A 56,648-nucleotide genomic window follows, 5' to 3' on the forward strand; every position below is an offset into this window, starting at 1 on the left:
CCGAAAACGATGGCCGGAATCGAATGGAATCCCTGGCCGGAATCAATTGGAATGGGTGGCCGGAATGAAATGGAATCACCGGCCGGAATCCCCTGGAATCAGTGGCCGGATTGCTCTGGAATACTCAACTTCATCTCACTTGTTCAATTGGAGCCGCTGTATTCCCTTTTCTCACAAACCGCCCAGAAGCGCTGAGTTGGGAGAAGGCAGTGGATTTAGCCGATACTTGTCTGTATGCCGCGAAGCGTTCTGGGCGTAATGCCTGGGTAACAATCATTTCTACAGATCTCACCATCAGCGATGACCTAACGTCTGATCTCGCCAAGCATCTGCCAGGTCTTATTAAAGAAGGAAAACTCAAAATTAAGACCAACCTGAAGGAAAATATTGTTGATTGTTGGCCCGATTGAAATCTGACGGATAAGTCTACAAATCGTTTCAAGTTGACTCGGCGGGATGAGCCCTCATCGCAAGTTAAGCCAGTGCTAATATTTCCAACTCAAACATCATATTTATGATTGAATCTAGTAGTTTTACCTTCTTACTGTTGAAGGTGAGGCTGTACCTATCTGGTTAAAGGAGATCGCCGGTGTTAAGACGATTCGGAAGAGATCAGGAACAAGGTTAACTTGGTGGTTCATTGGAAATGACTAACCTTAGCAGGGAAAATATCAACCCGAGCAATCCTCTCTTTTGACTCTAAAGTGTCTACAAAACCAGGGGCGATTCACTGCTGAAACTTACACCGGGAGTGAATTAGCTATCTCAATCATCTCTTTTCTGAGCCATTTATGCTGTTCATCGTGCTGATAGGACTGGTGCCAAATCATATACATTTTACCTGTGGTAAACGAAAACGGCAGAGGCACAGAAGTAAAATCCTTCAATTCAACAAGAGCCATTAAAGACGGCAGAGTCGCAAGCATATCAGTACCTTTAAGATATGTTGAAACACTTGAAAAATTTGGAACAGCGATTTTAACCCTGCGGCCCTGCCCATTGCTCTTTAAAAAATTATCCACCCCGTCCTTATAGTCTTGGAGAAACGAGAGCCCGATATGGTCTGAGTTCAGATAACCTTCGAGATCTTCTGGTGCCTCCCTCACTAATGGGTCATAAAAAACAGAAGTACTCAAGGTGAAGAGTTTTTTTTGCATGATGTCTGCTGCGTTGGGACAGTCGTGGCTATGAAGGTATAGACACAGCACCTACATCCAGAGATTATTTTACTTTGGGCACTTCGTTCTGCTTGATGAGTCAGCTTACCGCAAACAAGATGTACTACCAGAAACAGGGTATCAATATCCATGATTTCAGAGTGGAGCACCAGTTTGACTATCAACAGGAAAATTTTATGACACCCACCATGAAAGGTCATCTTGATGGTGTAATCACCAGGGTCATCGTAACCAGTGATGCAGCAAAAGAGTCATTAACCGACTATGCAAAACAAGCTCTCGCCATGTGTTTTGCCGGTGAAGGTATAAAAAATAAAACAGAGATGGAGTCCAACATCTATCTCAATGGAGAAGTTGTTAAGTAGAATTTCTCTGTGGCCGCCAGGTGAAGTTAAAATAATCGAGAGGCCAGGTTTTATTGCCGGCCCCTTAATTTCAGACGTAAACCAGAATTAGCGAAATGAATACGATCAAATAAAGAGGATACAATGAAAAATCTCAAGCAGATATTACTCGGTAAAAAAATGAAGCAGGAATTCAGTATCAAGGATGGAATAATGACAGTAGATGAATCATCTTGTGATGGCTGTGGCCTGTGCATTGATACATGCCCTCAATCCGCAATAAGTATGATAACGCTTTCTGCTGATGACGTTAAAAATCTGTCGTTTAAGGGGCGATTGAAAGTAAGGATTAAAGGAAATCAGAAGGCTATGATAAATCCCGATGTTTGTACGTCATGCGGGCTGTGCATAAAGCAATGCCATGCGTTTGCTGTCCACACAGTTGAGACGCAGAAGCAAACTTTTTCGTCTTATGGCAAAGAGGAATTGGTTGCCTGACTAACCAGTATAGTGAGCGGCTCTTTCCTCCGCTGGAGTGGATTGTAGGAAGTACAGGAGCAAACATATTGAGTTTCTTCATTTAAGAAAGCCTGTAGATTTCCTGCTATGCATTAGGTTCCACAAAACATAAATCTATAAGATTCATATTGCAATATTAACAATCAAGGCCAATTTGAATCTTTACACTATTCCTGTCCATGCCCCAGACTGATAGGTAGATTTTCAGCTCTATTCCTTCCCGGAAATACTTATCCATATCCAAAACCATTGACGGGCTTACCGGCATGCTTTCAACATAAATGCATGTATTGAGGCGCTCTTACAGGCAATATCGCCGTATCAACGAAAAAGTAGAAAATAGGATGAAGGTGCCCACTCTGTCATTTGAAAACGAGTAAGAAGGTAAAGCATGTAGGAGCAGTTTAATGTTTTGCAGAAATTGCTGATAAGGTTAAGTCTAACGCCAAATGGCCTATCTACTGACGTTTTCGGTGCTGAAATCCGGTTCAATTTACCTTCATCAGGGGGTGATTGCGGAAATGGCAGGAACAGTAGCAAACTCAACCCGCTAGCTTCAGAGTATACATATTCAATTAAAATCGGTAACTTAAAAGTAATATACCCAAAAGCTCAATTCGACCTTTTTACTGAAGTATGCCGAGAGGGCAGATCGTGGAGAGTTGGAGTGCTGCTGAACGGTTACTGTATTTTTTAATATTTCAATGACCCCCCACAAGAAACACTTAAAGTTGTCGATTATACATATCGGCTATTTTAGGAGTACCACAAGGCTCAAACCCCTCCTCGTGTTTATTCTTGCCGATCTGTAATTTTTCATAGGATTTCCCCCATTCTCTCATGTTCATGAGAACTGGAATCAGGTTCACGCCTGCTTCCTTGAGGCTGTACTCAACTTTAGGCGGCACTTCTCTATATACATTCCTGAATATCAAGCCATCTTCCTCGAGCTCTCTTAGCTGCTTAGTAAGCATCCTCTGGGTAATATCCGGCATACTTCTTTTTAATTCACCAAACCGCATAATGCCTTCCTGTGCAAGATGATATACTATAACAGGCTTCCACTTCCCGCCTATAACTTTAAGAGTTAATTCGAAATAGCAGCGATACGCCTTTTCATTTATCTGCTTGCTTTTGCATTTATCGACCATCGCTTTATCTCCATTAGTATACATTTTGTAACTATGGCACTTCAAGTACCGTACTTGCGGTTAGTGGTGTAACGTTTTACATAGTCTCATAAAGAAAGTCAATGTGGGTACGTAACGGGATTCAATAGTGTAGTACCTAAGAAAGGTTGAGAATATCGAGGTGATCATCTGGTACGAAAAAAATGCTGATGTTTATGATCGGCCCGTATCAATCAACAACCGCAAAGTAATACAGATGGAGGTTATCATCCAATAACACTAGGGATTGTTTTGTTCTGAATAACATACTTGTTGAGGCATAGAGTCCTCTGGAAACAGGGAAAATGTTATCGAATTTGCAGCTCTCAACAATTGCTGCGAAGTACCAAAAATCTGTAGCTCAGCTTTGTATCCGCTGGTGTCTTTAAAACGGTGTACTGCCTCTACCAAAGACCGCAACTCCATCACGAATTGAAGAAAACTTGCAAGTATTTGATTTCTCAATATCTGAGGAAGACATGAGGGAAATAAACAGTCTGGAATATTTTGGTGGCTCTGGTTTGCATCCAGGCTTAATTCCTTTTTAGAGGTAGCCGGCACATTTGAACTGAGCATTGCTCCACAATCAAATAAATAATACCGAATGGTGATGAAATGGAACTGTTAGAAGCAATTTCAACAAGAAGAAGTGTGAGGAAATATGCAGAAAAAGAAGTGGCTGATGAAATGATAGATAAGATTATAAGAGCAGCAATGACGGCTCCTTCGGCTGGTAATCAGCAACCATGGCACTTCATTATCACGCGAGACCGTGAAAAGATGAACAAAGTATCAGGATTTCATCCATACGCCTCAATGCTGAAAAACGCATCTGTTGCTATCGTTGTGTGCGGTGCCCCAAATGGTAAAAAATGGCCGGACTTTTGGCCGCAGGATTGTTCGGCCGCATCGCAGAACATGCTTCTTTCTGCACGAGATCTTGGGCTCGGCACTGTATGGGTTGGTGTTTATCCGCTGGAGGACCGGATGGAAGGAATGAGAAAACTCTTTGGCATACCTGATGACATATATCCTTTTGCTATTGTTCCTGTTGGTTGGCCTGAGGCTGAGTTTAAAGCGATGGATAGGTATAATAGTTCATTGATTCATTCTGAAAGTTGGTAATTTATAGGTTGTGCAAATGAAATATACCCCTCCAGTCTATAGACCACCCTTTGAGGCAAACTCTCTTCTGTTGCAGGTAACAGCAGGCTGTAGCCATAATAAATGTGCATTTTGCAGTATGTACAATAATGTACCGTTCCAAGTTGAACAGTTAGAGCAAATTGAAAAAGATTTAGTTGAGGCGCGACGTCTTTACCCCTCAGTAAAACGGGTGTTTCTGGTGAGTGGTGATCCCTTTGTACTCAAGGTGAATCAGCTGATTCGTATCGCAGAAAAAGTGAATCACCATTTACCAGAGGTTGAAACAATAGCGATGTATGCTTCAATCGCTAATATTACCAGCAAGAATAATGAAGAACTTAAAGCTCTACGGTCATTAAAAATCAACGATTTGAACATTGGCCTTGAATCTGGATTACCTTCAGTTGTTAAAAATTTAAATAAAGGATTTACAATCCAGCAGGCCAAGGTTCAGTGCCAACGTTTAGCAGCTGCCGGTTTCGACTTTAGTCTCAATATAATTATTGGAGCGGCCGGGAATACTATGTGGGAGGAAAACGCTCTAGCATCAGCAAAAATCATAAATGAGATACAACCGCACCTTATATTTGTTGCAGCTCTACACCTTGAAGAAGATTGCGAGTTGGCAACGAGGCTTCAACAAGGTTCGTTCATAGAGAACACTTTGCGAGAAAACATTGAAGAAGAAATCTTACTTCTGCAAAACCTGGAGCTTGATCGAACTAGGTTTTTTGCAGTTCATCCTTCGAATGCTATACCTGTCGATGGTTATCTACCTGAAGAGAAGGGGAAGCTTCTAGAGATTCTAAAAAATGGCAGAGATTCAATTGAGGCGGAATGGCTGAATACAAGAAATACTTCCTTGGTAACAGGTGGAGAGGGAGCAATACTTTTGAATCCCAAAAGATGAAAGAAGTCTACATCTTCCCATTTTACCGATTAAAATTACTACTGGTAAGCCTAGACAATCATATTAAAATAAAATTTGAGATATTACCTAATTAGGTAATTTTAGCACCTGAGCCTTGGACTTAATATTGCTAAGTCCAATATATCAAATTCGTCCATTTCTCGCTGGTTAATATAATTCCTCTGTATCCGAGAGACTGTCAGGTTAGGTAGAAACTTGATCATCAAACCCGTCAGTCCAGCTCCGGACTTTTACAACTTCGAGCGATTGTCAAAGATTGTACCCCTGTAACGACTGTTACGAGGATAAACAATGAATAACAGTTAAGACCGTTTGCATCTTTTGCGGAAGTTCTAGCCACCATTGCGTAAACAGGTTTCTGTCTTTCTGATACCAAAGAGCTGTTGTTATACCAACCCTGTACATTCCCCCGTTACCAATACCGGCACCACAACTGATGTCTGGAAAAGCGTTCATCCCTGCAACAAAAGCGTCAATTTTTTCCTGGTCCCAAGCTGTGCGGAAACGAAAAATCAAGAAAGTCGGTTTCCAGATATCCACCCCTTCGCACGAAGACCGTATTTCAATTTCTTGAATACTGTTGATCTCATTCAGAGCAGCTGTTGGGATATTGGCATCTACAGGTATTCCACCCCAGTCCTTTTGCCGGTGCGGAGTACCTTTTCCGAAAAGAAATTTTTCTTTGCCATGCAAAATTTCATAAATAAAAGAGGGAGCATTCTTTTTCCCAGAACCAAGAAAATGCTGCCTCGTGTCGGTTTGCATTGGTCTTTCTCCGTTTAAGAAAACAATAAATTTCTTAAATGCTTCATTAGCCTTTCCCGGAACTAAATGTAACCATTACGTTTTCCCCCCAGAAGTTACAATGGAGGAAAAACGTAATTACTAAAAATTTACAAATTAGTCAGTCGTTATTAATTCCGTTTAAGATTGAGGTTTGACAGGTATTCCGCCACCCCTTTTCTGGTAGGTTTCATGGCTTCATCGCCCTCATTCCAATTTGCAGGACAAACATCTCCATGTTTTTCATGGAACTGGAGCGCGCCGACCATCCGCAGGGCTTCCTCAATATTTCGACCTAGTGGTAAATCGTTAATAACAGAGTGGCGAAGTATCCCCTCCTTATCGATGAGAAAGGTACCACGCAGAGCAATACCAGCATCCAGCAACACTCCGTAATCAAGAGATATTTTTTTATCAAGATCAGCAACCAATGGATACTGAATATTCCCTATCCCCCCTTCGTTAACAGGAGTATTTTTCCATGCTAAATGGGAAAACTGGGAATCAATAGATACACCTATAATCTCGCAGTTTTTTTCTTTGAATTGATTTAAATATTTATCAAACTGTAAAATCTCTGAAGGGCAAACAAAGGTAAAATCCAATGGATAGAAAAAAAGCACCACATACTTTCCACGATAATCAGCAAGAGAAAAATCTTCTTTCAGCGTATTGTCAGGCATAACCGCTGTTGCTGTAAAATCAGGGGCTGGTTTGGTAATGAGTGGACTCATTGTCTTCTCCTCAAGTAAAGGTTAAGAGGCGTATTGATGAAACATAAAGCATGTTTATGCTATTACAATAAAATTAACCGCTAACTCATTGTGGAGCCACCGGCTGTAATTGGGGCCATATTTTTCAAGACTTCACGATGCATAAGCAAAACAGACAAGGTCCTGCTCCCTGGCCTGGCTAACCAAGCAAGTAGCGTCTATCAGAGATATTCCTTAAACAACTCTTTAGAGGCTCCGGATATAACGGCTTTATTGACCAGCATGCCATCGTCTTTGATTGTTTCCACACCTGAATTAATAGATGCTGTTACCGAACCTACATCACCGGCGAGCAGCAGGAATCCTTTCCCTCCGACAGCCATGGAAAGGTGAACTCTAAACAATGTTACCCCAGCGGCTTTTACCGCAGCATCTGCAGCACGAAGAATTGACGCCGCAGAAAAGGTTTCGATAACCCCCAAAGCATTACCTTTGGTTTTTACCAGCTCAACACAACCTGAAATTGCAGGAAATATAGCCTGGTCAATATTCGGGAGAACAAGCTGTTCAACCAAAAAGCCTTTAGAGGCTGAAAGTCCGGCTTCCATGGCTGCCTTCACTGAACCGACCTTACCACCAATAACAATCATGTACTTACCTGGACATATTGTGCGGGCAACGAGCAACTCAACATCTGCAGCCTTAAGGACGGCATCCTGGACAACAAACCCTGCCGCAATGCTTGACAACTCCAACATTCCAACTGCACCAGTCATGATATCTCCTGTCTCTCAACAACTATTGCTTTCTGGTTAATCTCAACAATAACACCGTCCACAGATGAGTGAATTTCTGCTCCGAGCTTATCCGCGACAGTGGCTATCTTTTCTCCTTTGCTTACCTGTTGCCCTTGCTTAACCACAGGTTCAGCAGGTGCACCAATATGTTGTTGTAGTCGAATTTCATATCGATTAGCTGCTGTGGTAAATTCCACCAAAGGTCCATTATCGACAAACTGCAGCAGGTCTAAGCGTTCTTTAACCCGCTTGGTAGGTGTCCTGCGATACGCTATGAGCGGATGCGCCACAGCTTTCTTATCCCCTTGAAACTGGATATTTTTCTGAATTATTTTTCTTTTGCTATTGATACAGGCCTGCGATGGATACAACCCTTCCGGACAGGCAACAATGGTGCACAGGTTGCATTCACAGCAATAAAGCGTATGTGCAGCACTGCTGTCCGGATCAACCTCTCCATTACTGAAGAGAAGGTTGCGCATGGCAAGGTGTGGTCTCACCGGGTGGCCTAGAAGGGCACGGGGACAGAGTTCACTGCAAAAAGTACATTGATCGCAAGAGGATTTACCAATTCGATTAACCTTTGTTTCAACCGCACCGGTCTTCATTTTGGTCACAAGTACATGATCCGGCGGGAGGACAATAAGCCCTCCTGTTGTTTTGGTTACAGGCTCATCAAGGTTATCAGTCAACCTGCCCATCATCGGGCCGCCCACCACCACCTCGTATACACTTAATGTTGGTTTGGCAAACTGCAGCACCTCACGAAAAGAAACGCCCAAGGGAACATCAATGGATACCGAATTTTCCACTTCCCCACCAACTGTGAGCAGTTTTGAAACCACCGGCCCACTCTTAGCGATATTGTAGAGTGTCTCTACATTTTGCACTATCACGTTTTGAGTAATAGGCAATTCACCAGGCTGAACAACTCTGCCGGTTGTCTCAAAGATGAGATTAATTTCATCTCCAGCCGGGTAGAAATCGCGAAGAGGAAAGATGATTATCGTATCAGGAATCGTCTTTGTAAGATGCTCAATAACCTTTGCATGCTTTTCCTTGACGCCAATGATAATTTTTTTTGCTCGTGCCAGTTCTGCAGCATACAAAAGTCCCTGCACAAAAAGATCAGTTTTGTGCAGCAGTATCTCTACATCTTTATGCAGGAGAGGTTCGCATTCGGCAGCATTGACAATAAGCATCTCAGCTTCACTGGTAAGCTTCACATAACAGGGAAACCCTGCTCCACCTGCACCAACAATACCTTTTTCTTTAATTTCTGCTGTTGAGATCATTGGTTATCCATTGTCTACTCAGATACCCTGTTGAACACGGTAGTAATTTCGAATCTTGTCTATAGCAGCTTTAACCGCCGAAGGGTTACCAAACAGCGCTAACATTTGAACGTGTTGCGGACAATTACCCGACACCAGTACTGCTTTGACATCACTTGCCTTTTCAGCCATGTCCGCAGCACAGTAGAGTTCAATAAGATGCGCCTGAACCAGGCCAACTGCACCCCACTTTCCGAGTTGCACCTCTTCTTTTGCTCCGGAACTGATATTATTCATCAACATCCTGATGAAGGTCTTTGAAGGTGCCTGGATAATGTCAATTTTCACGTTCTAGGCTCCAATCAATTCCTCAAACTTCTTTGCTGCCGCTTCAGCACACTGGACATCCTGGGCAACGCTGCCGCCACTTACTCCAACTCCGCCAACAACCTTTCCGTCCTGAACGAGCGGGATGCCTCCTCCAAAAATCACAACCCTGCAGTTATCAGTGGTATTGAGACCATACAACTCTGCTCCAGGCGCACAAGCAGTTGCCAAGGCTTCTGTGGGTACTTTTACAGCTAATGCTGTATAGGCCTTGTTGAGGGCAATATCCACGCTGACCAGCAAGGCATCATCCATGCGTTGAGAAGCGACCATATTTCCCCCTTCGTCAACCACAGATATAACCATGGGGGTTCCGATTTCTTCTGCAACTTTTTTTGCTGCTGCAATCATTTCCAGAGCATTGTCTAATTTACTTGCCATTTTAACTCCTCCGAGATTCAATTCTTTGAGCACAGTTGAACAATACCAAGGCATTGCATCAAATGATGCGAAACCCTTCAACCAGGACGCATCGTCTTGCACGAGTAAAAGAGCGGGCAGACGTCAAGCCTTCTCCAGTTGGTCCCGCTATGGTAAAGGAAGTGTGTCCTTCTCCACCAAGGCCAATGCCGGCATAGCAGGGACCATTCTTGACAAAAATAGTTGTCTGTACAGCCCTGGCAAAACGACTGAGATGTTCAACATTGGTGGAGTGCATTATTGCTGTATGACGATTCCCCTGCTCTACTTCCACTGCAAAATCAATAGCCTCATCTATATCCTTCACGGATACGATGGGTATAACCGGCATCATCTGCTCTTTCCAGACAAGCGGATGGTCCTTAGGAGCCCTGAATATTGCCAAACGATACTCCTCTCCTACGGTTACACCAATTTCAGCAAGAATTTTCTGCACATTTTTGCCAATACAGGCGGGATTCGCCTTACCATCCGGCGTAACCACCAAGGCTGTCATTTTCTTTTCCTCTGCCTCGTTAAGCAGGTAAGCCTTGCCTGTCTCGACCATGAATTTGATGAGGCTGTCGGCAACCTCTTCAACAACAATCACCTCTTTTTCACATATACAAAAAATATTGTTGTTGATACTGGCTCCGTTGACTATGCATTCGGCAGCCTGACGAATATTGGCAGTCTCATCAACCAGCGCCGGAGGATTGCCGGCTCCTGCACCAATGGCTTTTTTCCCTGACGAAAGCACAGCTTTCACTACAGGCTTCCCACCGGTGGCAACCAGCATATTGATTCCCGGATGGTTGATTATCTCTTTTGCGCGATCCAAAGTTGGTTCAGCTATGGCTGTGATGGTAGCCGGAGGGCCTCCTGCATCAACAATCGCTTTGTGGAGTAAGGCAACCATTTTGGCTGAGGTAGCTTTAGCACTGGGATGTGGGTTAAAAACAACCGTATTGCCGGCAGCCACCATACTGATGGTATTGTTAATTAATGTTCCTGTGGGATTAGTAATAGGAGTAAGTGCACCGATAACTCCTACCGGGGCAGGCTCAACCAATGCAAGCCCAGAGTCTCCGGTCATGGCCGTTGGCAAAAGATCCTCAGTACCGGGAGTTTTCTCTGCACAAAGGATATTTTCCCTTACCTTATCTTCATATCGACCATAGCCTGTATCTTCGATGGCAAAAGCGGCAAGTTCTTCATTGTTTTCAAGACACGCCTTTCTGATAGAGGCTATAATCTTCTCACGTTGTTTAAGAGAAAGTTTTAAGAGTTGTTTCTGCGCTGTTGCAGCACAGGCAACGGCCACATCGACACTATCATACATGCCGTCAGCTGACGGGTGATCACCTTGAGATATGGATGACTTTTCTTTAGCGGCCAACTGTTCCACAACTTTCTGGACAAGGTCTGTTATCATTTCACTTTGATTTGTCATCTTTTGTTCTCCTGTAACCCTTTTAGCTTCTTTGTTTTTTATATTATTAATTTCAGTTTGTTATCCATTGTGACTGAAATGTTCTTCACGCTAAAGCAAGCAACAGAGCACCGGTTATCATCAACACCACATGCTCGTCGCTTGGACCTTTATCCAGTTTACGCCGAATTATTTTTTCAATACAATCTGAGGAAACCTTTAGTGACTTATCCCGTGGAATGATCTTTGTAATCATTGCCGCACACGTCATCATGGTTTCAAATGTTGCCTGAACCGGGCGAGCCACCTTTTCATCTTCTTCAACAGAGCCACCACTTATCCCAATTCCACCCACAACCTGCGTACCGTCAAACAAAGGAAGTCCGCCTCCAAAAAGGATAAGCCGCCCCTGGTGCGTATTTTGGATACCGTAAAGAGGTTTACCTGGATTTGACAACTCGCCGACCATTCTTGTATCCATCCTGAGAATGGCTGCTGTATATGCTTTCGATATGGCTATTTCTCTACCGGCCGGCAGCGTGTTATCCATACATCCGAAATAGATCATGTTTCCCTGATCATCAGCAATGGAGATAGCCATTGGAACTTGTAGCTTGGTTGCTTCGCGCTCTGCTATCTTTGCTAAGAGTACCGCAACAGGATATGAAAGCTTCATTCCCCCTCCTTTACTAAAGTCTGCAAAACTGTATCTGCAATGACGGTTTCCACTTCAAGCCCCCAGGCAATTGTAAAAAGCAGGTCACTGAGGCGGTTGAAATACTGGAGTAATGTGTCTAATCCGCCAACTTCCCTGTCCAAACCGACAATGAGACGTTCACTCCGTCGACAGACAGTTCGTGCAACATGGACTGCAGCACTACTTCTCGATTCCCCAGGTACGACAAATCGCTGAGGAAGCTTGTATATGGCGGTATAGTTGTCAATCCACTGCTCGATCTTTTCAACATCGTTTGTCGTCAGTCGTACTTTCAAATTGTCCAACTTTCCTGCACAGGACAATTCTGCGCCGGCTGTAGATATGTCTTCTTGAACCTCGTAAATAACATCAGCAAAAGTGTCACCTTTCATCAGTGACCTTGCCACTCCCAAATGAGCCTGTAGTTCATCCAGGGCACCATATGCCTCTACTCGCAGGTCATCTTTTGGTACTCTTCCGCCACTAAGAAGGGATGTCGATCCTCTATCCCCTCCCCTTGTATATACTTTGGCAGTCATACCTTCTCCCCTGATCAACCAATATCCAACTGATCAATAATCCCCACGATGGTAGCATCAACAGGGCAGTTTTCTTTTGCTACCGCCTTACCGGCACTACTACCGAGGGTGACAATTACCTTTTCTCCCCGTCCTGCACCGACTGCATCCACAGCAACCATCGGGCTCCCCGCAGATTTTTTACTTTGCGGGTCCAAAGGTTGGATCACCTGAATTTTCAATCCAATCATGGCCTCATGTTTTTGGGTCGCTACCACTGTTCCGATGACTTCTGCGATGAGCATGGATTCTCCTCATTTTACTGCAGGAAAAAGTTATTTTTTCCCGTTCACACTTGTTCTATTTTGACACCTTTCTGCGCAGCCATATCCTTTGCCATGGGGGTGACAATCACCCCATCGGCGCAAACAAGATCATAGCCGTTTTGAACGGCAAAATTGATATGAGAAGCGGTCACCACCCTCCCCTTGAGGTGCTTTTTCGGTTTACCGGATGAACGCCTGTCGCTGAGAGCAGGATTATTCGGCACTGGGGGGCCGGAAAGCACCTGTTCGGGAAGGATAGTTTGCTGGGTATCAACGTTCTGCTGATTGTCAAAACATGACTCAAGAGTTATTGCCAATGCTCTCATCTCACATACAACGGCACCGTACTCTTGGATACTGGCCAACCTTACACCTAGGGCATCAACAAGAGGTTTTCTGATTCGAGAGCCGAACAAGCCACCATCTCCTGCAATTATAAGTGGCTTTCCCATGGTTACGGCATTCAACAGGAGATGCTCATGGGGTGTATCCGCCATCAGCATCGAAAGCTTTGACAGGGTATTTATACTTGCAATAGGAACAACCACCCCTTCAGCCTTGTTGAACTCATCGTGACATTGCCCCCATTGCCCAGGGTTCACAGTTTGTACATAAGGCAGCCCTTTAAGCTGGTTTTCAACGGTGTTTCGATAGGTATTGCCGGCATTTGCCGAAAAGAAAAGGTTGAGTTTAAAACCTTTCATAACCATATGCCGCAGTTGGTCGACAGCCCTTTCTACATTCCCGTTACACCCTGTGCATACAGCAAGAATAGTTTGTCGACTCCCATCAGCACCCATTTTTTTGGCCAATCTGCTTACGACTTCAATGACCAGCTTATTGATAAAATCGTTTTCCATGGCGCTTAATTGACTGTCTCTTTACTGCTTCCGCAGAAATTTTTGCACCCCAGGGCTATTCCCAGAGGCGTAACCAGGAGAGGATTGGCAGGTTTAATAGTTTTAATCCCAGTCTCTTCTTCCATCACTTTTTCAATTCTAGGAAAGCAGCTCGTCCCCCCCACCAAATAAATCCTTTCTACCTGGTGATTCTGCAAGTGAGTGTTGACAATGGCGGCCATTTTTTCGAAAACCGGTTTGACCAGATACAAAATCTCCCATTGCTTGTCAGGATCACGCTTCATACTTTCCGCTTCATTTTGCCCGACTTTAAAATGACCGGAAAGTACCAAATCCACATGGGTGCCTCCGGTTGGTTCATCTGCGGTGTAGACAACTTCCCCGTTTTTTATGATTGAAATACCGGTAGTCCCGCCACCTATATCCACTACAGCTCCATCTGTAATATCAAGAACCTTTGAAGCGGCAGTTGGCTCATCAAGCATTCCAGCTACCTCAAGACCTACAGATTCGATAACATGGCCGAATGTATTTGCATTTCTTCCGGTTGTACCGGGAGGAAATGCCACCGCAGCACTAGTAAGCGGAAAACCGGCAGCCTGAAGTTTTACCACTTGTTCCTTTAAAATCGAGATGGCCCCGACATAATCCAGAACCAGGCCATCTCGAACAAAAGACTGACTTTTGGTTAAAGCGCCGGCAACTGGCACTCCCTGATCATCAACCACAGCAGTCGCAATATAAGCCGTACCCAAATCTACCCCTGCATAAAGGGTACCTTTCCCATAACCAGGCCCATCAAGACTGAGAGTCTTCTCAAAATCCTTGATCAAACTATTTGCTTTTTCGCTAATCACCATGGTTCCCAGTCATCAATTTAGGGGGTGGCCCCACATGCTTCAGAATCTGCCAAAGTCCACAGATACGCTATGTGGCACAAACGGGTTTCACATTCTTTATTTTTTGGACTCAACACCTGTCACTTTGCTGATTGCAGCCTCTGCAGCTCCCGCAGCCCTCTCAATATCAGACTGCCGACCTCCCAGGTAGAGTCTCCCGACAGCGCCAAAAACACGACAGTCAACAAGGGTTACATTCGAGTTTTTCTCCGCCTCATTAGCTGCAAGAGCAATATAGGCAGCAGGTTGTACTTCAAGAATATACAGATCCTGACCAGGCAGAAGCATAGACGACATCCTGGAAATATTTACCATCTGCGCATGGTATGGATTTACTTTGTTGATGATTTGCGAGCTAAGGACCTTTGGCTTAACCCGGTCAGTCATCTTTTTGCCCAAGGTCTTGAGCACTGCATCACCTGCATGTTTTACATCTGCCTGCTTTGTTGAATGAAACTCAAGAACGCCGAACACCCTTTCAACAACCATCAGCCCCGGCTGAACATCGGCGGACTTGACAACGGCATTGGTTATTTCGTTAATGAGAACACCTGGAGCAATTTCAATAAATGTTGCAGCCATTCCCGGTACGGGAATATATCCTCTCGCATTGGCGCCAAGGTAGGCAGCAAACTGTGGCTGCAAACGATCAAGGTAAACAAAGGTGCGAAGATCAGTCATTTTTTACTCCTTTTCAGTGGTATCAATTATCCTTAATGCAGACTCTTTTCTACTTTCAGGATTTTCTTATTGGCTGTTATTTTTTATCAGTTGGTTTGGCTTTGCTTTTCTCTGGAGAAGATTCACCCGTTGCAGCTTTTCCCTTTTCAGCGGTTGATTGAACCGAAGGTGCTGTCGAGGTTGTTTTCCTGGTCGCAGCTTGCCGTTTCCTAAGAGGACGTTTCCGGCTTGTTACGGCTCTTTTTCGTTGTGTTGTTTTGGTGGCCGTTCTTGCCGCTCCAGTCTGTTGAGCACTTTCTGCTGCTTTTTTTTCCGTTCTTTTTTCAACTGTTCCTGTACCTGCTGCCACTTTCTTATCAGTCGTATCCGTATCATGGACTCCAGCCTCCACATCTACCGCTTTTCCCTGCGCAGATTCATTCCCTACTTGGGTCGCAACCTTTTTAGCTGGTGCTGGTTTGATCGTTCTCTTTTTAACCGTTGCTGCTTTCTGTTTTACAGAAGCTCTTGTTGTACGTTTTTTGACGGTTCTTTTTGCAACTGTTTTTGTTTGCGGTTCTTGTTGAGCTGTCGGTACAACAAGTATCTTTTTCTGTTGCTGCCCCTCATCAGCATCGTCTTGCCCTGTAAAAGGGGGAGGAGTAACGTGGTCAAAAGCTGCATGCGCTCGGGCAATCACATGGGTCGAAACAACTTCACCAACTGCGTTCGCGGCAGCGCCACCTGATGCTACTGCTGCCCGGACAGCGGCCACATCTCCTTGAAATGTTATGGTGACAAGTGCAGGCCATGTAAGTTTACACTCAAGCAGTGATACATTTGCTGCCTTAACTCCGGCATCGGCTGCAGCAATTGCAGGAACAAACCCTCGTGTTTCAATAAGCCCCAAGCTTCCCTTCATCACAAATCCGCCTTTCCTGAATTTAGTTTCCCCACGACTTCAACCACAATACGAATCAACAGCTTTAAATCGATTTCATCTGCATGGGTGTTCTGGTTTGCATTGCTTTCACCTTCGCTACGTCCTGACAACTCGGGGTACTCAACCTCAGCTGCCACAACCGGCATCAAGGGAGTTCCCTTTACAAAACGAGCAGAGTTAGCTCCTAACCTGCGTAAACTACCGGAATTATAAATATCTTCTTTTATCTCAATTAACTTTTTTTCATTGGGCAAATCTCTGTGGTGCAGAGCTGCCTCTTTAGATATTTCAACCAGACCAACCCCAACACCTAAAGAAGATGCTTTTGCAGCTTCAGCGGCAAGCTCATGCGCTGAGTTTCCCTCCACATGCTTTACCGCACACGGAATCCCTTCTTCTTCAAGGCCAAGCTGAATGAACTGCAGAGACTGGTCAGCTGAAGGGGGTGCAACATAGATCCAGACAACCGGCATGGTTTCAACAAAGGTTTGCTGCTCTTTTGTTGTCATCTGTTCACCTATGCTGGTTTGCAAGCAGTAACCCGGTAGCTACTGCATTTCTGGGTCCTTCTAATCCGCGAACATTTGCCCTGCCGACAACCACCCCGTATTCCACCAATGCATCTGAAAGCATCTTGGGTATTTCAAAGTCCAACGCTGATCCACCCACAAGCGCAACAAAATCAATAAGACGAATATTGCCGTTAGGTGCTACAACTCTGAGGGCTCGAAGTGCATTCTGGACAAAAACCTTTTCCTTGGCCTTTCTCCTCACCTCCATGATTTTGGGTAAGTGTTCCTGAGGTTCAACAGGAATCATACCTTCATCGGTTACCACTACCACCCGACCAAAGAGTCTTGGATCAATGTGTTCGCTAAAAAACTGAACACTCCCATCTTCATGACGCGCGTGAAAAAGTGTTTCGACTTTGGCCAGCGGGTTCCTTTTTATTTTTTCTGCAAGGTCGATATCATGAATATCAAGCTCGCGATCAATAAGCAGGGTGACCATGTCACCAGCCCCGGCAAGGTGTACCCGGTTAACCTCGCCTTTAGAATCAATGATTGAGGCATCGGTCGACCCACCACCTAAATCTAAAATGGCCAACGGCTTATCTGTTCCTGGTGTAGTCAAAGCGCCCATGATGGCCATATCAGCTTCGACACCACCAACCTCCACAGGAACCCGCATTTCTTCAACCAGCTTCCTTGCAAGGCGCTTCATCGGCAGTAGTTGGGTTTCCACCATGGCTGCCAGGCCAACAGCATTGCCCATTGCAAACTCACCAGCTAACCCACCAGTTACTTTGCGTGGAACAAGGGTATCAACGGCTATGATGTCCCGGACTGTGATATCACTGACAGGCTGGTCGGTGAGCTCTGCCATAACTTTACGAACATTTTCGAACATTCCGCCAACATTGGTCCCCGGCTCAGCCTGAATCTCGACAAGTGGTGCAACCTTGACCACATTTTCCATCAATACTTCAGCACCATCTTCAACCGGGACAACCGCCTTGCTTGTTTCACCAATAAGGGTGACCTTTCCAGCTGCAATTCGCCGCTCCTGGATATCACCGCGAGGCGTTTTAATAACTACAGCACTTCGTGTACCCATCAATGCTCTGGAAATAGGTACCACATGGCGAGTTTCTTCTGGAGTAAGCTTAAAAAGAGTGGCTATATCGTAGGGGTTGGAAAGTTTATCAATGCTCTTTCCCTGTTCGGCAACTTCCACCACTGCTTCCATTCCAAGTGGAATTTTGTCGATGTAGCGGACCTCATCAATAATCGGAATAGGTCTGTTCAAGCGGTTATGGATCAATACACCATCATCTTTTTGGACAATGGCTCCGCTAATAGTAAGATTGCGCTCCCAAGCCTGGTTAATTAACAGCGCTGCTTTTTCAAAGTCTACGCTACCAGCAACAATAACAATAAAGGTATCTGTTGTGGCGGCACCAGGCAGGCTTTCAATATTAATGGTTTTACCGATACCAAGCCCCAGCCCACCAGGAGTAGACGGATTATGCCCTATCATGGCCGACTCGGTAATAACGGTCTCGGTGATGGTTTCCATGGCAACATCGCCAATAACCGGCGTGGCCTCATTAAGTAGAACCGAGGAAAGCTCTTTGCGTGAAAGAGATGCTTTTTTAAGGGCAAGGTCGAGCGCGTCGATAACGCTAAACGCGTTTTTCAACGTACCCTTGATTCCAGAGGTCCTTACCAGGGAGCTGGAGAGAAAAGTTACCTCTCCACTCTCCCCGACTTTACCCAAGGCTACTTCTGTAGAATTGTTTCCAATATCCACGCCGGCTACATAGGCCATGTCATGCTACCTCTCAGGCTTTTTTTAAACGGTCCCGATTGCCGTACACCTCGCACGCTTCGCGTACGAACTCGGCACACACGGTTGCCTGATACTTGGTTTCCAACTCAGACGCCATTACCAGCAATTCTTCCCTGGTACTACGGTATGGCCGCAGGGCGTTGTACATTTCAAGTACACGCTCATCTGGAATCCGTGTCATTTCCGCAGCCCGCTTCAGATTTGAAGCAATGGATGCACGACCTGCACTTTTTGCTATTCCTGCCTGTTGCTCCAGGGTTTCCGGACGAATCTTCACATCTTCAAACTTAATTTCGCCGGAAACGACCTTTTCAAGGGTAATATCAGCAAGTCTTAGTCCGCTGGCCGATTTCACCATATCTGGTCGCTTGGTTCCCAGAGGATAATCAGCAACACTTCTTCCAGCCGTACCGGATGCAGGAGCTGCGCTTGCAGACGAACCACCGCCCATGGTTGCCATCACACTTTCGACCACACTGGCTATAAGAGCCGGATCAATCTGTTTTTGTGACATATCTCTCTTCCTTATAATGATTCAAAAATTAAACTTGCAGTTCCATTGTTGGGTGGTCCTGCTGTACCAGTTCAACTTCCTTATTGTGCAGGAGAGCTGCAAGTCCCTGGTACTTGGGCCGTGCCATTGGGTCATTTTTTACTGTAACAGGATTGGGTGTTTCACCTTTTGCATACTTGGCCGCATTACGCCCCATGTTGCGAAAGGTTTCCAATTCAACAAGGGGTGCCTGAGAAAAGAGCTCCAGATTCTGCAATGGTGGGAGGTCTTCCTGATGGATAACGCTTGTTCCCCTGGAAAGAATACCAATACCGATTCCGGATCCGCTCAGTTTTGCCGCTTCATGAGAAATAAATGCGACATCTGCAGTTTTATACACTCTTACCAAACGCGGGGTCAGTCCCTCTTCTTCAATCCCTGCTTTTACCTCTCGCAAGACTTCATTATGGGGAATATTAATGATTGTCTTGGTCATGGTGTTGCCGAATGCCGGCGGAATGCCGATAACAACTTCACCTTTATTGGTTCCCTTTGTTGCAGGCCCTATTTCATTTAAATTCAGGGGTGCAACAGTTTCGGTCGCAGAAAGGGAGCTACTTGTCTCCCCGTCCATTTGCTCAACGACCTCAAGGATGATTTCTTTCAACATCTCCTGGGAAATATTCATCTTCTACAAACCTCCTGTCCAGGTTAGATATCTTCAGGGCTGATAGCCTGAGGTATGTTCTTGAGAAGCTCCCACCGTTCTCCTTCGAGACGGTAACCGGTTCCAGGACCCTGGTAGTCGTTGGGCTGGTTAACTGCACTGATAACTTCAAAATTTTCGTCGATAATTGCTGAAGTCTGGAGGTAATCACCAGATACTTTCTGCTTAAGCATGCCAAGCACACATTCTGCGATATCAGAAAAACCATGCTTAGACAGTGCCTTAACGATATCAAGACCGGTTGTTCCTTTAGCCATCATGGCGTCAATGGCACGCAAGTCTTCAGGCATGTTACGATCACCCATATCTTTAGTGCCGTGGGCATAGGTGGCAGCCTCAACTTCCTCTTCAGTAATAGGTGGAAGTCGCAATTCTTCAAATACAACCTGAAGAGCCTTGACAGCTTTATTACGAACAGCAATAACACCCTCTTCATCAACAGGGTTGAGTCCACCATCTACCTGGAGGTCACGCTGAAGCACCAGATAATCATCGTAATCATCTACATCGTGTGTAGAGCCTGCAAACATGTTGTCATAGTTAGGAGATGCACTGTAGCCGGAAAAAATAAAATCTGTACCCGGCAGCATCTGCATCAGCATCCTAGCAGTATTTCTGATGGGAGAATGGGTGAAGGTCTGATCATTACCAGAAGCAACCTCAAGGTCATTGAGAACGGTTGCTACGTTTTCGCCAAGAATAGCTCTCACGCCTGAAGGGACAGATCCGGGAACACCAACACAGGAAATAGAACCATTCTGCAACCCCTGCACACCAGCACCTTTGGCGATCATAATGCAGCGAATTTCCAGATACAGCATGGATTTGCCCTCGGCATATCCCATCTGTACTTCTGATCCGGTACCAGAGGTGAAGCGCATCTTGATACCTCTGGAAGCATAAGCAGAAGCAAGAAATGCTTTGGACCAAGGAGTATCATCACCGTCAACAAACACCTGCTCTGTTCCGTACACGGAAACAGTTTCTGCGTACGCTGTAAGACCACGCATACCCATTTGAAGCTCAAGCGCTTCTTCCACAGCACACTGGGAAAGGGTACCAGGACGACCAACCTGTCCACCAATAAGCAGACACATGGCGTTCATTGGTGCATATCGTCCTACACCAACGGTTGTTTCTATCTCAGCAAATCCGCGATAACTTGCTTCTGCAGCATCAGCAGCCAACAAGGCTGGTGAATCTTTAACATTAGTGACGTGCGCTTGGTTGGCAGGGGTTTTACGCGGACGAAGCTTTTGCATCGCCATCATCATTTCAACCACATTGAGCCGCTTGAGAACGTCAACATATTTTGCAGGGGTCATCCCAACAGAGAGTCGAACAACATCCTTGCGCGGAACATTGATATCAACAAGCATTCTGGCAATTTCATTTGAATCCATTGCCATGGCTTCTTCAGCAACTGCAACATCTATACAGTGATCAGCGATAAAGCTATCGATCATGTCGAAATCTTTCCGGGCTTTCCCGTCAAGCTCGGCAACCTTGCCACCTTCTATTTTTATACTAGGAACCGGGTCGTTGGGGCTATCCATTGCGACAAGCCCTACATCAACCCATTCCTTGATAAAACCGTCCTTATTGACGGCTCGTTTTTCGAGTACCTCGAATCGTTTCTGACGCTTTGCCATTTTATCTTCCCTCCTTAAATGTAGGGGGTACCCATGGATTTAGGCTCTTCGCCCCATGCACCAAGTAATTGGTTGCCGACTTCTCTACCTGCAATAACAGCCTGACGCACGGCACCGGAATCCCCTGTTACCCAGATGAACACCTCGTTACTCATAGATGTTCCATGGGCAGGTGAGCCATACCCTACAACCTCTACATCTGCTGATTTAACAGCCGTATCAACCATCAGCATGCCTACAACAGCAGGAGCGCCAAGGATGAGTCCAAAAGCCTTGCCTTCCGGGGTATTGAACGCCTTTTGCAGACACTTGCTGGCACGTGCTGAATACTGGTTTTCTGTGTATCCCTGCTCATTGGCGTACACATCACCAAAATACTTTGGTAGCACATCAAGGGTTACCTCAACGGCCCTTCGTGCATCGGATACATCTTCAGCACCAAAAACAATCAAGTTACCGTGACCTGCACCACCCTTGGTATCTCTAGGCATTTCAACTTTAATGATTTCGGTGTTGGTGGCTTTAACAGCATCATCAGCCGCCATCAGGTGTGGCCCAGCTCCGACCCTTGCACCAATAACGCCGATTGAACGATACTTTTTATCAAAACCCATTAATTCATGAATTGCCGGGTCGAGGTTGGCAATAACAATACCCATGGTATCGCCCATTCCTGCACCAACAAACTCAGTAACCTTGATCAAGTCAGCTGCATCATCAAATGATGGCGGGGCTGGGGAATCGGCCGGTGCTGGTGCAGCTTCGGTTTTATCACCGCCTACTCTGTTCATTACCTCTTTCATTACTCTTTGAATCAATTCTTCTGACATTGGATATCTCCTCTCAAGTCTTTCCAGTGTTTTTCCGGTAAAACTGCGGATAAAAAATCACAGGAACAACACGTGTATTATGCTTTTTTAGCGGCTTCAGGCAGAATGAATTCTACATCTTGATGCGGTCTTGGAATAACATGTACGGAAACGACCTCGCCGACTCTCTCTGCAGCTGCAACACCTGCATCTGTTGCAGCTTTTACAGCACCTACATCTCCCCTGACCATGGCTGTCACCAGGCCGGAACCTATCTGTTTAGTTCCCACAAGTACTACATTAGCCGCCTTTACCATGGCATCAGCAGCCTCAATGTTGGCTACAAACCCTCTTGTCTCAATCATTCCTAATGCTTCTTTTGTCATAACGATTTCTCCTATGCTTTGTAATGTACTGATTTAGCTAAACAACTTTGCTAACCATATTAATAATAAAGGTTCCAACGGCGATAGCGCATGCTGGAGGATCTATATGATTACTCCCATGGTTCCAGAACAGTCGTGCCATCAGTTCCTGTAGAAGTGCTGCGAGTATCCCTACCACTCCGGCAATCAAGATTGAGTCAAATGTGAGAAAAGCGATGGCCGAGAGGATCGACTGACAGTGCCATACTGGGAATTTCTGTATTTCACCGGTGCCGAGCTCCAACGCTATCAACGATATGGCTGCCAGTGACCAACAGATAATTACAGGTACAACGGGACCACCTGGATTTGCGTAGGTTCCGCTCGCCACCATCGCCTCTTTAACGCCCATTGCCAGCCCACCGGATAGAAGACCAACACCAAGCCCGATGGTTATTAATTTGGAAGGTGATGCTGCCCAAGGGACCCAGGACAGCGAACCTTTATCCGTACCGAGTAGCCCATATTTTTTGATGGAATCCAGGTTACCCAAAGGCATCTCCTGGCAGAAAAAGGCACGTGCGGCTATTTGCATTATGACAACATCAAGGGCGATGATATCAAACGTATTGATCACAGGGATCTTTGCCAAAACCTGCAGAAGCAAGTGAGCGATAACAGCGGCCACCCCACCTACAATCAATACATCCCACGAAGTGTCTACAAGGGGAGAAAGAATATCTTTACCTGTTGCTGAGGCCAGATTCTTTTTCACACCTGCGGCATACGTTACAGCAACACAACCTGCGACAAATCCCCCCACATGCGGTCCGAAAATAGGGCCCAAACCAACTTGTAATAGAATAAATTCCGACCCACCGCTCATAATGACAACGCACCCTACGAGTACAACCAGCCCGCAGATCACGAACGAAAACAGTCCTCCAAGGGCGGCACCCACTACTCCTCCTCCGAAGCAGATTAATAAAGTGCTTAAACTCATAGGATCCATTTCACTTGCCTCCTTTACTAAGTTTTTTTAGATGAACAGATACATTCCAAGGAATATCAATGAACTTATTCTTGTACGGCCGAAGCAGTTCCAGACTGTTATGGCTGGAACAAAAGAACATCGCATGCCTGCTCTTCTTTTACAGGAACAATTCTAAGTCACTAATTAATCAACTTTGTAAAGGGATAACAATCCCGTCAAAGGAGGAAATAGCATCCCCCTTTAAGGGGAGAAAAAGGGGATATGAGGGGGTGAAATTTAAATTGGAAGGTGTCTTTTTACAAAAGAATGGGAGAGGAAAATCAAAGAAAACAGAGATTTTTATTCTGATTGAGAGGTTTTATTTTTATCCAGAAAATAATTAATTTTTTTAATTATTTCATAATGTTCTGTGTTTTTCATAATGTAGCCATCGGCACCGGCAGCCATAAAACATTTAATAATGTCATCATCTCCAAATGTCGCCAGCATAACGATTTTCATCCCAGGAATAACCTGGCGAAGACGGACTATATTTTTTTCAGCCGAAGGACCAGGAAGTGCTGAATCGATTATTGAAAGATCTGGAACAGAAGAACAGATACCTGACACGGCTGCTGTTGCATTTCGAGCTTCTCCTACAACTTGAAAATTACCTATCTGCTCAAGTTCTATCTTGAGACTGACTCGAAATAGAGGATCATCTCCTGCTATAAAAATTCTTTTACTCTTCATTTTTTTCTCAAAAAAAAGCACCTAAAATAATGGTGATCTAATACATATTTTTAACAATGGTATTCAATTTACTTTTTGACAGCAGGGTATTTACTCTGGATTTTTCATCAATTCAGGCGGCGTCAAATTCAAAATTTTTGGTAGTGAATAGGGAAGCGTAGACTCCGGGGAAGCGTATATAGTAGCCTATATTCATTGTATAAATACTGATGAAAATGATACTGGATGGACTAACTTTTAGTGAACATTGTGAAAAACTTTCAACTTCATCGTAGTTTGTATACCATATAGCAATTGTGTGTGATTTAACACGTTCACACAATGTTCAGGAAGAATTCGGGTAGTAATCAGACTGTGCTTAGCCCGAATTTCTCATGAATTTTTTGGTTTTCGACTTAATTTTTTGATATTTATAGAAAATACGGTAGCGCTAAAAAAACAGACTGTTTTTTCGTCGATAATCAAAAAACTCACCCTCCGGGTCAGCGGATTTTTCCGCAGACTCTTTGTTGCAGGCCATTTGCGGTAGCTTACTATCGGATTCTACGCTTACCTGCTGCGTGTCCTGCGCCTCGATCTGCGAAAAACTTCACTGATGAGAAATCCGGGTTAGTGATATTATTTTGGACATAAGCACAAACAAGTTAGCGACGAGAGGGACACCTATACCTCGTCTAAAAGGTACAATAACAGGTTAAGGATACAATCCCTCGAAAGGGAGGTATTATATCCCCATTAAGAGTCATTCAGGGGGGAGAACCTAACACTATTCAAGGAGTTTTTTGTCCGAGGCTAACCTGACGGCTTCCACACGATTTTTGACTCCCAGTTTTTTATAAATATTTTTCACATGACTTTTTACAGTTTCCAAACTAATAAAAAGCTCTGTTGATATCTCTTTATTAGGTGTTCCAAAAGAGATATATTTGAGTACTTCAATTTCTCTGGCAGTAAGCCCATAATGCTTCTGTTCACGCTTGTGATCATCGAGTCGTTCTTTCATACCAAGATTAACTAAATATGGTGAAAAACACTCTTTATCCGCACAGAAGCAGCGAATAATATTTTCCAGTTCATCAAGAGGAACATTCTTTAAGAGATACCCATCAGCGCCGGCTCCCATAGCCTCTCTTACAAAATTTTCTTCATTGAAAGTAGACAAGATCAAGAGCTTCAAATCCGGCATATTTTTTCTGAGAACCCTGATAACAGCAACTCCTGAAAGACCAGGCATATCCATATCAATCAATGCTATATCAGGAGAAAGCTCACCTATGCGCTCAACAGCGCTGTATCCATCGGAAGCTTCCCCTACGAGGACAAACCCATCTTTTTGATCAAGGCTGTGTTTCAAACCAGTGCGAATCAAAGGATGGTCATCGGCAAGAAATATTTTTATATTATTTTCTTGTTCCATATTTCTTCCCTATGAAAAACGATTACGATGATATTGTCGGAAACAATTTTTCCCTAACACACTATTAGTCAACCAATGGTAGAACAAAGTTAAACATGCATCCTTTATTGTGCTTATCATCCCACCCCTTGATTGGTGAAACCACCCATATATATCCATTATGGGCGTACACCACTAATCTGCAGTAAGAGAGACCAAGGCCTGTTCCTTTCCTTCCTTTCAATATACCGTCTTCATTTTTAATTCTAAAAAATTTGTCAAAAACATCTTTTTGATATTTTTCAGGTATCCCTGCCCCATAGTCCGTAATTGTCACAAGGCAATAAGGTATATCCTGCCGAAGGCGCTTTAGAATACGTGTGGGAATACTTTCCTCTTCATTTAACATCACTTTTTTTATACAAATTTCTATCTTCGAGCTTTCCGGACTATATTTTATTGCATTATCTATAAGATTAACACACGTTCTCAGCAGACGAGTGCGGTCTCCATTAAATTTTTTTAGCTCTTCACTGGGAACAAAACTGATTCCTATTTTTTTTTCCATAGCAAAAAGTTGTACCTGTTCGATACTTTTCATGAGTACCGACTCCATGCTCAACAGTTCTTTTCTCAGTAGAAACTGACCATTTTCGCTACGGTAAATGTCAAGAAAATCACTGACCAGTCCCAAAAGCTGGTTTCCTGTGCCCAAGGCGAGGCGAAGCATCTCCATTTGTGTCACATTGAGCTCACCCAAAATTTGATCCACTAGAATCTGTAAAGCTTTCTGAATGGAAATAATCGGGTTTCCCATATCATGGGTAAGCATGCCGACCAGATCTTCTTTCATTTTCTCTACTTTTTTTTCTTCTGTTATATCCCTAACAACCGCGACAAAGCCCTCTGTTTCACTGTTGCTTTTAATACCAGAAAGTGCGAGCTGGACCGGAAAATTTCTCAGGTCACTATCTACTGCTGTAAGTTCAAATCGGGCACTCTCTTCTTCGCCAAGATCTACAATTGTATGGAAAGCATTTATAGCAGTGGGATCTATAAAGAGCGAGGATAGGGAATTGCCTACTATCTCTAGTTTATCAATGCCAAACATCGTCGCGCCGGCTTCATTAATCTTTGTGATAAGGAAATTTCCATCAGTAGCAATGATGCCGTCAGAAACAGAGTTGACCAACTTGTTGAGATAACGTCTTGATCTTCTATAGGATAGATATTGCTGGAGAGCCAGTTCACTTATAGTGCGGGTTACCACGGCCATAAGTCCGGCAATTTTTTTTAGCTGATCTCTATCAACGATGGGTACAGATTGCAATTCGTTGAGGTATCCGTCGATATCCTCCACACCTATTTCCGTTGCTTTTTGAATAGCAACAGACTTTTCCATAGGCTTTTCAAGAACCTGCCCCATGAGTACGTTGGCAAGATGCATGTCATCTATTACAATAGGAAAGGCACTGTCCAGGAGACCAGCATTGAGGCACTTATAAATAACGAATTTTCTTTGACGTGCCGACTCCTGTCCGCCGTAACTGTCACTATCGTGACACCGTTTGACACCCTCGACGGTAGAACGGCAAAATTTACTGCACAGAGAAGTGAAATTCTGGGGCGTTGTTATAGGTTCACCATTTATTTCGGTAATAATGGATGCAACGCCGGTAGCTTGAGTAAAATGATAGAGTATTTCTTCAAGTTTATCTCTGCTGATGAGGTCTAATAAATGGATATCATTTTGTATCATAACCCAGCTCGTATTTGGAAAGACAAGGTGACACCGTATTCATCTAAAAACTGATTTTTGTATAGTATCAGTTTCTGCTGTTTACCTCTGCTGGTCCATTTTTTATTTGGTTATCCATTATTTATTAAAGCTCCATGTAACATAAAAACTTATTTTTTCCCTTGAAGTCTCATGGTCACCTCTTCATTTTTATCAAGAAGAATCAGCATACCCTTTTCTATTCGATAAGACTCTGTCTTATCAAGGGCAGCAAAAAAGACGCTTTCCATGGATACACTATCGGGACAGGCCATTCGAGTTGAGGCGAGTTTGTTAAAAATAAAGACATCTCCTTTAAAAAGAAAGGTACCGAAAAATCGGTTACATCCAGCATAACCTTTTACCTTATTTCCTTTAGCATCAAGCTCAAAAAAAGGTGCTTTTATTTGTTTTTCCACCTTCTTTCCATCAATTTCAACCGCTGTCCAATAGATACCAAAGAGGTTGTTTCTCACAATATTACCATTGCAGTCCTGGTCTGGATACAGCCTGTTGAAACCGGTCACCACCATAATATCTTTATCTCTTTGTTGAGTTCCTTTTCTGGTTGGAAGAAGTTTTCCCTGAAAGGAAACCAATAATGCTCTGTTTTTTTCATGGGGTGTATTGCGATAAGCCCTGTCAAGTTCAGTGAATTTGCCGCTGGGATCAACAGAAAAATAAAGCCCACTGGAACATTCCTGTAAGACATGGGTGTTGCCGGAAGACCTATACATACCTCGTATTTTCACCACATCAGGAAAAGGATCAAAAGTCTGCTTTTTTTTCAGCTCATAATCTATCAGCTCACTCTCCGCTTCTCCCTCTAAATCAAGGAAGCTGAGTGTTTCTGCATCTTTTATCCCGTATGTCTTCAGGTTTCCCTTACCTTTGCCGAGAATAACCTGATTGTTCTTCTCATCAAACCGCCACTTTCGCATCTGCGCTTCGCTTTTTATAACCTCATTTCCTTGATACCAGGTTTTACGAAGTTGGTAGAGGTGATCAGGTCGAAGATTCAGGTCAATTTTTACAAAATCGCATTCAGGGCACCCTATTTTTCCGCTAAAGCTTACTGGAAGATCAATTGGAAAACTAGTGACCTGCTCCTTGGATGTACTCTCAACCACATCTACTTTTTGGGAGGCGCATCCGACAATCAGTATGACTAGAAAAAAGAAAGAAAGGATATTTTTCCATGTATTATTCATTATGCACCAATGTGATAGGGGCGAGACCAAGAGATAATGGAGACTACCCAAACATCATATTTTCAGAAAAGGGTTTCTCAGCAGTCTTCTTTTTTTAAGTCCCTGCCGAAAAGATCATTTACAGCCGCCCTGCATTCTTTATTCTCATAGATAACCTGGTAGACCTGATCAAGAATAGGCATATCAACATCGAGTTTTTTTGCCAGGTTATAGCAGGATTTGGTGGTTTTGACCCCTTCTGCAACCATGGTCATTTCCGCAAGAATAGCATCTAGTTTTTTCCCCGCTCCAAGCGCCAGGCCCACTGTACGGTTACGACTCAGGTCACCGGTGCAGGTCAGTACCAGATCTCCCATTCCTCCCAAGCCGGCAAATGTTGCCTTATCAGCACCAAGAGCCACACCCATGCGGCTTATCTCAGCCAGTCCCCTGGTTATAAGTGCTGCTCTGGTATTCAAGCCATAACCCAACCCATCAGATATACCGGCTGCTATGGCAATAATATTTTTCATGGCACCACTTATTTCTAAACCAACCACATCTACAGAGGAATAGGTACGGAAATGCTCTGTTGAAAAGAGTTTTTGCACAGCTATGGCCGCTTTTTCGTTTTTAAAGGCAACAGTAACAGCCGTAGGCTGTCCCGCTGCTACTTCCTTTGCAAAACTGGGTCCGCTGAGAGCGCCGTAATGGTATTTATGATGTGATTGTTTGCTCTCATCAACCATCACTTCATTCATGGTCATCCGTGTGCCTATTTCAATTCCTTTAACCGCCGAAACCACCAGAGCAGAATCAACAAGCAGCGGTAAAACCGCTTTATACACGCCTCTATACACGTGTGAAGGAACGACCATTACCACACACTGTGCATCCTTTACGGCTTCTTGAATATCACTTGTCAGAGATAGACCGGCAGGCAGGCTGAAACCCGGTAAAAACATCTTGTTTTCACGGTCTTTTTTTAGCCTATCAATATGCTCAGGTTCATGTCCCCAAAGACAGACCTGTTCACCCTTTTTGGCCAACAACACTGCCAAAGACGTTCCCCAGCTTCCAGCACCAATGACCGCTGTTTTCTTAATCTGCGGAATTATCATTATCTTCTATATCCTCCACCATTTCTTCTTCACGGGCAAGCATAGACATGCCGACAACAATTTCATTATCTTCAAGGTTAATAAGACGTACACCCTGGGTATTTCTGCCTATTATACGAATAGTATCCATGGGCATACGAATAACCTTACCTGAATTGGCTATAAGCATAACCTGATCTTCATCGACAACGGGTAACACACCGACAACTTTCCCGTTTCTTTCGCTGGTTTTTATAGCAAAAACCCCTTTGCCACCTCTATTTTGCAGTTTGTACTCTGCTACTGCTGTGCGTTTACCGTACCCGTTTTCGGTAACTGTTAAGATGGAATCATCGCTCTTGATAACAGATACACCGACAACTTCATCGTCTTCAGCTAAAGTTATACCTTTAACTCCGGCTGCCAGGCGGCCCATGGTTCTCACGTTCGATTCATGAAAATGAATGGAAAGCCCGTTTTTGGTGACCAGGAAAATCTCATCATCGCCTGTGGTAAGAGCAGCCGTAAGAATTTCATCCTCATCTTTGATAGTCAGGCCGAGTTTTCCCTTACGCAATGGTCTTTTATATTCTGTTATAGATGTTTTCTTGACCCTGCCAAGCTTGGTGACAGTCAACACGGTCTGCGAATCATCCACATTGGCAAGATCTGCAATGGGCAGAACGGCCGCTACTTTTTCCTCTTTGCCCAGTTCAAGAAGATTAACCACAGCCTTTCCCCGTGCAGCCCTTCCTGCAAGTGGCAATTCATACACCTTTCTCCAGAAAACCTTGCCCGTATTGGTAAAGAAAAGAAAAGTATCTAGATTCGAGGCCGTATACAGGTTGGTCACAAAATCATCTTCCAGAGTAGTCATTCCTTTGACCCCTTTACCTCCCCTTCGCTGAGCCCGGTAGAGATTTAGAGGGTTTCTCTTTATATACCCTGTGTGAGAGATGGTCACGACCATCTCTTCAGGTATGATCATATCTTCAGGCAAGATATCATCAGGGGCATCGATAATTTCCGTGCGACGCTCATCACCATACTCTTCTTTTATCTGATCCAGTTCTTCACGGATAATCTGAATAACAAGATCGTCATCGCCGAGCACCTTTTTTAACCAGGCTATTTTTTCGATAATCTCATTATAATCCTTTATTATTTTATCCCTTTCCAGACCGGTTAACCTTTGCAAACGCATATCCAGAATAGTCTGTGCCTGGATATCTGAAAGTTCAAAACGGCTTTTCAATTCAGCCTTTGCCTCTGCCGGATTGGCGGAAGCCCTGATAAGTTCTACAACTTCATCAAGATTGCTGATAGCTATCTTTAAGCCTTCTAAAATATGGGCTTTTTCCTCAGCCTTGCGCAACTCATAGGCAGTCCGACGATATACCACAGTTCGGCGATGAGCCAAAAAGTGTTCCAGAACCTGTTTAATATTAAGAACTTCCGGTTTGTTATTGACAATGCACAGCAAAATAATACCAAAACTTTTTTGCAGCGGCGTCATTTTAAACAATTGGTTAAGGACAATATCGGGAATCTCATCTCTTTTAAGATCGAGAACAATCCGAACGCCTTGCCGATCAGACTCGTCACGTATTTCAGCAATCGATGTTATTCGTTTTTCCTTCATCAACTGAGCAATTTTTTCAACCAGAGTTGCCTTATTCTGTTGATAGGGAATCTCAGTAATAACGATTGATTCACTGTTTTTACTCCGTGGTTCGACATGCGTACAGGAGCGCATAATAACCACACCCCTGCCTGTTTCATACGCCTCACGAATACCAGCCCTTCCGCAAATAAAACCGCCGGTAGGGAAATCAGGTCCCGTAATTATTCCCATCAGTTGGTGAATGGTTATATTTGCATCTTCTATGAGTGCAATAAGGCCATTAATAACTTCGGTCAGGTTGTGTGGAGGTATTTTGGTAGCCATTCCCACCGCGATACCTTCAGATCCATTAATGAGAATATTGGGAATTTTTGAAGGAAGAACCGAAGGCTCTTCAAGGGAGTTGTCATAGTTGGGAACAAAATCGACCGTGTCTTTATCCAGATCAGCTACTATTTCCTGATCGAGCTTGGTCATTCGTGCTTCAGTGTAACGCATTGCAGCAGCTGAATCACCATCCATGGAGCCAAAGTTTCCCTGGCCGTCAACCAGAGGATAACGCATGGAAAAAGTCTGGGCCATACGGACAATGGTATCATAAGCTGCGGTATCGCCATGAGGATGATATTTACCTATAACATCACCCACGATACGAGCTGATTTGATATAAGGACGATTATAGGTATTCCCCAGTTCACGCATGGCAAAAAGTGCCCTTCTATGCACTGGTTTTAATCCATCCCGTACATCCGGCAACGCCCTTCCAATAATGACCGACATTGCATAATCAAGGTATGATTTACGCAATTCTTTTTCGATTGATATGGTCGGTTTTTCCATTTCTGTTATTTCAGAAGATTCTGTCATTACTTAATCCTGATTACATCTTGCTTAAACGCAATAATTTGCCTGAAAATCGATCGGTTATAAAGACTATTAAATATCGAGATCTGCTACTTCCAGGGCATGATTCTGGATAAATTCACGTCTTGGTTCCACCTTGTCGCCCATAAGGGTGGAAAAAATATCATCCGCCATTTCAGCATCATCAATTTTAACCTGTACCAGTGTTCTGTTTTCCGGGTTCATTGTTGTTTCCCAGAGTTGCTCTGGATTCATTTCACCCAAACCCTTATATCGCTGGAGATGACTGCCTTTAAAGGTTTCATTACGAACCAGCTCTATTAGTGCATGCCAGTCTGCAGCTTCCAATTCTTTTTCTTGACCGGTGGCACTTGTCCGTACCAGTTTAAAAGAGCCTTTTATATAATCGCTTATTTCTTTATAAATATCTAAAGCTTGGCGATATTCTCCAATAAGTGGAATATTAGGTCCCAAGGTAGACATGAGCAGCGATTGGCCGCGGAAAGTAACATCTACTTCATAGCAGGAAGGTCGCCACCTACATGGTCGAATATTACCTATAACAGGCTTTAAGGGCGCCAAATTTTCCACTAACATTTCAATAAACTCTCTTTCCTTAAACTGATCTGCTGACTGGACTTTATTTTCCAACAGAAACAGCGTCATTTCCTCCTGGATATTCATCCTATCCAGATGGTTTATGATTTTTTCAAAAAAAGATAATTTTTTCAGGATATCAACCATTTCTAGACCGCTTATATCTGTATCCCGGTCTGTATAAACCTTGAAAAGTTCACTCGCCTGGGAATAAAGATGCGTGTTCAGTGCTTCGTCATCTATGAAATATTGCTCCTTTTTACCACGTCCGAGGCGATAGAGGGGAGGTTGGCCAATATAGACAAAACCATTTTCAACCAACGGTAACATCTGGCGATAGAAAAAGGTGAGCAATAGAGTTCGAATATGCGCTCCATCCACATCGGCATCAGTCATTATTATAACTTTATGGTAGCGCAGTTTTTCTACATCAAATTCTTCTCGCCCTATTCCAGTGCCAAGAGAAGCTATGAGTTGTTTAATTTCTTCGGAGTTAAGAATTTTATCAAAGCGCGCCTTCTCCACATTCATAATCTTGCCACGTAAAGGAAGGATAGCCTGCACCGCTCTATCCCTGCCCTGCTTTGCTGAACCGCCTGCAGAATCACCCTCGACTATAAATATTTCTCTTTCTTTAGGATCCTTGCTCTGACATTCAGCGAGTTTTCCGGCCATCATTACAGACAGGCCGTCCTTTTTACGTGACAGTTCCCTTGCTCTTCTCGCTGCTTCTCGTGCTCTTGCCGCTTCAACAGCTTTACTAAGAATACGTTTGGCTACTGCAGGATTCTCTTCCAGGTATGTGGAAAGTTTCTCATTGCAGATAGACTCAACAATGGATTTTACTTCAGAATTGCCCAACTTTGTTTTCGTCTGGCCTTCGAACTGGGGATCTGGTACACGAACAGATATAATACATGTCAATCCTTCACGGACATCATCACCACCCATTTTTTCTTTCAGATTTTTAGGGACTACGTCATCGCTTGAATACCTATTAATACATTTTGTAAGTGATGCCCTGAATCCGGCGACATGGCTACCGCCTTCCCTGGTGTTAATGTTATTAACAAAAGAAAAAACCCGTTCCGAATACCCATCAAAATACTGGAAACATACTTCTACCTGAACGTTTTCTTTTTCTCCGGTAATTAATACGGGTTCTGCGTGAATGGCTGTTCTTTTCCGGTTGAGATACTCAACATAAGAGGTAATACCGCCTTCAAAATGAAATTTATCCTCTTCGCCTGATCGCTCGTCTTTGAGATAAATTCGAATGCCTTTATTTAAAAAGGCCAGTTCGCGTAACCTGTTTTTAATGATTTCATATTTAAAGACGGTAGTTTCCGTAAAAATGGAAGCATCAGGAGTGAAATAAATGGTAGTTCCGGTCTTTTCACTTTTTCCTATTTCCTCCAGTTCGCTTGTTCGCAGACCAAATTCATAGGTCTGTTTGTAAAGCTTACCGTTGCGCCTTACTTCAGCATACGCTTTAGCACTGAGGGCATTGACCACAGAAACACCAACCCCGTGCAATCCGCCGGATACCTTGTAACTTGATTTATCAAATTTTCCGCCCGCATGGAGGGTTGTCATTACTAATTCCAGCGCAGACATATTTTCTGTAGGATGCATATCCACAGGAATACCCCTGCCATTATCAGTAACCGTCACCGAATTATCCTGGTGGATGGTAACCCTTATTCTGTCGCAGTAACCTGCTAGAGCTTCGTCAATGGAGTTATCCACAACCTCATAAATGAGATGATGTAATCCTTCTTCAGCCGTATTACCGATATACATTGACGGTCTTTTTCTTACGGCTTCAAGTCCATCCAGAACTTTTATCTGATCCGCATCATACGACGAATGATTCTGTTCGCTCACTTTTTTCCTTTTTATGAATTTAACAAGAGGAAAAACCTTTTCTATCAAATTGATAGTTGGTTTTATATTTTAGATTGGAAAATATCAGGACTCAAACCTGTTTTTGGCTACATTTTTCGAGGTTATTTCAGGGTCAAATATTTTCCCATTCATAGCTATATAAACGCCTTTGGGAAGAATTTGGACGGCGGCAATAGCATATCCTATGTTGAAAACAGCATCACTATTCCTGAGTTTAGCCGGCTGCATGGATCCTGTTAAAACAACAGTTTTATCTACCGATAAAAGTTTTTTTGCTGTTTCCACTATGGTATCGGTACCATGGGTGATGAGTATTCTTTGATGGGAATCCGCCTTTACACTGTCCAAAATGTATTGGCGATCAGCATCCGTCATCTCCAAAGAATCTTTTTTAAGTAACGATTCTATTTCATAAGAAAAAACAACATTTGCTTCTTCCAAAACTTCTTGTATATGAGGATCTCCTACCTGGAACTCACTTTTAGCATCAAAATAGATTTTATCGATGGTCCCTCCGGTAGTGAATATTTTAATATTCATTTTATAATCTATTTATTATTATAATTTCATAGGCATAATAACACTTATAAAACCTTCATCATCATCAGAAGTTATAAGACATGGACTTGCATCTGAATTTATACTTGCCTTAATTACATCTCCATCTATTACTTGAAGGGTGTCCATAAAGTACCTGCAGTTAAATCCCATAGAAAGAGATTCTCCTTCGTACTCAACAGTAAACTCATCTTTTGCCGATCCAAAATCGGCATTTTGTGAAGTAAGCACCATATTAGTGTCTGTAATTTCCATCTTAATGGCATGGAATAGATCTTCTGTAAAAAGGTTTATTCTCTTTAAACTCTCTAAAAACCGAATACGATCAATGAGAATTGTATTATCACTTGATAGACCTTGTAATATAGATTGATAATCAGGGAATTCTCCTTCCATTAGTCTTATAATGAGTAAACTGTCATTACTCTTTAAAACAGCCTGCTTTTCTTCTATACCAAAGGAAAAATTATCTGCATTATCACAAAATTTTCGGATTTCCTGAACCCCTCTTCGGGGAATGAGAGTAATTGGATTCATTTCCAGGCTGTTTAAACTTTCATCAACTTCTTTGCTCATAATTGTCAATCTATGGCCATCAGAAGAGATCATTTTTAAAAAAAGCTTATCCTCTTCTTTTACTTTTTGAAAAAGCGCAGCCGTGAGACTGAACATGTTTTCTTTATCCTGGGCAATGGAAAAAATTGTTTTATCGACAAGATCGGCAATGATGGTACTGTCAACATTCACCATGGCTTCTTCATTGTATTCAGGAAATTGCGGAAACTCATCGCTTAGCATTCCGGCCAATCTGTAGACACTGGGTCCTGCTGTAATTTCTACCCAGTTTTTTTTCTCTTCTTTAAATGCAATAACCGATGATCCGGATTCCCTTGCTAACTCAAACAATTTTTTAGCCGGTAAGGTTAAACTACCTGGTGAGAGGACTTCTGCGGGTACGGTCTGTTTTAGACCTATTTCTAAATCTGTGCCGGTAAACGTTACCTTATCATGCCCTACTTCCAATAAAACATTTGATAAAATAGCTAGGGTTCCCTTTTTGCTGGTAATGTTTTGCTGGGTGCTGATTGCCCTAAGTAAGTCATCCCTGCTTATGTTGAATTGAAAGGCCATATTAATAATCCTTCTTTATATATATAAATTTATTATTGTTATTAAAGGTGTTTGTTTGTTGGTATTAAATATAAACTATTAATTTAATTAACTTTTTAAAGTTTATAACAAAGTTCATCTCTTTTTAATCATTCGTTGAAAAACACATTTTTTCTGTCAAAACAGAGTTATTAACATATGATGAACAGGGTTATCATAAAGTTATTAATAAAGGTTCTGAAAATACCCCAAAAAAACTGAAATATCAAATAAATAATATCATTTCAGCACATCTGAAAACTACAAATAAGACCCAAAAAAATAGCTTTCAGAACTTTATCTGATAGAAGCCTATTAAATCTCTTATCCGGCACCATGGAAGGCACTAATTTGCCATGAAATATTGAAAGATAAAGGGACGTAATCGTCGAGGTTGAATTGATAGAATAATCCATGAAGAATTTGATTCTTGTAGATTCTCTGAGCGGCCTGGAATTGAGGATGATTGATAATCTGGAGGGCCGTGTATTTTGTTTGATCAAATGGATCACATAAATCCTGTCCGCTAAGATCTCCCTCTTCTCTTACTGTCTGTATATATGGTCGATTATATCTTACAGGGTAGAAATTAATTTTTAGGTATCTCAGACTGTTAAAACCCAATCCCTCGGAATTTAGCGTTTACCCGATTATTAGTAGAAAAATTATCCCCGTAAGGAAATAAGTGGCTATTCGAAGGGTCATAATAATAAGTTTTTTTTATATAATTCTTTGTTATTGCTATTAAGGGTGTTTGGATGTTGGTATTAAATATAACTAATTAATTTTATTAAATATTTATAGTTAAAAATTATGTTTGCTCCCTGCTTAATGGGAGTTGATAAATCTCATTTATATATTAAATCAGAGTTATTAACAGGTTATCAACACTATTATAATACAGTTATTAAGAAAGACTGTTTAAAAAGTATAAAAACAATCAAAGTACAGGTAAATAGTTACTTTTTATTATGATAAATATCAGGAATGGCAATAGAGAAAAACTGCTTAGGAATCTTTGTCGATCCGGAGTGGAACAGAATGTTTTTCCAGGGTGTATGGCAGCTATCAGTATAGGAACCGGTCATAGTCGACAAAGATTTGTCGCAGGTGCCGGTCAGCTTGCCTTTCAGGCAAATACTCAGCCTGTGAATAGAGGCACCTTTTTTGATTTAGCATCTTTGACAAAACCCTTGTGTACAAGCCTTTGCGTATTGCAGCTTATCAAGCAAGGGAAGCTTGCGTGGGATACTTTACTTGTCGATTGCGTAAAAGCCCTGAAAAGAGATTCAGATAAGGCAAATATCAGTATAGAACACCTTCTTACCCATAGTTCAGGTTTAAAGGCATACAGACCCTATTTTAGATTATTTAAAAGTGTTTTTGCAAAGGAAGATAAAGCCAAGTTGTTGTACTATATTCATCATGAAAAAATTGTATATCAGCCTGGTACGAAAAATATATACAGTGATTTAGGGTATATTTTATTAGGGGAAATTATTGAACAGCAAACAAACAAGCGATTAGACCAATTTTTTACTGAGCAAATAACTCGGAAACTTAACCTGGAAAAACATCTTTTTTTTATTCCGCTGGATCAGGCAGGAACTCGCCAACCTCTTCAGGATTGTGCTGCCACTGAAAAGTGTCCTTGGCGAGGTAGGGTTATGCAGGGGGAAGTACATGATGAACACTGCTGGCTACTTGGAGGTGTTGCCGGACACGCAGGTTTGTTCGGTAATATAGACGGCGTGTTGGGGTTATGTGAATTGGTGTTCGACCAGTGGCTGGGAAAAGGAGATGGATCTTGTTTGTTGAGCAACCAGTTTGAGCAACTTTTTATACGTACAAATAATAAGTTGAGTTGGTATAGAGGGTTTGACAGGCCTACTCCTGGCGGGTCAAGCAGCGGACGTTATTTTTCTGAAAAAAGCGCGGGACATCTTGGATTTAGCGGAACTTCGTTTTGGATGGATCCGGAAAAAGAAATAGTCGTTGTTCTGCTAACTAACAGAGTAAATCCTTCCCGTAAGAACATAAAAATACGCTCTTTCAGACCTTGGTTTCATGATAATATAATGGAACATTTTTTTTAATTATAAAAAAAGCCCTGCTAAAAGAAAAGCAGGGCTTTTTTAAATTACTACCTCAGAAAAGCAGCAAGATCTACCACCAGCAAACAGTCTTGTCTGCAGCATATATTTTCTGCACCAAGACATCATAGTTGGGCTGGTCTAAATAGAGTTTAAATTCATCAGCATCGCGATCGCGATTGAGAACTCCAACAAGTGTCTCTATATCACTGGTTGGCTCTGAGCGGTAAACCTGCAGGATTTTCATTTTTTCGTCACTCATGGTTCTACCTCCTCAACCACCGCATGCCGCTGGCGGCTCATGGGATCCTTTGGGCATACCAAAAGGAATAATAACATCTGCATCGCGCATTTTTTCGCCGAGTTCTTCCAAGGAAATGTTTTCAATTTCAGAACCTTCAGGCATGTCGGTAGGTGCTTCAGCACCACAGCTATACACCTGACCTTCCATATCGGCGATCCAGGCAATGTTTTCCGTCATGTATTCTGTCATGTTCGGAAATTCGCCATTCATGATGACCGGATAAGCATAATGATTTTCAACAGCAAGACCCAATCCGGAGCGAATGCCGTCATTGTATATACGGTTGGCTACCAGGATATATACTTTTAATGATTCCATATCGGTATCTCCTTACATTACGATATACTTTTCACACTGCTCAAGAACTGCACCGTGAAAAGCCTGGGTACGCATCTGCTTGTCAATAAGACCACGTGGAATGTCTTTTTCGTGATCAAAACCTTCACAGATGTAGCTGTCAGTACAAATTGCCAGGTTTTCAGTTTTGATGAGCTGAGCCAGCTCCCAAAATTCAGGGCTTTTTGTAAGGTGAACAGATTTAAAAGTAAAAAAGATCATTACTTCCTTACCAGCGCGTATAGCAGCCTGGGTGAGACCGAGGATATGACGCATATTCTGGGGGCAGGTAACGAAGATACCGAATTTATTAGCATCAGCAGCCATTAGCTTTTGCCTCCTTTAAAAGGATTTGTTAACGATATAATTATCCTTTCTTGATGAAAAAGCTAATATATCCACTTTCTTCTTTTTCGCCCAGGTATTCATGACCAGCACGGTCACACCAGCCGGGAATATCATTTCTGGAACCTGGATCAGTTCCCATGACGTGGAGAACATCGCCGGAACCAAGCTTACCCATTTCTTTCTTGGTACGGAGTAACGGCATGGGGCAACTCAGTCCTTTTGCATCGAGTACGGAAGTAACCTCGATACCTTCAGGTGCTACTTTTACATCACTCATTTTTTCCTCCTGATAAAATAACAGTTTTAATTGTCTGTTTTAAACATGAAAAAAGACAGTTTAAGGTATAGAAAAAAGGTTTCTTTGTCAAGGTGAATCAAAAACAAACTGAATAGCTATTCATGCCTTGTTTTTCCGTCACTTTTGATGAATGAATATTCAATATTGTGCTATAATGGTCTGTTTCATTGAGGTTATTGACAAATTGAAAGGCTACAGGTATCTTATCAACTTTTTGAGGCTTTCTGCGAAAAAGAGGTACTTTATAAAGGGTTTAAGGAGGCAGTGAATGGAAGACATTAAGATTTTTTGGGACAAGATCAAAAAGTTGTACAAAGCCCTGTGTCAGGATGAATGGAGTGCAACTACGACAGGTATTGTTGTAGCGCTTCTCACTATCCTGATCATGGCCTGGTGGCGGCCTTGGGGTGCTGTGGGCGCAATCCGTAACTGGGGTGACTGGATGTTGCACGGGGTCGGTATTTTCAGTGGAGACCTTGCTGAATTGACAGGTTTTGTTGATGAAGATGGAGATTTTCTGCTCAAGAAGTCCATATGGTATAATACCGGGTCCGTAATTGGGTTGGGGCTTATCGGTGGTGCTTTCATATCTGCTTGCCTGGGGGGACAGTTTGCTTTTCGTTTTCCACCGGTCCGTGAATATGTGAAGGCGATGATAGCCGGTGTATTGATGGGTATAGGTGCTGCCTTGGCCGGCGGATGTAATGTTGGCGGTATGTACAATGCCATAGGTAATTTGGCAGCCAATGGTTTTGCCATGTGGGTTGGTCTTATTCCAGGAGCACTATTTGGCCTATGGTTGCTCTATAAAGAGATGGAACATATCTCTTGGGGCGGTGGCGGATCCTTTACCCTTAATATCCCTTATCCAGTCCAATTTATTTTCGGTGTAGGTGGTATAGGCGTTCTTATCTGGGGTGCTGCTAAATATGCAGGGTATGAAGGGGATGATTTTGAAGAATACATTGCTTCTCTTTCCGGTTTGGTCCTCATCGCAACCGGTATCGGCTATGCAATGCAGAGAGGCCGCTGGTGCATGATTCAGGGCTTTCGTGAACCACATATGACCGGTGATTCTACCATGGCCAGGTCAGTTGCTCTTTCTATCCTTATTGTAGCAATTGGTGCGGCAGTGTTGAAATATGGAGTTCCTGCCCGTCTTGATGGCGAAGCTGTTCTACTTCCCATGAACTATGTTCGAGGTACTTTCGGCTGGGGTGGTGTTGTTGGTGGTTTTATATTTGGTGTTGGTGCTATGATGGCCGGTGGTTGTGGTTCCGGAACACTGTGGCGTGTGGGTGAAGGGCAGATAAAACTTTGGCTGGTTGTGCCGTTTTTCGGTATTTCCAACTCACTTGTTGTTGCTTTGTTTAAGAACTTCGATGTTGAAGCCAACGGTTGGCTTGGCAAGTATGTGTATATGCCGGATGTTTTTGGTTATGGGTACACCTTGGGTATTATAGTTCTGTTTGCTGCACTTTGGTACCTGATAGTGTCGTGGAATGAAGACAGTAATAAGTTGTTATTGCCTATGTAATTTTTTCTTTGTCAGTCTTGATAAAAAGGCGGTATCCTTAACTGGATATCGCCTTTTTTTATGCAATCGTTTCTTTTTCGAGTTTTTAACGGATTTTCCACGATAATCAGCCATTTTTTCACTACGGGAGACTGGTTGCATTGCTCAGTTAAGAGGTAGGGACTTATTTTTTATGGTTTTTTATGCACAAGTCGCATCAGAAAAGTAAAAAACAGCTTCTGCGTCGAGCCTATTCAAGATCCCGTGATAGTTTGAGTGCAGAGGAACAAAAGAATAAAAGCGATCTAATTAGTGATATTTTTATCGATATTTTTGGTTTGCAGTCCACCAAATGTTTTTTTGTTTATGTCGATTATCGGAGCGAAGTGCAGACAAATAAAATTATCGATTTTATACTTCAGCAGGGAGGAATCGTCTGTGTACCGGCAGTAGTCTCACAACGTGCAAAAATGGTCGCTGTGCAGATAAAAAGCCCTGCAATAGATCTTGCCCCTGGATTTAAAGGTATTTTAGAACCATTACCCGAGCTACTTCACCATTGTATTGTAGATGCTGAAAATATTGACGTAGCTGTTATTCCAGGGATTGCCTTTGATAAAAATGGCGGCAGAATAGGGTATGGGGGTGGGTATTATGATAGATTTCTCCAAAATGATGCTCCGCAGGCCTTGCGGGTAGGATTGGCGTATAAACTGCAGATGATCTCAACAATTCCTATGGAATCTCATGATATATTCATGGATTATATTATCTGCGAGTTTTCAGCTTTTCGGACTCAATCACAATGAAATTGATGGGAGTCATCGGCGATACGAATGATGGTCGTGCTCAGAGAACTGAATGTTGAATTGAAAATCTTTCTTGTAGTGATCACTACTTAATTATCTGTGATCATCACAAATATCCATTTATCATTCATACTTGAGAGTTGGTAGAGGTGGAGGCCCTTAATTAATGCAATATACATTAATTTTTGGGAAATATTTATGATAGCGGAAAATTTATGGACTCAAAGATCCTTATTGCAGATGATGATACCCTCGTCAGAACTGCGATAAAAAAAATATTAACAATGTTTGGCCATCAGGTAGTTGCTGCTGAGTCCGGCTGCGAGGCCCTTTCTTTAATTAATGATGATTTTGATGTCATTATTCTAGATATAAATATGCCGGATATGGACGGATTTGAAACTCTGGACAAATTAAATCAGCGCAATATAGATATTCCGGTACTGTTTCTTACCGGCGCAGGTTCTATGGATTATGCAGTTAAGGCTATTAATCTGGGGGCCTATGATTTTTTGACCAAGCCTATCGCTGATTTGGAAATGTTTCACGTTAAGGTGAAACGGGCAATTGAGAAGCGACAGTTTTTGCGTAATCAACAGCTCTATAAACAGAATCTTGAAAAAGAAATTAGAGAAAAGACCAAGGAACTGGCAGAGAAAAATGCATTGCTTGAAGAATATAGTGAGCATTTAGAAAATGCCACTATACAGATAATGTCCAGTCTTCAGGCTGCGATGGAAGAAAAAGATGAGTATACAGCAGGACATACCAATAGGGTCACCGAATATTCAATGCTGTTGGCAGAAGCCGCCTATCTGTCGCAAGAAGACTGTGTAACGCTGAAGAGGGCTGCCCAGTTTCATGATATAGGTAAACTGGTTATTGACCTTTCCTGTATCCAGAAACCAGGACCTTTAACCCTTGAAGAGTGGGAGTTGATAAAAAAACATCCGGAGATTGGCGCAAGCATTATCGAACCTTTGAGTTTTATGGATAAAGAAAGGGAAATTATTCGTCATCATCACGAAAAAGTAGACGGTTCCGGATACCCTGACGGCTGTACAGGCGATGAACTCGATACATTGACAAAAATTATAACCATCGCCGATAGTTATGATGCTATGACATCTAAACGTAATTATAGAAGAAACCTTACCACTGTAGAAGCTGTGGCCGAGTTGCGGCGATGCAGTGGTTCACAATTTGACCAAGAGATGGTCGAAATATTCGCCAAGGTTGTTCTTTCTGCCAGATCACTGTATAAACAGTAGCTGTTTTTTTCTAATATTTATCTTCTTGTTCGTTCTGTGGAATAGACCTATGAAAATTACCCGTGAAGAAGTCCAACATGTTGCCGATCTCGCACGGCTTAAGCTCAGCGAAAATGAAATTGAGCGGATGACCGAGCAGCTTGACACTATATTAAGTTACGTTGAAAAGCTTGATAAGGTCGATACCGAGGGAGTTCCTGTGACTACCCATACGCAGCAGGTCGTCAATGCTTTCAGAGAGGATGTGGTTAAACCTTCCTTGGATAGAGAGGCTGTTCTTGCCAATGCCCCTGAAGATAACGGAGAATCGTTTACCGTTCCTCGTATCATAAGCTAGCGCCCACCCTCTGCTCACTTTATTTACCTCTATTTTCGGCCGGCAACCATACCTGTTATCGTTTTTTCTTAATTACTATAAAATACCATGGAATATTATTCGCTTACTCTTTGCGAGGCTCTGCGACTGCTGGAAAGTGGAGAAACCACTTCGGTCGCACTCACCCAGTCAGTGCTTTCCCGAATAGAAAGTGTTGAAAGTTCGGTTAAAGCTTATCTTAATATCGATAAAGAGAGGGCCATACAACAGGCTGAGAGGGCAGATGATCTTCGCAGTCAGGGAAAAGGCGGTCCTCTGTGCGGTATACCACTTGCAGTTAAGGACGTGTTGTGCACCGCTGATTTTCCTACAACCTGCGGTTCGCGTATCCTCGAACATTTTACGCCTCCCTATAATGCTACGGTGATTGAGAAACTGCAAAAAGCCGGTGCGATTATTATAGGGAAGCTTTCCATGGATGAATTTGCCATGGGATCCACCAATGAAAACTGTGCGTTTACTGTCCCTGAGAACCCATGGCGGCAAGGGTATGTTGCCGGTGGTTCCAGTGGTGGCTCAGCAGCAGCCGTTGCTGCCGATGAATGCTTTGCCGCCCTGGGATCTGATACAGGCGGCTCTGTGAGACAGCCTGCTTCATTGTGCGGTGTTGTCGGCATGAAGCCCACCTATGGACGAGTTTCCCGATATGGGTTGGTGGCTTTTGCTTCTTCACTTGACCAGGTAGGGCCATTAACCAAAGATGTTCGTGATTGTGCCCTGATGATGAATGTTATTTCCGGATACGATGAGCTTGATTCCACCTCAATCAATACTTCGGTTCCTGATTATACCCTTGCCCTTGAACAAGGATTACAGGGAATGCGGATAGGGGTTCCTAAGGAATACTTCGGGGATGGCCTGGACAGTGAAGTTGAGGCTGTCGTCCGTAAGGGAATAGCAATGCTTGAAGAAATGGGCGCAGAAGTGAAAGAGGTGACCCTCCCCCATACGGAATATTGTGTTGCCGTCTACTATCTCATTGCCCCTGCTGAGGCAAGTTCCAATCTGGCCAGGTATGATGGTGTCCGTTACAGTTATCGAGATACCGATGCCGAGTCATTACTGGATGTGTACAAACAATCACGATCGAAGGGGTTTGGCGATGAAGTAAAACGACGTATTCTCATCGGCACATATGCGCTTTCAGCCGGCTATTATGACGCCTATTATAAAAAAGCCTCTCAAGTGCGGACTTTGATAAAACAGGATTTTGAAAAAGTCTTCCAGGAGTGCGACCTTATTGTTTCCCCTGTAAATCCAGGTCCGGCATGGCCTCTCGGAGAAAAGTCAGATGACCCGCTGGCAATGTATCTTTCTGATATTTTAACCTTATCTGCAAATCTTGCTGGCATTCCCGGCCTTTCTGTTCCCTGTGGTTTTACCACATCAGGTTTACCGGTAGGCATGCAGATGCAGGCAGCCCATTTCAATGAGGAAGTGCTGTTAAAGGCGGCTTACAATCTTGAGCAACTGGCAGGGATCGTTAATCAAAAACCTGCGATAGGCGAAAACAAATGAAACTGCAGACTCCTGAAAATATACTCCGGATAATACCCTATCCGCCAGGTAAGCCCCTGGATGAATTGGAAAGGGAATATGGCATCAGTGATTCTATAAAACTTGCTTCCAATGAAAACCCTTGGGGACCATCGCCCAAAGCTGTACAAGCCATAGCAGAAATGCTCACCGGTTTACATCGTTACCCGGATGGGTCTTCCTATTACCTGACCCAGGCCCTTGCTCGCTGGACAGGTGCAGACCCTGAAGAAATTGTTCTCGGGAACGGCTCCAACGAGGTTATTGAATTTTTGATCAAGGCCTTTGTTAACCCCGGTGATGAAGTAATCACCTCCCATCCATCCTTTCTCATGTACCAGAAATTTGTCCAGGTGCGGGGCGGAGAAAACACGATAATTGAGTTGCGGGATATGCAGCATGACCTGGCAACTATAGCTGAATCGGTGAGTGAGAAAACCAGACTCATCTTTATTGATAATCCTAATAATCCAACCGGCACCCTTATTAGCAAGGAAGCTTTTGCAACATTTATGGATGCGTTGCCGGAAACGGTCATTGTCGTCCTGGATGAAGCATATGTGGATTTTGTTGCTGAGGAAGAGCGGATAGATATTCTTTCCTACGTTCATAATTCACAGAATAAACCTGGTCTGGTGAGTTTACGCACCTTTTCCAAGGCCTTTGGTCTTGCTGGTTTGCGAGTCGGGTTTGGCATTATGCCCCAAGAAATTGCAGATTTGCTTCACCGGGTTCGCCAACCTTTTAATATCAACCTACCAGGACAGGTTGGTGCCTTGGCAGCCCTTGCAGATAAGGAACATTATACAAAGACCCTTCAGGAGACAACACAGGGGCTCAAGTGGTTATCCGAACAGGTAGGCCGGCTTGGATGCATTCCCTATCCTTCTCACACTAATTTTTTTCTGATCGATGTGAACGGCGATGCAACCCGCCTGTATGAGGCAATGCTCTATAAGGGTGTTATTGTGCGCTCAATGAAAACTTATGGGTTCCCATCCTTTATTCGCATTACCATCGGTACGACTGCTGAAAATATCCGTTTTATTAATGCATTAAAAGAGTGCCTCAACGAGCTTGGTTATGTCTGATCTGATGCAAGTGGTTGCCATTGACGGTCCTTCCGGCGGTGGCAAATCAACGGTTTCCAGGGGACTTGCAAGTAAACTTGGTTTTACCTACCTGGACACAGGAGCTATGTACCGCGCCGTCGCCTTTGCCTGCAGAGATCAGCAAATTAAACCCAGTGATGAGAGAGAACTCAAACAGCTGCTCCAGGAGCTTGTTATTGAGCTGCTTCCAGCTGTAAATGGGGCAAGCGATGTGCAGGTAGTGGTCAATGGTAAGGAAGTAGGCCGCCATCTTCGTACTCCTGAGATGGGGATGTTGGCCTCTCAAGTTTCAGCTATCCCTGCTGTTAGAGCTCATCTGACCCAACTGCAGCAGGATATGGGAAAATCGGGAAAGATTGTTGCTGAAGGCAGAGATACAGGCACTGTTGTTTATCCAAGAGCAGCCTGGAAATTTTTTTTAGATGCAAAGCCGGAAATACGAATGCGGAGACGGGCCGATCAGCTGCGCAGTCAAGGCGCGGAGGTGAACGAACAGGACCTGCTGGCCCAGATAATACAACGTGATAGAGACGACAGTAAAAGGGCTGTGGCGCCTTTAAAACAGGCAACTGACGCCGTCTATATAGATTCTTCAGACAAGAGCGCTGAAGAGGTCATATCTCTTATGTATGAGCGAATTTTACACTCTGGATGTCCGTTATAAGGCTTCAATCCCTTTTACCATGTCGGAGCCACATCTTGTCCGTTATGTAAAACGTTTGGTAACGATTTATCATCAGCTGTAATGTGCAATGCTGAGCTGATTTCGCCCATATTTCACATCATTGCCGGCGATGGCGGATTTCATCCCGGACGATAGGTACATCATCCGGGATGAAAACATTTAGATGACCGATTCCACTTCCTTACCTGCCATGTGATCCGCCATACTCTTGGCAACGGTACGACCTAGTTCTACGCACTCTTCCAGGTGATTTTCCTGGGGGACATACTGTACCTTCAGCCCTTTGTGACACATGGTGAATTTCATCTCCTTAAGGGATTCGTTCATCAATTTTACGGCTTCACCAGACCAGCCATAAGAGCCAAAGCTTGCACCAATTTTATTGGTGGGCCGCAGGCCTCGCATGTACATGAGAAAACCAGCCATCCTCGGCAGCATACCGTTGTTGAGGGTCGGGCAGCCAAGGATCACCGCACTGGACTCGAGTACATCGGTCATCACATCACTGCGATGGTTGACCTGGAGGTCGATCAATTTGTAACTTACGCCTTCTTCCTGTAACCCTTCGGCAACCTTTTCCGCCATCAACCGGGTTGACTTCCACATGGTATCGTAAACGATAATAGCCTTACCATTCCCTTGATTGTTACACCAATGGGTGTATGCCTCAATGATTTTTCCAGGGTTAGTGCGCCAGACAACACCATGGTCAGGGGCGAGCATTTTGATGGGTAAATCCATTTCCTGCACACTTGCCAGTAGTTTTTTAATCAGTGGGGAATAGAGGGTGAGGATGTTTGCATAATACTTGGTCGCTTCATGCATCAAGACGTCCTGATTAACCTCATCGTCAAACCGTTCACTGGTTGCCAGGTGTTCACCAAAGGCATCACTGGTAAAAAGAATCTGGTCTTCCTTCACATAGGTGAACATGGAATCCGGCCAGTGGAGCATGCGGGTTTCCAGAAACTGCAGAGTCTTTTTACCGAGGCTTATTTCCTCGTTAGAGGAAATGATATGATAAGGCCAGTCCTCTTGATGAAAATGCTGGACCAGTGCTTTTTGGCCCATTTTTGAGCATATAATTTTTTCTGGATTGATCGCCTCAACCACTTCAGGAATAGAACCTGAATGATCCATTTCCACATGGTTAACAACCAGGTAGTCAATTTTTTTCGGATCAATAATGGAGCTGATATGGTACATCAGGTCCTTGAAATAAGGCTTTTTTACAGTGTCAATCAGGGTTACTTTTTCATCAATGATCAGGAACGCATTATAGGTAGTGCCCCGATTGGTAGAATATCCATGAAAATCACGAGTTAACCAGTCAATGGCACCTACCCAATAGATATTTTCAGCGAGTTGCACAGTCTTCATATCAGTAATCCTCCAGGGATATAAAAAGCTTTAAAAAGTTATAACGTTATAGCCCTGTGAAATATAATCGGCCATTGACGGGTGGCCTGACATTTCACCTATTAAGGCTATGTTTTCTGCTTCAAGAGCTTGCACAGCGCCAAGCTTGAGGGAGCATGCTTTGCAAGCACCAATAATTAAATTACGATCTTTTACTTTTGTGTAGAGCTGGTTGAGGAAATGGTCGGATTTAGCCATTTCATTAACTAAAGTAACAGATTCTCCTTCCAAAACTATTTTGCCACCCATATTTTTTCCGTCCATATCCAGACTGTTAAGTAACACATGGATGAAACATAATGGGTCACCCCGGAAAGCAAAGAATACAGTATTTTTCATGGGTGCCTCTCCTTTTAATGGTAAATTTTATCCATTATTGGAAGTTGAATTATATGTAGATGCCTCTATGAAAGGAAATCAAGGGCTTTGATCTGAGCGGACAACATCTAATAGATCAGAAGATCGGCTACATCCTGGGAAATGGTGTGTAATGCATTAACTCAACTTACAATAACGAAAAGACCCCCGGCAGCGTTAGCCGGTCGGAGGTCTTTTTTATCATGCCTCTTCGAACTGGTCTTTACCCGCACCACATACAGGACAGGTCCAGTCATCTGGAATATCTTCAAAAGCGGTTCCGGCTGCAACACCGTTATCAGGATCGCCAACTGCAGGATCATATTCGTAATCACATACAACACATACGTATTTTTTCATTGTTTTACACCTTTTAATATTATCGGGAAGTACTTTAGGCTTTCCACAGGCCATGGAGATTACAAAATTCTCTGGCTGTTACCTCTGCTGCATCTACACAAAAGAATGCTTCCGGTGCATCGCCCGGATTCAAATTCTGGCGGTAAACCTTTCCGTCAGCAATTAGTTCTATAAATTCAATGTAATGTTTTTCTTCCATAGGGTGAGGTGCGGAACCCACAGCTACTTTGTAACCGTCAGCAACTTTTTCAATAACCGGGACATGTTTTTCCTGGGCTGCATCTACGCTGTTTTCCGCCAATAGATCCATACCTTGTCCGCAGCAAACTAACTCTCCTGCACCGACATGGAGTACTTCAACAATGTTACCGCACAAAGCGCATTTGTATACTTCGTTTTTCTTGGTCACGAGTTACCCTCCTTAGAAGACTCTAAATGTTCATTTGATTCCTCCCAACAGGAGAAACCACAAAATGATACTAAACTATCTTTTTCATTGCATCAAAGAGTATTTTTTATCCTCTTTAAAGGACGCACATCTTTGTGCATAATTTAAAATTGACAGTGATATAGTAACGCCCCGGCAATCAATATTAATGCGAATGAGTGTAGCTACTGTCAATATGTTTTATTTTTCCTGCAGACTACAAAAGAGTAGGTGTGAATAGGGTACCAGAATAAATGCTCAGTTAAGAGCGTCTTTTCCTTCCGGTGTTATTTCGTATTTACACCGCACAGGACTGGCCACATAGCCCTTTTTTTTCAGGGCGGTTACCTGACAACTGATCTGCTTCGGCTCAAGACTGGTTGCGCCGGCGATATCTTTGCTGCCACATGGTTCCGTACTGTTTGCTAAAGCCTCAAGTACTTCCCTTTGTTTGTCACTGAGGACCGTTGGGTTACACGCCATCTTTTTAACTCCTTGCTTTTTTTCTATATTTTTGCATTTTGGGCACAACCCGTAAAACTCTATTCTGCACCCTGATATCTCATACCCTTTCCGTTGCGTAGACTGCACAGGCTGCAAATTTTTTTTCTCCAACTCTATATTGTCAACCCTATGACATTGCACGCAATAAATATGGTTGTGCTCTGTCAATTCCCAGTCAAAACGTTTTTGCCGTCCACTTATTTCCAGTTTACGTATCATTCCGGCTGCAGAGAGTATTTCCAGGTTTCGGTAAACAGTTGCCAGACTGATGCGAGGCAATTTTTTTTTCACCTTTTCATAGAGCTCGTCTGCTGTGGGGTGCGATGTGTTTTTTTTTAATTCAGCAAGAATAATTTCTCGCTGATGGGTCATACGCAGTTTTTGTTCCATAGGTGAGAATAACTCCCAATTAATATTTGAGAGCATTTGTACATGGTAATCATTATCAGGTCAATAAAAAAATGGATGTCGAAGCTATCGACATAAGGCAAGCATGATTTTTTGAAAAATACACAAACTGAACCCAAAAAGTTGGTTCGAAAAGCCTATCTTCAATAAAAATCAGGCACTACCTACATTGACGCATGTTATTGTTTTGTCTCCGGCGCCTATCGTGTATCAGCGACTTTAATTACCTTTGAAGGCAAGAAAAGTATCATCGTCAACAGTGGAAAAATTGAGGTCGCTTAAAGCGGTGACAAGAAAATTTACTATAAAAGGTTGGTACTCGGAGGGGAAAAGGAAAGAAGGCCGGCAGATGATTGTAACTCCGCCGGCCTTAAAAAAGAAACTATTTTATGGGTTACTCGATGATAAAATCATCACGTCGGTTCTGGATATAGTCAGATTCAGTTTGACCAGTGAACAGGGGGCGTTCTTCACCATAGCTTACCGTTCTAATTCGATACTCTTCAATCCCAAGTTCGATAAGATAATTTTTTGCAACCTGTGCCCGCCGTTCACCGAGAGCAAGATTGTATTCATTGGTGCCTCTTTCATCGCTGTTACCTTCAATGACCACATTACTTGCCGGATTACTCTTCAGGTAACCGGCATTATGTTCCATCCTCGAAATTTGATCATCACGGATGATTGATTGGTCAAAATTAAAATAGATAGGCTGCATCTGGATGGAAGAACGGCCGTAGGTCAGTTTATATTCCTCACTGTTTTGGTCGTTGTTGATAGAAAAACTACCTATGGTTTCTCCGTTGCGACCAGCAGAATCAAGAGACTCTTCACTGGGACCTATTTCCTCGGTAATGGTTCCCTGAGTTGTTGAGTAATCAATGGATTTACCTTCCGGCATGTTGGTTTGGGGTTGAGAAGAGTAAGGGTTGATGTTTTTATCGCTGCACCCACCTGCAAAGAGCAGGAGCCCTGTTACTGCGCAGGTTATGACCAACCGTGTCGAAGCATTCATATGATTTCCTCTTTATTGTAGGCAGTTATCAAGAAAGTAACACTAAATGTATACCGGTTTCTCATCCTTGACGTCAAGAGAAACCTCTTATTTGCCGGAGAGCTGTTTCTAGACGATTGTTTGCAGCGATGTTTTTATAGATAGAGGTTTTTTTCTGTAACCTTTTTATTTGCCTGCTGCTCACTTGAATGGTACATGAAAAGAGATTTTAACCACTATTTAGCCAAAGGAGATAACGATGTTGAAAAGATTACTGTTTACCCTTGTCTGCCTTGCAGTACTGTGTAACTCTGCCTGGGCTCAGAAAACCATTGTGTTTGCAACCGATGCTACCTGGCCTCCAATGGAATTTGTTAATGATAAAAAAGAAGTTGTCGGATATGCCATTGATTTTATCACAGCAGCAGCTAAAGAGGCTGGATTTACCCCTGTTTTCAAAAATACCGCATGGGATGGAATTTTTGCAGGCCTTGCTGCAAATAAATATGATGCAGTTGTATCGTCGGTTACCATTACTGACGATCGAAAAAAGGCCATGGATTTTACAGAGCCTTATTTTAGTGTTCGCCAGGCATTGATCGTTAATAAAAATTCAGATGCTCAAAGTCTTGCCGACTTAAAAGGAAAGAAAGCAGGCGCTCAGATTGGGACGACCGGTTATTTTGCGATTAAGGCTGTTGAAGGGGTTGAAGCCAAATCCTATGATGAGATCGGTCTGGCAATGGAAGACCTGAATGTTGGCCGTATTGCGGCGGTTGTCTGTGATGATCCTGTCGCTGCAAATTATGCGCTTGTACAGTATAAGGACAATTTAAAAATTGCCGCTGTAATGCAAACAGGTGATGTTGAAAATTATGGAGTAGCTGTTAAAAAGGGTAGCAAGGAACTTATTGACCTGCTGAACAAAGGTATCAGCGCTGTTAAGGCAAAGGGGCTTGACCTTGAATTGAAGAAAAAGTGGATTGGTCAGTAATTTCGGGTTAAATGTGTAGCCGGGCTTTTTAGCCCGGCTTTTTTTTATCTTGATGGCATCATTCAAACTTTAAGGTGTAGAACAACGCTGGTGAGACTGAGCCGTCTTTTCGATGATGGGATGTAAATGTAACCATCGAACTTGTGTGAAAAATATGTCTGATCAGGAAACAACTAAGATAGAAATAGGCGACGGGGCAGCGATTCCCAGCCCGGAAGACAGGGGCCTTGTTTCGGCATGGTGGATTGCCCTTCTAGGTACAGTGTCGTTGTTGATTATTCTGCCGCTGGTAAAACCGGATCCCTATTTGAGAATTCTCAAATTTGTTCCAGATGGTATTTTAGTCACTTTTAAGGTGACGGTTTTTTCAATTTTACTGGCCATTGTAATCGGATTGTTAACCGGCTTGGGAAGGATTTCAAAAAACCGTTTGATTAATATGGCCGCCTCACTCTACGTAGAGGTGGTACGCGGCATTCCTCTTTTAGTACAGCTTTTTTATATCTATTTTGCCCTGGGACGTATAGTCAGGGTTCCCGATATTGTTGCCGCGATCGTGGCCATGGCTTTCTGTTATGGTGCCTATATGGGCGAAGTTTTTCGTGCCGGAATTAAGTCCATAGATTTTGGTCAAACTGAGGCATCGCTCTCCCTTGGGTTTAATCAGCGGCAGACTATGGCCTATGTTATCCTTCCTCAGGCATGGAGAACCATATTACCCCCTGTCGGTAACGAGTTTATAGCTCTTTTAAAAGACACATCCCTGGTTTCCATCCTTGCTGTTTCAGATATCTTACGACGTGGTCGAGAATTTGCCGCAGAAAGTTTCAATTATTTCGAAACATATACAATGATAGCCCTTATTTATCTGTTGATCACCCTGGTTCTTTCCAAACTTATCAGTATCATGGAGCATCGATTAAGCCATTATGAACGCCGTTGACCCCATTATTAAAATTGAACATGTCAATAAGTACTTTGGTACCTTCAAGGCACTTGACGATGTTAGTTTGAATGTTAACACCGGTGAAAAGGTTGTAGTTCTCGGCCCTTCAGGATCGGGAAAGTCGACCTTGCTTCGTTCGATCAACCGCCTTGAGACCATCAACTCCGGAACAATTTCCATAAACGGCCGAGATATCAACAGTCCAACAGAAGATATAAACCGGGTCAGGATGGAATTGGGAATGGTTTTTCAGAGTTTCAATTTGTTTCGTCACAAAACCGTTCTTGAAAACTTGACCCTTGCACCGATAAAGCTCAAAAAAATGCCCAAAAAAGAGGCTGAAAAATTGGGTATGAGCCTTTTGGAAAAGGTTGATATTCCAGAACGGGCAAACCATTACCCTATCCAGCTTTCGGGTGGGCAGCAGCAAAGGGTGGCAATTGCCCGCGCCTTGGCCATGGAACCTAAGATCATGCTTTTTGATGAGCCAACGTCAGCGCTTGATCCGGAAATGATAAACGAGGTGTTGGATGTTATGATTGCCCTGGCCCGTGAAGGGATGACCATGGTCGTGGTGACGCATGAAATGGGGTTTGCACGCGAGGTGGCTGATCATGTTGTGTTTATGGACCAGGGGGCTGTAGTCGAAAAGTCCACCCCAGAGGTGTTTTTCAACCAGCCTCAACATCAGCGCAGCAAAATGTTTCTTGAGCAGATCTTGTAGGGAGCCTCGAAAATGGTCGGTGATGTTAAGCAGGGGAGTATCGCTACGGAAAACATGGTGGCCATTACCCCTTCCCTTGCTATTCCTTTGCGCGAACTGGAGTTTCGTTTTTCACGTTCCGGCGGGCCGGGGGGACAGAACGTCAATAAGGTCAACAGTAAGGTGACTCTCTTTTTTAATATTTCACAGTCTCAGTCGCTCTCCAGCAGTCAGAAGTCCCTTTTGTCTTTCCGACTGGCATCGCGCATTTCTCAACAAGGCGTTTTGCAGCTTGCTGCCAGTGAACACCGGACCCAGAAGGCCAACAAGGACGCGGTGATCCTACGGTTTGCCGGTCTTCTCAGACAGGCGTTGGTTGTTCAGAAACCGCGCAAAAAAACAAAACCCAGCCGTGGTTCCAAGGAGCGCCGCATTACATCCAAAAAAAAACGGGCGGTTGTCAAACAACAACGGCGGAAGGTTAACAGCTCCTCCTAGCTTTTTTTAACGCTGTAGACATAAAAAAAGGGTAGTCGTAAAGCTTTTTTGCCCTCTCCAATCTTTCCTCTTTTAGCACGATGGAGTGACTCTATGCATCGTCTCAATGAATCAGACCTGCAGCATTATCAACAGGTTGCACCTGGTGTTTTTTTGCGAACCCTACAAGCAGGAAAAAATACGCATATGGTGGCTTTTCGTTTGTTAGCCGGCAAAAAAATTCCCTCCCATTCCCATCCTCATGAACAATGCGGTTATCTCGTCAGTGGCAGGGTAGCGATGGAGCGTGCTGATCGGGAGCTTGAAAATTTTGGCCCTGGCGATAGTTGGGTCATACCCGGTGATGTAGCACACGGGGTTGAGGTGATGGAAGATGCCCTGGTCATTGAAGTCTTCTCGCCGGTCAGAGAGGATTACCTTGCACTCGACGACCAATAAAACCGTCTTTTCCTACTCCCTCCCTTTTTGGTTTTAAAACCACTTCAAACCAAGGTTGCCAGCAGGGGAGTCCAGTTTATAGACTGGGTTTCCCCTGTGTCCGGCATGATTATCACTGGAGAATCCATACCGTATTCCTTAAGCGCTCTACGACACTCATTTAAGCTGTCCTGCACGATTGCGGGGGTACTTGGGTTGTGGAGGTTGTATACAAGGCCCAAGAGCTGAATTTGACGGTTTTTTATGGCTTCTAGGCTTAATCGTGTATGATTGATCGACCCCAGCTTGGAAGAAGTGACAAGAACCAGGGGGTATTTTTTTTCCTTCAGGTAGTCCAAAAGGAGCAACTCACTACTCAGGGGTACCAATAAACCACCTGCGCCTTCAACCAAAAGCCACTCGTATTCATTTTGTAGAACTTGGGTTGCCTGATCGAGTACTTCGGCTTCAATGGTTTTTTTTGCCTGCTTGGCTGCCAGCTTTGGAGAAGCCGGTAGCGGAAAGAGATAGGGGCAGGTTATTCCTTGTTCATCATGTTTGGTTAAAGGAATACCCATGAGTTTTCGGTGAAGCAGAATGTCATCGGACTGATTGGTACACCCTGTCTGCACTAGTTTGAGAGTGGTCACCTTTTTTTTCCGGAGGTGCAGGTGCCTTGCAATAAGGCCTGTAACCACCGACTTTCCAACATCCGTATCTATGCCGACTATGGCAAGTGTTTTTGCGTGTCCATCCATAATTCTATCTCCACAATACGCTGCGCCGGAGGCGTTTAGAGAAAATTTAAAAAAATACTGTTATTTCTGCACCTAAAGGGTCGCACTCCATGAACCAACAACCTAGATTCAGTATGCTCAAATAAGTTAGGGCACCGGTCCGCAGCTCAGGCGAGCATCAAAAATCCTTGAAATTGGGGGGAGATGCTTGCTTTAAGGGCAGGAAAGGGTGAGCAGGCTTTACAACCGAGGAAGCGTCCTGAAGAGGTAGATAAAAAGAAAATTGTAGGTCTCCTGGATGCTTCTTATCGTGTTTTTTAGCTGCAGGGCAATCCGGTACTCACCCCTTTGGTTGTGCGATAAAATACATGGGGTGGTAGGTCAGTCTGACACCTTGGTCGCCTTTGAAACGCTGTGCATACTCCTTACTGAACAAGTTCAGCTTCTTTCGGGTCCACGCTTTGGTACCGATGGCATTGACGCCTGTCTGTCGCAGATGCTGAAGTGTTGCCAGAGGAGTGCTGAACCAGAGGGTTTCGAGATTGTGATCAGATTCGATAACCGTAAATTGTTGCTCTGTTGTATGGAGCAGGGAGTTGAAGTCCTGATATGGGAGACCTATTCCGGTTATTGTTCGTATTTCTTTGAGATTTTCTGCGCCATAAATGGAATAAGCTAGCACCCCTTGCGGGGTGAGAAGATCGTGGAGCTTATTAAATAACCGAGGAAGATCATGGATCCAGTGAAAGGTGGAAGAGGATATGATCAGATCGAATTTCCGGGCAAAGGTGAGTTGTTCTATGTCGCCTGCAACAAAAGTCGACCTACCGGAGAGAGAGCGGGTTTTTTCCTCAATATAAGGTTGAAAAGAAGACACCAGGTCTGATGCCGTAAAATGCTGCATATCAGGAAACCGTTTGACCAGCTTTGCAGTAAGT

Annotated in this window: 64 protein-coding genes and 1 pseudogene (1 of these 65 running past the window's edge); 20 read left to right on the plus strand and 45 right to left on the minus strand. The window is 43.5% G+C overall.

Features of this window, described 5'->3' with window-relative positions:
* Positions 1–195: hypothetical protein (locus tag JWH17_RS09365; protein WP_205222346.1), on the plus strand; the 195-nt coding region annotated here is incomplete at its 5' end.
* A 14-nt stretch (positions 196–209) separates the two neighbouring features.
* On the plus strand, positions 210–410 hold the full coding sequence (locus JWH17_RS09370) for a hypothetical protein (RefSeq protein WP_205222347.1): 201 nt from the start codon (positions 210–212) through the stop codon (positions 408–410).
* A gap of 330 nt (positions 411–740) precedes the next feature.
* On the opposite strand, the gene JWH17_RS09375 is transcribed toward JWH17_RS09370, so the two are convergent.
* A complete protein-coding gene (locus JWH17_RS09375) occupies positions 741–1,157 on the minus strand; it encodes a LysR substrate-binding domain-containing protein (protein WP_205222348.1) in 417 nt (138 codons plus the stop codon).
* Between the two features lie 38 nt (positions 1,158–1,195).
* On the opposite strand from JWH17_RS09375, the gene JWH17_RS09380 reads away from it, so the two are divergent.
* Both JWH17_RS09380 and JWH17_RS09385 read left to right on the plus strand, forming a co-directional pair.
* Positions 1,196–1,543, plus strand: a complete 348-nt coding sequence (locus JWH17_RS09380) for an OsmC family protein (protein ID WP_332468399.1) — start codon at positions 1,196–1,198, stop codon at positions 1,541–1,543.
* 123 nt (positions 1,544–1,666) lie between these two features.
* Positions 1,667–2,020: an ATP-binding protein gene (locus JWH17_RS09385; RefSeq protein ID WP_205222350.1), complete on the plus strand. Its 354-nt coding sequence runs from the start codon at positions 1,667–1,669 to the stop codon at positions 2,018–2,020.
* Between the two features lie 746 nt (positions 2,021–2,766).
* On the opposite strand, the gene JWH17_RS09390 is transcribed toward JWH17_RS09385, so the two are convergent.
* A complete protein-coding gene (locus tag JWH17_RS09390; protein ID WP_205222351.1) occupies positions 2,767–3,192 on the minus strand; it encodes a winged helix-turn-helix transcriptional regulator in 426 nt (141 codons plus the stop codon).
* A 278-nt stretch (positions 3,193–3,470) separates the two neighbouring features.
* Between JWH17_RS09390 and JWH17_RS24600 the strand changes: the two are divergent.
* The 3 genes and pseudogenes from JWH17_RS24600 to JWH17_RS09400 all read left to right on the plus strand — a co-directional run.
* Positions 3,471–3,758 (plus strand): annotated as a pseudogene (locus JWH17_RS24600) (aldo/keto reductase); the annotation flags it as partial.
* Positions 3,759–3,825: 67 nt separating this feature from the next.
* A complete protein-coding gene (locus tag JWH17_RS09395; RefSeq protein ID WP_205222352.1) occupies positions 3,826–4,335 on the plus strand; it encodes a nitroreductase family protein in 510 nt (169 codons plus the stop codon).
* 16 nt (positions 4,336–4,351) lie between these two features.
* Entirely contained in the window at positions 4,352–5,266 is a 915-nt protein-coding gene (locus JWH17_RS09400; RefSeq protein WP_205222353.1) for a radical SAM protein, read from the plus strand.
* Between the two features lie 297 nt (positions 5,267–5,563).
* Here the strand turns inward: JWH17_RS09400 and JWH17_RS09405 are convergent, their stop codons facing one another.
* The 31 genes from JWH17_RS09405 to dnaN all read right to left on the minus strand — a co-directional run bounded on the left by JWH17_RS09405 (position 5,564) and on the right by dnaN (position 36,244).
* Complete coding sequence (locus tag JWH17_RS09405) at positions 5,564–6,052, minus strand: hypothetical protein (protein WP_205222354.1); 489 nt, start codon at positions 6,050–6,052, stop codon at positions 5,564–5,566.
* 149 nt (positions 6,053–6,201) lie between these two features.
* On the minus strand, positions 6,202–6,804 hold the full coding sequence (locus tag JWH17_RS09410; RefSeq protein WP_205222355.1) for a peroxiredoxin: 603 nt from the start codon (positions 6,802–6,804) through the stop codon (positions 6,202–6,204).
* A gap of 200 nt (positions 6,805–7,004) precedes the next feature.
* Positions 7,005–7,559: a BMC domain-containing protein gene (locus JWH17_RS09415; RefSeq protein WP_205222356.1), complete on the minus strand. Its 555-nt coding sequence runs from the start codon at positions 7,557–7,559 to the stop codon at positions 7,005–7,007.
* Positions 7,556–8,875, minus strand: a complete 1,320-nt coding sequence (locus JWH17_RS09420) for a 4Fe-4S dicluster domain-containing protein (protein WP_205222357.1) — start codon at positions 8,873–8,875, stop codon at positions 7,556–7,558. The genes JWH17_RS09415 and JWH17_RS09420 overlap by 4 nt, the downstream gene beginning before the upstream one ends.
* A gap of 18 nt (positions 8,876–8,893) precedes the next feature.
* Complete coding sequence (locus JWH17_RS24070; protein WP_205222358.1) at positions 8,894–9,202, minus strand: BMC domain-containing protein; 309 nt, start codon at positions 9,200–9,202, stop codon at positions 8,894–8,896.
* 3 nt (positions 9,203–9,205) lie between these two features.
* Entirely contained in the window at positions 9,206–9,622 is a 417-nt protein-coding gene (locus tag JWH17_RS09430; protein ID WP_205222359.1) for a GlcG/HbpS family heme-binding protein, read from the minus strand.
* A 58-nt stretch (positions 9,623–9,680) separates the two neighbouring features.
* Positions 9,681–11,093, minus strand: coding sequence for an aldehyde dehydrogenase family protein (locus tag JWH17_RS09435; RefSeq protein ID WP_232371012.1), 1,413 nt, complete (start codon positions 11,091–11,093; stop codon positions 9,681–9,683).
* Positions 11,094–11,178: 85 nt separating this feature from the next.
* Positions 11,179–11,748, minus strand: a complete 570-nt coding sequence (locus JWH17_RS09440) for a GlcG/HbpS family heme-binding protein (protein WP_205222360.1) — start codon at positions 11,746–11,748, stop codon at positions 11,179–11,181.
* The gene (locus JWH17_RS09445) at positions 11,745–12,308 is read right to left on the minus strand and encodes a cob(I)yrinic acid a,c-diamide adenosyltransferase (protein WP_205222361.1); all 564 of its coding nucleotides are present in this window, start codon (positions 12,306–12,308) and stop codon (positions 11,745–11,747) included. The genes JWH17_RS09440 and JWH17_RS09445 overlap by 4 nt, the downstream gene beginning before the upstream one ends.
* A 14-nt stretch (positions 12,309–12,322) precedes the next feature.
* Positions 12,323–12,592: a EutN/CcmL family microcompartment protein gene (locus JWH17_RS09450; RefSeq protein ID WP_205222362.1), complete on the minus strand. Its 270-nt coding sequence runs from the start codon at positions 12,590–12,592 to the stop codon at positions 12,323–12,325.
* A 44-nt stretch (positions 12,593–12,636) separates the two neighbouring features.
* The gene (locus JWH17_RS09455) at positions 12,637–13,473 is read right to left on the minus strand and encodes a flavoprotein (protein WP_205222363.1); all 837 of its coding nucleotides are present in this window, start codon (positions 13,471–13,473) and stop codon (positions 12,637–12,639) included.
* Positions 13,474–13,478: 5 nt separating this feature from the next.
* The gene (eutJ, locus tag JWH17_RS09460; RefSeq protein WP_205222364.1) at positions 13,479–14,333 is read right to left on the minus strand and encodes an ethanolamine utilization protein EutJ; all 855 of its coding nucleotides are present in this window, start codon (positions 14,331–14,333) and stop codon (positions 13,479–13,481) included.
* A 96-nt stretch (positions 14,334–14,429) separates the two neighbouring features.
* Positions 14,430–15,053 carry a hypothetical protein gene (locus tag JWH17_RS09465; protein ID WP_205222365.1) on the minus strand — a complete coding sequence of 208 codons (624 nt, stop codon included), beginning with the start codon at positions 15,051–15,053 and terminating at the stop codon, positions 14,430–14,432.
* Positions 15,054–15,129: 76 nt separating this feature from the next.
* Positions 15,130–15,954 (minus strand): BMC domain-containing protein, encoded by an 825-nt coding sequence (locus JWH17_RS24075; protein ID WP_205222366.1) that lies wholly within the window; start codon positions 15,952–15,954, stop codon positions 15,130–15,132.
* The gene (locus tag JWH17_RS09475; RefSeq protein WP_205222367.1) at positions 15,954–16,484 is read right to left on the minus strand and encodes a glycerol dehydratase reactivase beta/small subunit family protein; all 531 of its coding nucleotides are present in this window, start codon (positions 16,482–16,484) and stop codon (positions 15,954–15,956) included. Before JWH17_RS09475 ends, JWH17_RS24075 begins: the two co-directional genes overlap by 1 nt.
* A gap of 4 nt (positions 16,485–16,488) precedes the next feature.
* A complete protein-coding gene (locus JWH17_RS09480) occupies positions 16,489–18,306 on the minus strand; it encodes a diol dehydratase reactivase subunit alpha (protein WP_205222368.1) in 1,818 nt (605 codons plus the stop codon).
* A gap of 13 nt (positions 18,307–18,319) precedes the next feature.
* On the minus strand, positions 18,320–18,826 hold the full coding sequence (locus JWH17_RS09485) for a diol dehydratase small subunit (protein WP_369125052.1): 507 nt from the start codon (positions 18,824–18,826) through the stop codon (positions 18,320–18,322).
* Between the two features lie 43 nt (positions 18,827–18,869).
* A complete protein-coding gene (locus JWH17_RS09490; RefSeq protein WP_205222370.1) occupies positions 18,870–19,508 on the minus strand; it encodes a propanediol/glycerol family dehydratase medium subunit in 639 nt (212 codons plus the stop codon).
* Positions 19,509–19,531: 23 nt separating this feature from the next.
* Positions 19,532–21,199, minus strand: a complete 1,668-nt coding sequence (locus tag JWH17_RS09495; RefSeq protein WP_205222371.1) for a propanediol/glycerol family dehydratase large subunit — start codon at positions 21,197–21,199, stop codon at positions 19,532–19,534.
* A gap of 14 nt (positions 21,200–21,213) precedes the next feature.
* On the minus strand, positions 21,214–22,029 hold the full coding sequence (gene pduB, locus JWH17_RS09500; protein WP_205222372.1) for a propanediol utilization microcompartment protein PduB: 816 nt from the start codon (positions 22,027–22,029) through the stop codon (positions 21,214–21,216).
* A 77-nt stretch (positions 22,030–22,106) separates the two neighbouring features.
* Positions 22,107–22,394, minus strand: a complete 288-nt coding sequence (gene eutM / locus JWH17_RS09505; RefSeq protein WP_205222373.1) for an ethanolamine utilization microcompartment protein EutM — start codon at positions 22,392–22,394, stop codon at positions 22,107–22,109.
* A gap of 37 nt (positions 22,395–22,431) precedes the next feature.
* The gene (locus JWH17_RS09510) at positions 22,432–23,385 is read right to left on the minus strand and encodes a DUF7973 family transport facilitator (protein WP_205222374.1); all 954 of its coding nucleotides are present in this window, start codon (positions 23,383–23,385) and stop codon (positions 22,432–22,434) included.
* Positions 23,386–23,706: 321 nt separating this feature from the next.
* Entirely contained in the window at positions 23,707–24,099 is a 393-nt protein-coding gene (locus JWH17_RS09515) for a response regulator (protein WP_205222375.1), read from the minus strand.
* 766 nt (positions 24,100–24,865) lie between these two features.
* On the minus strand, positions 24,866–25,516 hold the full coding sequence (locus JWH17_RS09520) for a response regulator (RefSeq protein ID WP_205222376.1): 651 nt from the start codon (positions 25,514–25,516) through the stop codon (positions 24,866–24,868).
* 64 nt (positions 25,517–25,580) lie between these two features.
* Entirely contained in the window at positions 25,581–27,254 is a 1,674-nt protein-coding gene (locus JWH17_RS09525) for a sensor histidine kinase (protein WP_205222377.1), read from the minus strand.
* 149 nt (positions 27,255–27,403) lie between these two features.
* The gene (locus JWH17_RS09530; protein WP_205222378.1) at positions 27,404–28,483 is read right to left on the minus strand and encodes an META domain-containing protein; all 1,080 of its coding nucleotides are present in this window, start codon (positions 28,481–28,483) and stop codon (positions 27,404–27,406) included.
* Positions 28,484–28,560: 77 nt separating this feature from the next.
* Positions 28,561–29,583 carry an NAD(P)H-dependent glycerol-3-phosphate dehydrogenase gene (locus JWH17_RS09535; RefSeq protein WP_205222379.1) on the minus strand — a complete coding sequence of 341 codons (1,023 nt, stop codon included), beginning with the start codon at positions 29,581–29,583 and terminating at the stop codon, positions 28,561–28,563.
* Positions 29,564–32,053 carry a DNA gyrase subunit A gene (gene gyrA, locus JWH17_RS09540; protein ID WP_205222380.1) on the minus strand — a complete coding sequence of 830 codons (2,490 nt, stop codon included), beginning with the start codon at positions 32,051–32,053 and terminating at the stop codon, positions 29,564–29,566. The genes JWH17_RS09535 and gyrA overlap by 20 nt, the downstream gene beginning before the upstream one ends.
* Before the next feature lie 69 nt (positions 32,054–32,122).
* Entirely contained in the window at positions 32,123–34,534 is a 2,412-nt protein-coding gene (gyrB, locus tag JWH17_RS09545; protein WP_205222381.1) for a DNA topoisomerase (ATP-hydrolyzing) subunit B, read from the minus strand.
* A gap of 84 nt (positions 34,535–34,618) precedes the next feature.
* Entirely contained in the window at positions 34,619–35,095 is a 477-nt protein-coding gene (locus JWH17_RS09550; protein WP_205222382.1) for an asparaginase domain-containing protein, read from the minus strand.
* Positions 35,096–35,113: 18 nt separating this feature from the next.
* Complete coding sequence (gene dnaN, locus JWH17_RS09555) at positions 35,114–36,244, minus strand: DNA polymerase III subunit beta (protein ID WP_205222383.1); 1,131 nt, start codon at positions 36,242–36,244, stop codon at positions 35,114–35,116.
* Between the two features lie 1,076 nt (positions 36,245–37,320).
* Between dnaN and JWH17_RS09560 the strand changes: the two genes are divergently transcribed.
* Positions 37,321–38,358, plus strand: coding sequence for a serine hydrolase domain-containing protein (locus tag JWH17_RS09560; protein WP_205222384.1), 1,038 nt, complete (start codon positions 37,321–37,323; stop codon positions 38,356–38,358).
* A gap of 70 nt (positions 38,359–38,428) precedes the next feature.
* On the opposite strand, the gene JWH17_RS09565 is transcribed toward JWH17_RS09560, so the two are convergent.
* The 4 genes from JWH17_RS09565 to JWH17_RS09580 are packed head-to-tail and all read right to left on the minus strand — an operon-like array spanning position 38,429 to position 39,620.
* Positions 38,429–38,617 (minus strand): hypothetical protein, encoded by a 189-nt coding sequence (locus tag JWH17_RS09565; protein WP_205222454.1) that lies wholly within the window; start codon positions 38,615–38,617, stop codon positions 38,429–38,431.
* Positions 38,618–38,629: 12 nt separating this feature from the next.
* Entirely contained in the window at positions 38,630–38,977 is a 348-nt protein-coding gene (locus tag JWH17_RS09570) for a hypothetical protein (protein ID WP_205222385.1), read from the minus strand.
* 12 nt (positions 38,978–38,989) lie between these two features.
* On the minus strand, positions 38,990–39,322 hold the full coding sequence (locus JWH17_RS09575; RefSeq protein ID WP_205222386.1) for a hypothetical protein: 333 nt from the start codon (positions 39,320–39,322) through the stop codon (positions 38,990–38,992).
* A 40-nt stretch (positions 39,323–39,362) separates the two neighbouring features.
* Complete coding sequence (locus JWH17_RS09580) at positions 39,363–39,620, minus strand: sulfurtransferase TusA family protein (RefSeq protein WP_205222387.1); 258 nt, start codon at positions 39,618–39,620, stop codon at positions 39,363–39,365.
* Positions 39,621–39,909: 289 nt separating this feature from the next.
* Between JWH17_RS09580 and JWH17_RS09585 the strand changes: the two genes are divergently transcribed.
* From JWH17_RS09585 to cmk, 7 genes are all read left to right on the plus strand, one after another.
* The gene (locus JWH17_RS09585) at positions 39,910–41,178 is read left to right on the plus strand and encodes a YeeE/YedE thiosulfate transporter family protein (protein WP_205222388.1); all 1,269 of its coding nucleotides are present in this window, start codon (positions 39,910–39,912) and stop codon (positions 41,176–41,178) included.
* A 182-nt stretch (positions 41,179–41,360) separates the two neighbouring features.
* Positions 41,361–41,966, plus strand: a complete 606-nt coding sequence (locus JWH17_RS09590) for a 5-formyltetrahydrofolate cyclo-ligase (RefSeq protein WP_205222389.1) — start codon at positions 41,361–41,363, stop codon at positions 41,964–41,966.
* A 215-nt stretch (positions 41,967–42,181) separates the two neighbouring features.
* Positions 42,182–43,237: an HD domain-containing phosphohydrolase gene (locus JWH17_RS09595; protein WP_205222390.1), complete on the plus strand. Its 1,056-nt coding sequence runs from the start codon at positions 42,182–42,184 to the stop codon at positions 43,235–43,237.
* A gap of 49 nt (positions 43,238–43,286) precedes the next feature.
* Positions 43,287–43,574 (plus strand): Asp-tRNA(Asn)/Glu-tRNA(Gln) amidotransferase subunit GatC, encoded by a 288-nt coding sequence (gatC, locus tag JWH17_RS09600; RefSeq protein WP_205222391.1) that lies wholly within the window; start codon positions 43,287–43,289, stop codon positions 43,572–43,574.
* An 87-nt stretch (positions 43,575–43,661) separates the two neighbouring features.
* A complete protein-coding gene (gatA, locus tag JWH17_RS09605) occupies positions 43,662–45,131 on the plus strand; it encodes an Asp-tRNA(Asn)/Glu-tRNA(Gln) amidotransferase subunit GatA (RefSeq protein WP_205222392.1) in 1,470 nt (489 codons plus the stop codon).
* Complete coding sequence (gene hisC / locus JWH17_RS09610) at positions 45,128–46,240, plus strand: histidinol-phosphate transaminase (protein ID WP_205222393.1); 1,113 nt, start codon at positions 45,128–45,130, stop codon at positions 46,238–46,240. The genes gatA and hisC overlap by 4 nt, the downstream gene beginning before the upstream one ends.
* A complete protein-coding gene (cmk, locus tag JWH17_RS09615) occupies positions 46,233–46,925 on the plus strand; it encodes a (d)CMP kinase (RefSeq protein ID WP_205222394.1) in 693 nt (230 codons plus the stop codon). The genes hisC and cmk overlap by 8 nt, the downstream gene beginning before the upstream one ends.
* 180 nt (positions 46,926–47,105) lie before the next feature.
* Here cmk and JWH17_RS09620 read toward each other — a convergent pair whose 3' ends face one another.
* The 6 genes from JWH17_RS09620 to pal all read right to left on the minus strand — a co-directional run bounded on the left by JWH17_RS09620 (position 47,106) and on the right by pal (position 51,436).
* Entirely contained in the window at positions 47,106–48,326 is a 1,221-nt protein-coding gene (locus JWH17_RS09620) for an FprA family A-type flavoprotein (protein ID WP_205222395.1), read from the minus strand.
* Between the two features lie 30 nt (positions 48,327–48,356).
* On the minus strand, positions 48,357–48,704 hold the full coding sequence (locus JWH17_RS09625; RefSeq protein ID WP_205222396.1) for a DsrE family protein: 348 nt from the start codon (positions 48,702–48,704) through the stop codon (positions 48,357–48,359).
* Positions 48,705–48,923: 219 nt separating this feature from the next.
* Positions 48,924–49,082: a rubredoxin gene (gene rd / locus JWH17_RS09630; RefSeq protein ID WP_205222397.1), complete on the minus strand. Its 159-nt coding sequence runs from the start codon at positions 49,080–49,082 to the stop codon at positions 48,924–48,926.
* A 34-nt stretch (positions 49,083–49,116) separates the two neighbouring features.
* A complete protein-coding gene (locus JWH17_RS09635; protein ID WP_205222398.1) occupies positions 49,117–49,491 on the minus strand; it encodes a desulfoferrodoxin in 375 nt (124 codons plus the stop codon).
* 276 nt (positions 49,492–49,767) lie between these two features.
* A complete protein-coding gene (locus tag JWH17_RS09640) occupies positions 49,768–50,403 on the minus strand; it encodes a Fur family transcriptional regulator (protein WP_205222399.1) in 636 nt (211 codons plus the stop codon).
* Positions 50,404–50,815: 412 nt separating this feature from the next.
* On the minus strand, positions 50,816–51,436 hold the full coding sequence (gene pal, locus JWH17_RS09645) for a peptidoglycan-associated lipoprotein Pal (protein WP_232371013.1): 621 nt from the start codon (positions 51,434–51,436) through the stop codon (positions 50,816–50,818).
* Between the two features lie 238 nt (positions 51,437–51,674).
* On the opposite strand from pal, the gene JWH17_RS09650 reads away from it, so the two are divergent.
* From JWH17_RS09650 to JWH17_RS09670, 5 genes are all read left to right on the plus strand, one after another.
* Positions 51,675–52,409: a basic amino acid ABC transporter substrate-binding protein gene (locus JWH17_RS09650; protein WP_205222400.1), complete on the plus strand. Its 735-nt coding sequence runs from the start codon at positions 51,675–51,677 to the stop codon at positions 52,407–52,409.
* 154 nt (positions 52,410–52,563) lie between these two features.
* The gene (locus tag JWH17_RS09655) at positions 52,564–53,352 is read left to right on the plus strand and encodes an amino acid ABC transporter permease (protein ID WP_205222401.1); all 789 of its coding nucleotides are present in this window, start codon (positions 52,564–52,566) and stop codon (positions 53,350–53,352) included.
* Positions 53,339–54,079: an amino acid ABC transporter ATP-binding protein gene (locus JWH17_RS09660; RefSeq protein ID WP_232371014.1), complete on the plus strand. Its 741-nt coding sequence runs from the start codon at positions 53,339–53,341 to the stop codon at positions 54,077–54,079. Before JWH17_RS09655 ends, JWH17_RS09660 begins: the two co-directional genes overlap by 14 nt.
* 12 nt (positions 54,080–54,091) lie before the next feature.
* Positions 54,092–54,556: an alternative ribosome rescue aminoacyl-tRNA hydrolase ArfB gene (gene arfB / locus JWH17_RS09665; RefSeq protein WP_205222402.1), complete on the plus strand. Its 465-nt coding sequence runs from the start codon at positions 54,092–54,094 to the stop codon at positions 54,554–54,556.
* A gap of 93 nt (positions 54,557–54,649) precedes the next feature.
* On the plus strand, positions 54,650–54,994 hold the full coding sequence (locus tag JWH17_RS09670) for a cupin domain-containing protein (RefSeq protein ID WP_205222403.1): 345 nt from the start codon (positions 54,650–54,652) through the stop codon (positions 54,992–54,994).
* A gap of 44 nt (positions 54,995–55,038) precedes the next feature.
* Here the strand turns inward: JWH17_RS09670 and bioD are convergent, their stop codons facing one another.
* Positions 55,039–55,731, minus strand: a complete 693-nt coding sequence (gene bioD / locus JWH17_RS09675) for a dethiobiotin synthase (RefSeq protein WP_205222404.1) — start codon at positions 55,729–55,731, stop codon at positions 55,039–55,041.
* A 319-nt stretch (positions 55,732–56,050) separates the two neighbouring features.
* Positions 56,051–56,648: the 3' portion of a malonyl-ACP O-methyltransferase BioC gene (bioC, locus tag JWH17_RS09680; RefSeq protein ID WP_205222405.1), read on the minus strand. Its footprint extends 170 nt past the window's final position; only the last 598 of its 768 coding nucleotides appear in the window; the start codon falls outside the window, past its right edge; it ends in the stop codon at positions 56,051–56,053.

The sequence above is a fragment of the Desulfogranum marinum genome (genome assembly GCF_016918565.1).
Classification (GTDB): Bacteria; Desulfobacterota; Desulfobulbia; order Desulfobulbales; family Desulfobulbaceae; genus Desulfogranum; species Desulfogranum marinum.

Bases quoted from the DNA above. Each gene is read 5' to 3' on its own strand.
- JWH17_RS09375 (WP_205222348.1), bottom strand. From the start codon at position 1,157: ATGCAAAAAAAACTCTTCACCTTGAGTACTTCTGTTTTTTATGACCCA.
- JWH17_RS09385 (WP_205222350.1), top strand. From the start codon at position 1,667: ATGAAAAATCTCAAGCAGATATTACTCGGTAAAAAAATGAAGCAGGAA.
- JWH17_RS09390 (WP_205222351.1), bottom strand. From the start codon at position 3,192: ATGGTCGATAAATGCAAAAGCAAGCAGATAAATGAAAAGGCGTATCGC.
- JWH17_RS09395 (WP_205222352.1), top strand. From the start codon at position 3,826: ATGGAACTGTTAGAAGCAATTTCAACAAGAAGAAGTGTGAGGAAATAT.
- JWH17_RS09400 (WP_205222353.1), top strand. From the start codon at position 4,352: ATGAAATATACCCCTCCAGTCTATAGACCACCCTTTGAGGCAAACTCT.
- JWH17_RS09405 (WP_205222354.1), bottom strand. From the start codon at position 6,052: ATGCAAACCGACACGAGGCAGCATTTTCTTGGTTCTGGGAAAAAGAAT.
- JWH17_RS09410 (WP_205222355.1), bottom strand. From the start codon at position 6,804: ATGAGTCCACTCATTACCAAACCAGCCCCTGATTTTACAGCAACAGCG.
- JWH17_RS09415 (WP_205222356.1), bottom strand. From the start codon at position 7,559: ATGACTGGTGCAGTTGGAATGTTGGAGTTGTCAAGCATTGCGGCAGGG.
- JWH17_RS09420 (WP_205222357.1), bottom strand. From the start codon at position 8,875: ATGATCTCAACAGCAGAAATTAAAGAAAAAGGTATTGTTGGTGCAGGT.
- JWH17_RS09430 (WP_205222359.1), bottom strand. From the start codon at position 9,622: ATGGCAAGTAAATTAGACAATGCTCTGGAAATGATTGCAGCAGCAAAA.
- JWH17_RS09435 (WP_232371012.1), bottom strand. From the start codon at position 11,093: ATGACAAATCAAAGTGAAATGATAACAGACCTTGTCCAGAAAGTTGTG.
- JWH17_RS09440 (WP_205222360.1), bottom strand. From the start codon at position 11,748: ATGAAGCTTTCATATCCTGTTGCGGTACTCTTAGCAAAGATAGCAGAG.
- JWH17_RS09445 (WP_205222361.1), bottom strand. From the start codon at position 12,308: ATGACTGCCAAAGTATATACAAGGGGAGGGGATAGAGGATCGACATCC.
- JWH17_RS09450 (WP_205222362.1), bottom strand. From the start codon at position 12,592: ATGCTCATCGCAGAAGTCATCGGAACAGTGGTAGCGACCCAAAAACAT.
- JWH17_RS09455 (WP_205222363.1), bottom strand. From the start codon at position 13,473: ATGGAAAACGATTTTATCAATAAGCTGGTCATTGAAGTCGTAAGCAGA.
- eutJ (WP_205222364.1), bottom strand. From the start codon at position 14,333: ATGGTGATTAGCGAAAAAGCAAATAGTTTGATCAAGGATTTTGAGAAG.
- JWH17_RS09465 (WP_205222365.1), bottom strand. From the start codon at position 15,053: ATGACTGATCTTCGCACCTTTGTTTACCTTGATCGTTTGCAGCCACAG.
- JWH17_RS24075 (WP_205222366.1), bottom strand. From the start codon at position 15,954: ATGAAGGGAAGCTTGGGGCTTATTGAAACACGAGGGTTTGTTCCTGCA.
- JWH17_RS09475 (WP_205222367.1), bottom strand. From the start codon at position 16,484: ATGACAACAAAAGAGCAGCAAACCTTTGTTGAAACCATGCCGGTTGTC.
- JWH17_RS09480 (WP_205222368.1), bottom strand. From the start codon at position 18,306: ATGGCCTATGTAGCCGGCGTGGATATTGGAAACAATTCTACAGAAGTA.
- JWH17_RS09490 (WP_205222370.1), bottom strand. From the start codon at position 19,508: ATGAATATTTCCCAGGAGATGTTGAAAGAAATCATCCTTGAGGTCGTT.
- JWH17_RS09495 (WP_205222371.1), bottom strand. From the start codon at position 21,199: ATGGCAAAGCGTCAGAAACGATTCGAGGTACTCGAAAAACGAGCCGTC.
- pduB (WP_205222372.1), bottom strand. From the start codon at position 22,029: ATGTCAGAAGAATTGATTCAAAGAGTAATGAAAGAGGTAATGAACAGA.
- eutM (WP_205222373.1), bottom strand. From the start codon at position 22,394: ATGACAAAAGAAGCATTAGGAATGATTGAGACAAGAGGGTTTGTAGCC.
- JWH17_RS09510 (WP_205222374.1), bottom strand. From the start codon at position 23,385: ATGGATCCTATGAGTTTAAGCACTTTATTAATCTGCTTCGGAGGAGGA.
- JWH17_RS09515 (WP_205222375.1), bottom strand. From the start codon at position 24,099: ATGAAGAGTAAAAGAATTTTTATAGCAGGAGATGATCCTCTATTTCGA.
- JWH17_RS09520 (WP_205222376.1), bottom strand. From the start codon at position 25,516: ATGGAACAAGAAAATAATATAAAAATATTTCTTGCCGATGACCATCCT.
- JWH17_RS09525 (WP_205222377.1), bottom strand. From the start codon at position 27,254: ATGATACAAAATGATATCCATTTATTAGACCTCATCAGCAGAGATAAA.
- JWH17_RS09530 (WP_205222378.1), bottom strand. From the start codon at position 28,483: ATGAATAATACATGGAAAAATATCCTTTCTTTCTTTTTTCTAGTCATA.
- JWH17_RS09535 (WP_205222379.1), bottom strand. From the start codon at position 29,583: ATGATAATTCCGCAGATTAAGAAAACAGCGGTCATTGGTGCTGGAAGC.
- gyrA (WP_205222380.1), bottom strand. From the start codon at position 32,053: ATGACAGAATCTTCTGAAATAACAGAAATGGAAAAACCGACCATATCA.
- JWH17_RS09550 (WP_205222382.1), bottom strand. From the start codon at position 35,095: ATGAATATTAAAATATTCACTACCGGAGGGACCATCGATAAAATCTAT.
- dnaN (WP_205222383.1), bottom strand. From the start codon at position 36,244: ATGGCCTTTCAATTCAACATAAGCAGGGATGACTTACTTAGGGCAATC.
- JWH17_RS09560 (WP_205222384.1), top strand. From the start codon at position 37,321: ATGGCAGCTATCAGTATAGGAACCGGTCATAGTCGACAAAGATTTGTC.
- JWH17_RS09565 (WP_205222454.1), bottom strand. From the start codon at position 38,617: ATGAGTGACGAAAAAATGAAAATCCTGCAGGTTTACCGCTCAGAGCCA.
- JWH17_RS09570 (WP_205222385.1), bottom strand. From the start codon at position 38,977: ATGGAATCATTAAAAGTATATATCCTGGTAGCCAACCGTATATACAAT.
- JWH17_RS09575 (WP_205222386.1), bottom strand. From the start codon at position 39,322: ATGGCTGCTGATGCTAATAAATTCGGTATCTTCGTTACCTGCCCCCAG.
- JWH17_RS09580 (WP_205222387.1), bottom strand. From the start codon at position 39,620: ATGAGTGATGTAAAAGTAGCACCTGAAGGTATCGAGGTTACTTCCGTA.
- JWH17_RS09585 (WP_205222388.1), top strand. From the start codon at position 39,910: ATGGAAGACATTAAGATTTTTTGGGACAAGATCAAAAAGTTGTACAAA.
- JWH17_RS09590 (WP_205222389.1), top strand. From the start codon at position 41,361: ATGCACAAGTCGCATCAGAAAAGTAAAAAACAGCTTCTGCGTCGAGCC.
- JWH17_RS09595 (WP_205222390.1), top strand. From the start codon at position 42,182: ATGGACTCAAAGATCCTTATTGCAGATGATGATACCCTCGTCAGAACT.
- gatC (WP_205222391.1), top strand. From the start codon at position 43,287: ATGAAAATTACCCGTGAAGAAGTCCAACATGTTGCCGATCTCGCACGG.
- gatA (WP_205222392.1), top strand. From the start codon at position 43,662: ATGGAATATTATTCGCTTACTCTTTGCGAGGCTCTGCGACTGCTGGAA.
- hisC (WP_205222393.1), top strand. From the start codon at position 45,128: ATGAAACTGCAGACTCCTGAAAATATACTCCGGATAATACCCTATCCG.
- cmk (WP_205222394.1), top strand. From the start codon at position 46,233: ATGTCTGATCTGATGCAAGTGGTTGCCATTGACGGTCCTTCCGGCGGT.
- JWH17_RS09620 (WP_205222395.1), bottom strand. From the start codon at position 48,326: ATGAAGACTGTGCAACTCGCTGAAAATATCTATTGGGTAGGTGCCATT.
- JWH17_RS09625 (WP_205222396.1), bottom strand. From the start codon at position 48,704: ATGAAAAATACTGTATTCTTTGCTTTCCGGGGTGACCCATTATGTTTC.
- rd (WP_205222397.1), bottom strand. From the start codon at position 49,082: ATGAAAAAATACGTATGTGTTGTATGTGATTACGAATATGATCCTGCA.
- JWH17_RS09640 (WP_205222399.1), bottom strand. From the start codon at position 50,403: ATGGAACAAAAACTGCGTATGACCCATCAGCGAGAAATTATTCTTGCT.
- pal (WP_232371013.1), bottom strand. From the start codon at position 51,436: ATGAATGCTTCGACACGGTTGGTCATAACCTGCGCAGTAACAGGGCTC.
- JWH17_RS09650 (WP_205222400.1), top strand. From the start codon at position 51,675: ATGTTGAAAAGATTACTGTTTACCCTTGTCTGCCTTGCAGTACTGTGT.
- JWH17_RS09655 (WP_205222401.1), top strand. From the start codon at position 52,564: ATGTCTGATCAGGAAACAACTAAGATAGAAATAGGCGACGGGGCAGCG.
- JWH17_RS09660 (WP_232371014.1), top strand. From the start codon at position 53,339: ATGAACGCCGTTGACCCCATTATTAAAATTGAACATGTCAATAAGTAC.
- arfB (WP_205222402.1), top strand. From the start codon at position 54,092: ATGGTCGGTGATGTTAAGCAGGGGAGTATCGCTACGGAAAACATGGTG.
- JWH17_RS09670 (WP_205222403.1), top strand. From the start codon at position 54,650: ATGCATCGTCTCAATGAATCAGACCTGCAGCATTATCAACAGGTTGCA.
- bioD (WP_205222404.1), bottom strand. From the start codon at position 55,731: ATGGATGGACACGCAAAAACACTTGCCATAGTCGGCATAGATACGGAT.